Source organism: Acinetobacter sp. YH12112, from assembly GCF_013418945.1.
GTDB classification, from domain to species: domain Bacteria; phylum Pseudomonadota; class Gammaproteobacteria; order Pseudomonadales; family Moraxellaceae; genus Acinetobacter; species Acinetobacter indicus.
Map to the genome: position 1 here is coordinate 1 of NZ_VPBA01000026.1, position 52,893 is coordinate 52,893.

Annotated in this window: 43 protein-coding genes and 1 tRNA gene; 33 read left to right on the forward strand and 11 right to left on the reverse strand. The window is 46.7% G+C overall.

Going from position 1 to position 52,893, the window contains the following annotated elements; genetic code table 11:
• Positions 1–177 precede the first annotated feature (177 nt).
• Positions 178–1,389 (reverse strand): aspartate aminotransferase family protein, encoded by a 1,212-nt coding sequence (locus FTU50_RS10425; protein ID WP_168382294.1) that lies wholly within the window; start codon positions 1,387–1,389, stop codon positions 178–180.
• A gap of 162 nt (positions 1,390–1,551) precedes the next feature.
• Here FTU50_RS10425 and grxD point away from each other — a divergent pair, with 162 nt between their 5' ends.
• Complete coding sequence (gene grxD, locus FTU50_RS10430) at positions 1,552–1,893, forward strand: Grx4 family monothiol glutaredoxin (protein WP_005176812.1); 342 nt, start codon at positions 1,552–1,554, stop codon at positions 1,891–1,893.
• A gap of 56 nt (positions 1,894–1,949) precedes the next feature.
• Here grxD and FTU50_RS10435 read toward each other — a convergent pair whose 3' ends face one another.
• Positions 1,950–4,562: a Lon protease family protein gene (locus FTU50_RS10435; RefSeq protein ID WP_171526649.1), complete on the reverse strand. Its 2,613-nt coding sequence runs from the start codon at positions 4,560–4,562 to the stop codon at positions 1,950–1,952.
• A 202-nt stretch (positions 4,563–4,764) separates the two neighbouring features.
• Between FTU50_RS10435 and FTU50_RS10440 the strand changes: the two genes are divergently transcribed.
• From FTU50_RS10440 to rpmE, 4 genes are all read left to right on the forward strand, one after another.
• Positions 4,765–6,921: an MFS transporter gene (locus FTU50_RS10440; protein WP_180069757.1), complete on the forward strand. Its 2,157-nt coding sequence runs from the start codon at positions 4,765–4,767 to the stop codon at positions 6,919–6,921.
• 1 nt (position 6,922) lies between these two features.
• On the forward strand, positions 6,923–7,324 hold the full coding sequence (gene gloA, locus FTU50_RS10445; protein WP_005176820.1) for a lactoylglutathione lyase: 402 nt from the start codon (positions 6,923–6,925) through the stop codon (positions 7,322–7,324).
• A 156-nt stretch (positions 7,325–7,480) separates the two neighbouring features.
• Positions 7,481–8,461, forward strand: coding sequence for a bile acid:sodium symporter family protein (locus FTU50_RS10450; RefSeq protein WP_005176822.1), 981 nt, complete (start codon positions 7,481–7,483; stop codon positions 8,459–8,461).
• A 206-nt stretch (positions 8,462–8,667) separates the two neighbouring features.
• Positions 8,668–8,895, forward strand: coding sequence for a 50S ribosomal protein L31 (rpmE, locus tag FTU50_RS10455; RefSeq protein WP_005176824.1), 228 nt, complete (start codon positions 8,668–8,670; stop codon positions 8,893–8,895).
• Positions 8,896–8,966: 71 nt separating this feature from the next.
• On the opposite strand, the gene FTU50_RS10460 is transcribed toward rpmE, so the two are convergent.
• From FTU50_RS10460 to epmB, 3 genes are read right to left on the reverse strand one after another with little or no spacing between them, the layout of a single operon-like run.
• A complete protein-coding gene (locus tag FTU50_RS10460; RefSeq protein ID WP_104487436.1) occupies positions 8,967–11,084 on the reverse strand; it encodes an EAL domain-containing protein in 2,118 nt (705 codons plus the stop codon).
• On the reverse strand, positions 11,066–12,811 hold the full coding sequence (locus FTU50_RS10465) for a GTPase (RefSeq protein ID WP_075174779.1): 1,746 nt from the start codon (positions 12,809–12,811) through the stop codon (positions 11,066–11,068). Before FTU50_RS10465 ends, FTU50_RS10460 begins: the two co-directional genes overlap by 19 nt.
• A gap of 20 nt (positions 12,812–12,831) precedes the next feature.
• On the reverse strand, positions 12,832–13,848 hold the full coding sequence (gene epmB, locus FTU50_RS10470; protein ID WP_075166650.1) for an EF-P beta-lysylation protein EpmB: 1,017 nt from the start codon (positions 13,846–13,848) through the stop codon (positions 12,832–12,834).
• A 378-nt stretch (positions 13,849–14,226) separates the two neighbouring features.
• Here epmB and efp point away from each other — a divergent pair, with 378 nt between their 5' ends.
• The 15 genes from efp (at position 14,227) to rnhB (ending at position 28,525) form a co-directional block, all read left to right on the forward strand.
• Positions 14,227–14,796, forward strand: a complete 570-nt coding sequence (gene efp / locus FTU50_RS10475; protein WP_104472972.1) for an elongation factor P — start codon at positions 14,227–14,229, stop codon at positions 14,794–14,796.
• A 172-nt stretch (positions 14,797–14,968) separates the two neighbouring features.
• Positions 14,969–17,068, forward strand: coding sequence for a carbon starvation CstA family protein (locus FTU50_RS10480; protein WP_180069760.1), 2,100 nt, complete (start codon positions 14,969–14,971; stop codon positions 17,066–17,068).
• Positions 17,069–17,079: 11 nt separating this feature from the next.
• Complete coding sequence (locus tag FTU50_RS10485; RefSeq protein ID WP_005176838.1) at positions 17,080–17,379, forward strand: YbdD/YjiX family protein; 300 nt, start codon at positions 17,080–17,082, stop codon at positions 17,377–17,379.
• Between the two features lie 97 nt (positions 17,380–17,476).
• Complete coding sequence (locus FTU50_RS10490) at positions 17,477–18,427, forward strand: MoxR family ATPase (RefSeq protein ID WP_180069762.1); 951 nt, start codon at positions 17,477–17,479, stop codon at positions 18,425–18,427.
• Between the two features lie 2 nt (positions 18,428–18,429).
• Entirely contained in the window at positions 18,430–19,341 is a 912-nt protein-coding gene (locus tag FTU50_RS10495; protein WP_075174776.1) for a DUF58 domain-containing protein, read from the forward strand.
• A gap of 2 nt (positions 19,342–19,343) precedes the next feature.
• Positions 19,344–21,353 (forward strand): DUF3488 and transglutaminase-like domain-containing protein, encoded by a 2,010-nt coding sequence (locus FTU50_RS10500; protein ID WP_104469889.1) that lies wholly within the window; start codon positions 19,344–19,346, stop codon positions 21,351–21,353.
• Between the two features lie 31 nt (positions 21,354–21,384).
• A tRNA-Val gene (locus FTU50_RS10505) sits at positions 21,385–21,461 on the forward strand.
• A gap of 208 nt (positions 21,462–21,669) precedes the next feature.
• Entirely contained in the window at positions 21,670–22,098 is a 429-nt protein-coding gene (locus tag FTU50_RS10510; protein ID WP_104487431.1) for an I78 family peptidase inhibitor, read from the forward strand.
• Positions 22,099–22,306: 208 nt separating this feature from the next.
• The gene (locus FTU50_RS10515) at positions 22,307–22,543 is read left to right on the forward strand and encodes a hypothetical protein (protein ID WP_104469891.1); all 237 of its coding nucleotides are present in this window, start codon (positions 22,307–22,309) and stop codon (positions 22,541–22,543) included.
• 344 nt (positions 22,544–22,887) lie between these two features.
• Positions 22,888–24,210, forward strand: coding sequence for an NCS2 family permease (locus FTU50_RS10520; RefSeq protein ID WP_005176982.1), 1,323 nt, complete (start codon positions 22,888–22,890; stop codon positions 24,208–24,210).
• Positions 24,211–24,277: 67 nt separating this feature from the next.
• Positions 24,278–25,276 carry an adenosine deaminase gene (locus tag FTU50_RS10525; protein ID WP_104490313.1) on the forward strand — a complete coding sequence of 333 codons (999 nt, stop codon included), beginning with the start codon at positions 24,278–24,280 and terminating at the stop codon, positions 25,274–25,276.
• 145 nt (positions 25,277–25,421) lie between these two features.
• Positions 25,422–26,180: a mannosyl-3-phosphoglycerate phosphatase gene (locus FTU50_RS10530; protein WP_104488765.1), complete on the forward strand. Its 759-nt coding sequence runs from the start codon at positions 25,422–25,424 to the stop codon at positions 26,178–26,180.
• Positions 26,181–26,193: 13 nt separating this feature from the next.
• Positions 26,194–27,405, forward strand: coding sequence for a glycosyl transferase (locus tag FTU50_RS10535; protein WP_104469893.1), 1,212 nt, complete (start codon positions 26,194–26,196; stop codon positions 27,403–27,405).
• Between the two features lie 102 nt (positions 27,406–27,507).
• Positions 27,508–27,885 (forward strand): hypothetical protein, encoded by a 378-nt coding sequence (locus tag FTU50_RS10540; protein ID WP_005177001.1) that lies wholly within the window; start codon positions 27,508–27,510, stop codon positions 27,883–27,885.
• Positions 27,886–27,946: 61 nt separating this feature from the next.
• Positions 27,947–28,525 (forward strand): ribonuclease HII, encoded by a 579-nt coding sequence (gene rnhB / locus FTU50_RS10545; RefSeq protein WP_104469946.1) that lies wholly within the window; start codon positions 27,947–27,949, stop codon positions 28,523–28,525.
• 65 nt (positions 28,526–28,590) lie between these two features.
• On the opposite strand, the gene csrA is transcribed toward rnhB, so the two are convergent.
• The 3 genes from csrA to alaS all read right to left on the reverse strand — a co-directional run bounded on the left by csrA (position 28,591) and on the right by alaS (position 33,124).
• Positions 28,591–28,845, reverse strand: a complete 255-nt coding sequence (gene csrA, locus FTU50_RS10550; protein WP_016658388.1) for a carbon storage regulator CsrA — start codon at positions 28,843–28,845, stop codon at positions 28,591–28,593.
• A gap of 244 nt (positions 28,846–29,089) precedes the next feature.
• Positions 29,090–30,370 carry an aspartate kinase gene (locus tag FTU50_RS10555; RefSeq protein WP_163142276.1) on the reverse strand — a complete coding sequence of 427 codons (1,281 nt, stop codon included), beginning with the start codon at positions 30,368–30,370 and terminating at the stop codon, positions 29,090–29,092.
• Positions 30,371–30,430: 60 nt separating this feature from the next.
• Complete coding sequence (alaS, locus tag FTU50_RS10560; RefSeq protein WP_180055077.1) at positions 30,431–33,124, reverse strand: alanine--tRNA ligase; 2,694 nt, start codon at positions 33,122–33,124, stop codon at positions 30,431–30,433.
• Positions 33,125–33,529: 405 nt separating this feature from the next.
• Here alaS and FTU50_RS10565 point away from each other — a divergent pair, with 405 nt between their 5' ends.
• The 7 genes from FTU50_RS10565 to FTU50_RS10595 all read left to right on the forward strand — a co-directional run bounded on the left by FTU50_RS10565 (position 33,530) and on the right by FTU50_RS10595 (position 40,160).
• Entirely contained in the window at positions 33,530–34,564 is a 1,035-nt protein-coding gene (locus FTU50_RS10565; protein WP_075166664.1) for a type I glyceraldehyde-3-phosphate dehydrogenase, read from the forward strand.
• Between the two features lie 162 nt (positions 34,565–34,726).
• Positions 34,727–35,041, forward strand: coding sequence for a hypothetical protein (locus FTU50_RS10570; RefSeq protein ID WP_005177014.1), 315 nt, complete (start codon positions 34,727–34,729; stop codon positions 35,039–35,041).
• Positions 35,042–35,338: 297 nt separating this feature from the next.
• The gene (locus FTU50_RS10575; protein ID WP_180045933.1) at positions 35,339–36,505 is read left to right on the forward strand and encodes an ATP phosphoribosyltransferase regulatory subunit; all 1,167 of its coding nucleotides are present in this window, start codon (positions 35,339–35,341) and stop codon (positions 36,503–36,505) included.
• Between the two features lie 71 nt (positions 36,506–36,576).
• Positions 36,577–37,896, forward strand: coding sequence for an adenylosuccinate synthase (locus tag FTU50_RS10580; protein WP_005177019.1), 1,320 nt, complete (start codon positions 36,577–36,579; stop codon positions 37,894–37,896).
• A gap of 136 nt (positions 37,897–38,032) precedes the next feature.
• Positions 38,033–38,818, forward strand: coding sequence for a M48 family metallopeptidase (locus tag FTU50_RS10585; RefSeq protein WP_075166666.1), 786 nt, complete (start codon positions 38,033–38,035; stop codon positions 38,816–38,818).
• Positions 38,819–38,906: 88 nt separating this feature from the next.
• Positions 38,907–39,215 (forward strand): hypothetical protein, encoded by a 309-nt coding sequence (locus FTU50_RS10590; protein ID WP_005177024.1) that lies wholly within the window; start codon positions 38,907–38,909, stop codon positions 39,213–39,215.
• 162 nt (positions 39,216–39,377) lie between these two features.
• Positions 39,378–40,160 carry a M48 family metallopeptidase gene (locus FTU50_RS10595; RefSeq protein WP_005177027.1) on the forward strand — a complete coding sequence of 261 codons (783 nt, stop codon included), beginning with the start codon at positions 39,378–39,380 and terminating at the stop codon, positions 40,158–40,160.
• Between the two features lie 88 nt (positions 40,161–40,248).
• Here FTU50_RS10595 and FTU50_RS10600 read toward each other — a convergent pair whose 3' ends face one another.
• A complete protein-coding gene (locus tag FTU50_RS10600; protein ID WP_180055079.1) occupies positions 40,249–41,298 on the reverse strand; it encodes an NADP(H)-dependent aldo-keto reductase in 1,050 nt (349 codons plus the stop codon).
• 171 nt (positions 41,299–41,469) lie between these two features.
• Positions 41,470–42,174, reverse strand: a complete 705-nt coding sequence (gene crp, locus FTU50_RS10605) for a cAMP-activated global transcriptional regulator CRP (RefSeq protein ID WP_005177031.1) — start codon at positions 42,172–42,174, stop codon at positions 41,470–41,472.
• A 147-nt stretch (positions 42,175–42,321) separates the two neighbouring features.
• On the opposite strand from crp, the gene FTU50_RS10610 reads away from it, so the two are divergent.
• From FTU50_RS10610 to clpB, 3 genes are all read left to right on the forward strand, one after another.
• Positions 42,322–42,744: an OsmC family protein gene (locus FTU50_RS10610; RefSeq protein WP_180045938.1), complete on the forward strand. Its 423-nt coding sequence runs from the start codon at positions 42,322–42,324 to the stop codon at positions 42,742–42,744.
• A gap of 103 nt (positions 42,745–42,847) precedes the next feature.
• A protein-coding gene (locus FTU50_RS10615) for an IS3 family transposase (protein ID WP_180055341.1) occupies positions 42,848–44,070 on the forward strand; the annotation gives its coding sequence in 2 pieces (ribosomal slippage) (positions 42,848–43,184 and positions 43,184–44,070; 1,224 coding nt in all).
• 312 nt (positions 44,071–44,382) lie between these two features.
• Positions 44,383–46,962, forward strand: coding sequence for an ATP-dependent chaperone ClpB (gene clpB, locus FTU50_RS10620; RefSeq protein ID WP_005177034.1), 2,580 nt, complete (start codon positions 44,383–44,385; stop codon positions 46,960–46,962).
• 251 nt (positions 46,963–47,213) lie between these two features.
• Here clpB and rlmKL read toward each other — a convergent pair whose 3' ends face one another.
• Positions 47,214–49,418 carry a bifunctional 23S rRNA (guanine(2069)-N(7))-methyltransferase RlmK/23S rRNA (guanine(2445)-N(2))-methyltransferase RlmL gene (gene rlmKL / locus FTU50_RS10625; RefSeq protein ID WP_180045940.1) on the reverse strand — a complete coding sequence of 735 codons (2,205 nt, stop codon included), beginning with the start codon at positions 49,416–49,418 and terminating at the stop codon, positions 47,214–47,216.
• A gap of 215 nt (positions 49,419–49,633) precedes the next feature.
• On the opposite strand from rlmKL, the gene FTU50_RS10630 reads away from it, so the two are divergent.
• The 3 genes from FTU50_RS10630 to FTU50_RS10640 all read left to right on the forward strand — a co-directional run bounded on the left by FTU50_RS10630 (position 49,634) and on the right by FTU50_RS10640 (position 52,475).
• Entirely contained in the window at positions 49,634–49,975 is a 342-nt protein-coding gene (locus tag FTU50_RS10630; protein ID WP_180045942.1) for a hypothetical protein, read from the forward strand.
• A 237-nt stretch (positions 49,976–50,212) separates the two neighbouring features.
• Positions 50,213–51,229 carry an aspartate carbamoyltransferase catalytic subunit gene (locus tag FTU50_RS10635; protein ID WP_152342319.1) on the forward strand — a complete coding sequence of 339 codons (1,017 nt, stop codon included), beginning with the start codon at positions 50,213–50,215 and terminating at the stop codon, positions 51,227–51,229.
• Positions 51,230–51,239: 10 nt separating this feature from the next.
• A complete protein-coding gene (locus FTU50_RS10640; RefSeq protein ID WP_075174772.1) occupies positions 51,240–52,475 on the forward strand; it encodes a dihydroorotase in 1,236 nt (411 codons plus the stop codon).
• Positions 52,476–52,893: the final 418 nt, after the last annotated feature.

The following is a 52,893-nucleotide window of genomic DNA, read 5'->3' on the forward strand; positions in this document are numbered from 1 at the left end:
CCCATCATCATTTTTATTTGATAAATAATTTTGAACAACTTCAAGTTTAAACTGTTGAGAATATTTAGCCATAGAAAAGCACCCTTCAAATTGGACTAAGAGTGTCCAACTTTCGGGGTGCAGATCATCATGCGGCTTTTTTATGCAGATTGAGATCTGTTGAGATCAACACGCGGCTTAAGCCAGGAACGTTTTGATCATTTTCACCAGACGTTCAACCAGCTGATCGGCCTGTTCCTGGCTAATGTTCAAGGTTGGCAGTAAACGCACCACGGAGCCGGCGGTCACATTGACAATCAGTTTGTATTCATCACGGGCAATATCCACCAGTTCTGCGCAGGCTTTAGGTAATTCAATCCCGATCATCAGGCCAAAACCACGCACGCTAACATTCTGGTCAGCCAGCTGGTTGCGTAGCTGCTCAACAATATAGCTACCCATTTTTGCGGCATTCTCGACCAGATTTTCTTTCTGGATAATATCAATCACGGTGTAGACCACACGTGACCCCAGGGCAGTACCACTGTAGGTTGAACCATGGTTACCGGCAGTGAGTACACCCACACCGCGACCTTGGGTCATCACTGCACCAATCGGGAAGCCATTGCCCAGGCCTTTGGCAGTGGTTAAGACATCTGGCACAATATTGGTGTGCTGATAGGCAAAATATTTACCGGTACGGCCGTTACCAGTTTGCACTTCATCCAGCATCATCAGCCAGTTGTGCTGGTTACAGATGCGGCGGATATCTTCTAGGTAGTTAAAGCCTTGAGGCGCGGTATTAACACCGCCTTCGCCCTGAATTGGCTCAACCAGAATCGCGACGATGTCCGGATACTGAATGGCGGCTTCTTCAATGGCTTCAACATCACCAAACGGTACACGGATAAAACCTTCTACCAGCGGTGCAAAACCTTCCTGGACTTTTTTATTGCCGGTGGCAGATAGGGTTGCCAGGGTACGGCCGTGGAACGACTGATCGGCGACAATAATTTTCGGATTGGCAATGCCTTGTAAATAACCAAATTTACGTGCAATTTTAATGGCACCTTCATTCGATTCTGCACCACTGTTAGAGAAGAAGACTTCTTCCATACCAGCGACTTCTGCCAGTTTTTGTGCAGCGGCAGTTTGCCAAGGCACTTCAAACAGGTTGCTGGTATGAATCAGGGTCGCGGCCTGATCCGCGATGGCAGCAGCAATTTCCGGATGAGCATGACCTAAACCACAGACTGCAATACCGGTCAGGGCATCCAGATATTCGGTGCCATCTTCAGTGTACAGATAAGCGCCTCGGCCGCGGACAAAGCTGATCGGCTGACGGCCGAAGACGGGCATCAAATGAGACGGTTGATCAGTTTGCACAGGGGCAAGGGTAACGTTGTTCATGACTAACTCTTATCTGTAAGAAAGAAAGGAAAAAACTTATATAAGCAAAATCTGCCCCCGATTGAAAGTGTAAATGTAAATAAAAATGGAAATATTGCTTTAAGCATACTGTTTTGCTGTGTTTTCGGTATAATGCAAAACAGATTAGTTGAGGATTTATCAATGACTGAACAAGCACGCGATACCGAAGCGTTAATTCGTGACCAAATTGCTAAACATGCAGTTCTTCTTTACATGAAAGGCACACCGCAATTCCCACAATGTGGTTTCTCAGCTCGTGCAGTAGAAGCGCTCAGTCAAATTGGTCGTCCATTTGCCTATGTGAATATTCTTGAAAACCAGGATATTCGTGCAACTTTGCCGAAAATTGCCAACTGGCCAACTTTCCCGCAATTGTGGATCAATGGCGAGTTAATTGGCGGTAGCGATATTATGCTGGATATGTTCCAAAAAGGTGAGTTACAGCCTTTGGTTGAACAGTACAGCCCAGCGCCTGAAGCTTAATTCAGTCGTATAAAAAAAGCGCCTTTCGGCGCTTTTTTGCTTTTTTAGACCGGCCATTATGAGCCAGTCTGGTTACGGGCATCTTCTATCGGAATAGCCTCAATTGCTGCTTCAGCCGGTTGATCTTTTTTCTTGGCCTTTTTTTCTTTCTTAGCTTTTTTCTTTTTCTTCGGCTCTTCCTCTTCAATTTCTGCGCCATCTTCAATGGCTTGCCAGTATTCCAGTTGCGCCATCACCATGTCATAAATCGAGCCTTTGCTATAACGGCCTTTTTTGTCCAGTTTTCCGACCGGACGCGCCATCAGAATTTCCAGTGCCTGATCAATCACATCAATGGCATGAATATGGAATTCGCCTTTTTGCACCGCTTCAATCACATCTTTACGCAGCATGAGATGCTGCATGTTTTGACGTGGAATAATCACGCCCTGCTTGCCGGTCAGGCCCTGTAATTTACAGGCATCATAGAAACCTTCAATTTTGGCATTGACGCCGCCAACAGGTTGTACCTGACCCAGCTGGTTCATGGAGCCGGTAATGGCCCAGGACTGATCAATCGGTAACTGGCTGATTGCTGAAATCAGGGCAGACAGTTCCGCAACGGTGGCGCTATCACCATCGACCTGACCATAGCTCTGCTCAAAGGCCAGTGCGGCAGAGAAGTGTAGAATCTGTTCGCGGCCAAAATGGGCTTTCAGGAAGCTGGACATTAACAGCACGCCTTTGGCATGCAGCGAGCCACCCAATTCAACACTGCGTTCAATATCCAGAATATCGCCGCCGCCCTGATAGACCGATGCCGTCAGGCGTGAAGGCAGACCAAACTCGACATCGGCATAATGAATCACGGACAGGGCATTGATCTGACCCAGACGATGACCTTTGGTTTCAATCAGCTGGGTGCCGCGTGACAGGTCTTGCCAGTACAGTTCACGTAAATAGCCTAAGCGATATTTGCGATGATCCAGCGCCATGTTGATATGTTCTTCTGACACCATTTTTTTGCCGGCTTGTACGGCATGATGATGTGATTCCCGAATCAGATCACCCAGCGTTAGCGCATGTAAGGACAACGAGCTTTGGTCCTCGGCCAGACGACTCGAGTCGGTTAACAGCGCGGCCAGGGCAGAGCGGTCAAAGGGCAGCAGTTTATCGGCCTGAACATAATCGGCAATCAGCTGCATATAAGCCTGCTCATTGGTGTCATTACGTTGTAATGTATCGGTGAAGTCGGCACGGATTTTAAAGACGCTGCCCAGCTCCGGTTCGACTTCCAGAATTTCATAATAGATTTCCGGCTCGGCCAGTAGAATGACCTTTAAGGTCAGGGGAATTGATTCCGGTTCAATCGAAATACTGCCGGTTAAAGTCAGCATATGTTCCAGTGAGGACAGTTTTAGCTGGCCCGATTTCAAGGCACGTTTCAGCCCTTGCCAGGCATAAGGCTGTTCCAGTAACTGTTCGGCTTCCAGAATTAAAAAACCGCCATTGGCACGATGTAAGGCACCGGAACGAATTAAGGTAAAGTCGGTGGTGATAGTGCCATTCTGGGTCATCTGTTCGACATGACCGAGCAGGTTGTAATGGGTCGGGAAATCTTCAAAGATTACCGGTGCACCCGAGTTCGGTTTATGCGTGACAACAATATTGGCCTGATAACGCGCTGGCACCCGGCTAAACACTGCCGGAGTGAAGTCATCTTCTTCCTGTTCCAGCACCATTTCAACATTGTTGATAATGTCTTCGGCATAGTATTTCAGATAGTCTTCAAGCCCTTGAACCTCTGAAAATTTATTCAGCAATAAATCAATCCGCGGCATCACCACCTGTTTGGCAATGTCACGATTCAGGACCTGAACCCGATCGCGGGCATCATCTTCCAGATCGCCCAGATGCAGACCCAGACGTTCCAGTTTTTTATCCATATAGCGCATATTGGCGGCAATTTCGGCGCGCTCTTTGCTACTTAAGGCATTGACATCTTCCTGGGTCATTTCCTGCAGCTGGTCATCTTTAAACTGCACCGGAATAAAGCAGTGCTCGTCATTGCGCGAGACCAGTTTTAAATCCAGCATTTCACCTTCTTTGGTCAGTTCAATGAGGGCCTGTTGCTGTTCATCACCGGTTTGCTGGCGAATCTGTTCAATGCGGTTGTGATAGGTTTCGGCGCTAAAACGGCGTTCCAGCTGTTTTAAAATGGTCTGCCAGCTCTGATGCAGCTGGGTCTGGAATTTCGGTGCCTGACCGGCCGGCAGTCGCAGGGCAATGGGCTGACGCGGGTTTTTAAAATTATTGACATACACCCAGTCATTTGGCGTGGCCATGGTTTTGGCATGTTGTTGCAGTAAACGCCGGATCATAGTGCGTTTACCCAGTCCTGCCGTACCGACCGCAAAAATGTTATAGCCCGAATACGGCAAGGCAATGCCGGCTTCTACTGAAGCGCGGGCGCGATCCTGACCCAGAAAATTATTTAAAGGTTTAATCCGTTTGGTGGAGGCCGGAATTTTGTCCAGATCGGGAATATGGGTCAGCTGTTCCGGAGTTAAGCGGGTGTTATTAAGTGTCGTTTGAATTTCGGCTTGTTCGAAGGCTGAGGTAAGAGTTTGTTCTGGTTGTAAAACTAATGTTTGTTGTTCGGTAATTGAAGCAGATAAAGAAGAGGTCATGTGCTCGTGTCTTTGCGTCACTGTGAAATCCAAAACGAAATTATTGCAATAGAGATTTAAGGTATACAGGTTTAATAGAAAATTTCAAGCCAGGCTGCTGCATTTCTCCAGAAAATCACAGGGCGTTTGCATAAATCAGGTTGAAACCAAATCCATTAAACGATTGAATAGCAACATTCAGTTTTTTGACAAAAATAATGTAATGACAACACAATCTACAGGATGGAAATCTGCCTTTACCGCCTTTTTAGATCGGCGTGCGCTGATCATGCTGTTTCTTGGCTTCTCGGCCGGTATTCCCATTCTTCTTATTTTTTCCAGTTTATCGTTATGGTTAGGTGAAGCCGGCATTAGCCGTAATGCTGTAACTTTCTTTAGCTGGGCGGCGCTGGGTTATTCATTTAAGTTTGTCTGGGCACCATTAATTGATGAGTTACCAGTGCCATATTTAACCCAAAAACTGGGCCGGCGCCGGGCCTGGCTTTTAATTGCCCAGGTCCTGATTATATGCGCCATCTGTATTATGGCCTTTTCAGATCCGGCCTTAGGGCAGACGCATCTCTACCAGATGGCGGTGGGTGCGGTGCTGCTCGGTTTTGCTGCGGCCACGCAAGATATTGTGATTGATGCCTATCGTATTGAGCTGGCTGAAACCCAGATGCAAACTGTATTGGCTTCGACCTATAACGCCGGTTATCGTATCGGGATGATTGTAGCTGGTGCGGGCGCTTTATTTCTGGCGGCGTATCTGGGCACGGCTAAAGGCAACTATATTTATGAGGCCTGGAAATACACCTATCTGGTGATGGCGGCGGTGATGCTGATCGGGATGTGTACCACGCTGGTGATTCGTGAGCCGGTGGTGGAGCGTGTCCGTAAAGAATATAAACGCAGCGATTATTATCGACTGGTGGTGGTGTTTTTTGTTGCCGTGATCAGTTTTGTGCTGAGTTATATCTATTCCGGTCAGGCGCTGGATGCGCTGAAAAACCAGCTCAGTATTCAGGATTCCTTCCTGCTGTTTACGCTGGAGGCGATTCGCTTTATTGGCTCGGGTGCGGTGGCTTTACTGGTCGGAACTGTGCTGGTCAAACTGGGTGCAGTCAATAAACAGATGGCTTTTGAAACCTGGGTGCATCCGGTCGCGGATTTCTTTAAGCGCTATGGTTTAAAGCTGGCTTTGGTGTTATTGCTGCTGATCGGGTTTTATCGCGTCTCCGATATTATTGCCGGGGTCATTTCCAATGTGTTCTATCAGGACCTGAATTTCAGCAAAGAACAGATTGCTGAAGCAGTCAAAGTCTACGGGGTAATCTTCTCGCTGGTGGGTGGCTTCCTGGGCGGTTTGCTGGCCCAGAAAATGAATATCATGAAACTGATGTTTCTGGGTGCGGTGCTGGCCAGTTCGACCAACCTGATTTTTATTGGACTGGTCAAATCCGGGCAAAGCCTGAGCGATGTACAGGTGAATGTCGGGGCGCAGCAATACAAGGTACAGGCTGATGAAGCCGGTTACTGGAGCATACAGGTACCGAGCAATGTGCTGGCTCAGGCCAATCAGATTCAGGTACAGGCACAATATGCCAATCAGTCCGATCAGGCACAATTAAGCATGCCGTATTTGCAGCAGACCGGCACAGCCCAAATCCAGTTATTACCGATTACCTCGGATGACCGGATTTCTGCACAGGAAGCCGAGCAAAGTCTGGTGATTCGCGGGCAGCTGAGTGGACTCGATGCTGTACAGCTACAGCAAGAACAGCCGCTGAGTCTGGTTCTGGATGGCAAGGAATATCCGGCCAAGCTGGAAGAGGGTGGCCTGTTTAGTGGCGTGATTGAGGGCCAGCAGTTACAGACAGCGCAAAATAGCACGATTCAGGTGCAGGCCCGATTGCTGGATGGCAGTACGCTCAGTGCCAGCCGCGGTTATCAGCTGGCACCGCAGCATCCGGCGCTGGATATTGATATTCAGGCCCTGACACCGGTGGATATCAACGCTGATGCAGCGGTAGAAGTTCGCGGCAAGGTGATTAAACCGTATAGCAGTTTATGGCTCTATCTGGCAATTATTATTGATAACCTGGCCTCCGGTCTGGCCGGTGCGGCATTTATTGCCTTCCTGTCCAGCTTAACCAGTGTGTCGTTTACCGCTGTACAATATGCGATCTTTAGTTCGCTCATGACCCTCACTCCTAAAATTTTAGGTGGATATTCAGGTACCATAGTCAATAATATCGGTTATCCGAGTTTCTTCCTCATGACCACGCTGCTTGGAATTCCGATTCTGATTCTGGTGGTGTGGGTGGCAAAATTATTGCGTGCTCATGAACACGCTCAAATTCAACAAAAGGACGAATAATATGCGCATGCTGCATACCATGTTACGTGTAGGCAATTTAGAACGGTCATTGCAGTTCTATACTGAAGTACTTGGCATGACTTTACTCCGTAAACGTGACTACGAAGAAGGCCGTTTTACTTTGGCATTTGTCGGCTATGGTGATGAAGACAACCATACCGTGCTGGAACTGACCCATAACTGGGATACAGACAGCTATGAGCTGGGCAATGGCTATGGCCATATTGCCATTGCAGTAGAAGATGCTTACAAAGCCTGTGAAGAAATCAAGGCGCGCGGCGGCAATGTGGTGCGTGAAGCGGGTCCAATGAAAGGCGGCGTGACCGTAATTGCCTTTGTTGAAGATCCGGACGGTTATAAAATCGAACTGATCCAGCAAGATGACAATGCCCGCAATAACTAAGTTGGCGCAGTAGTATAGCGCCACAAAATAGTGAACATTAAGCCAGCAGACTAGCTTTATTGTTCCGGCCCAGTAAGATGGAACTTTACCGTGAGGTAAAACCCGCTGACTGGGCTTTTTTATGTCGATGCAAAAATAAAATCACAGGATGTAGACATGCTAAAACTACTTGCATTGGATCGCTTTACCATATTGTTAATTGTGATGGTGATACTGGCCAGTATCGTGCCGGTGTCTGGACAGGTCGCTGAAGTCTTTGGCGTTATTACCACGGCGGCTATTGCGGTGCTGTTTTTTTTACATGGGGCAAAGCTGTCCAGAGAGGCGGTGGTACAAGGCATCATGCACTGGCAACTGCATACGCTGGTGTTTGCGTTTACCTTCTTGTTATTTCCCGTCTTAGGTCTCATGGCCAAACCCGTATTATTGCCATTGCTGGGGCAGGAGCTGTACTGGGGCTTTCTGTTTATGTGCTTCCTGCCTTCTACGGTGCAGTCTTCTATTGCCTTTACCTCGGTTGCACGCGGCAATGTCGCCAGTGCAGTCTGCAGTGCGTCTTTTTCCAATATTGCCGGCATGTTCATTACTCCGGTTCTGGTCAGCCTGTTTATTTTTGGCCAGTCGCAGCACGACTATGACCCGACCTCATCCATTATTCAGATTACCTTATTGTTATTGGTGCCTTTTATTCTGGGGCAATTGCTGCGGCCGTGGGTCTATCCATTTTTGGTCAAGTTCCCAAGTCTGGTTAAAGGCTTTGATCAGGGTACGATTTTGATGGTGGTTTATGGTGCCTTTAGTGGCGCCGTGGTGGCCGGACTGTGGAATGAAGTCAGTGGCACAACGTTACTGATTTTAACTGTGGCCTGTTCGGTGTTACTGACCATCATCATGCTGCTGGCGCTGTACATCCCGAAATGGCTGGGCTTTAAACGTGAAGACCAGATCGCGATTTTCTTCTGCGGCTCTAAAAAAACCCTGGCCAGTGGTGTACCGATGGCGCAGATTCTGTTTATTGGCCAGCCTTTGGGCATGATTGTGCTGCCAATCATGATTTTCCATCAAATCCAGCTGATGGTCTGCGGCATTATTGCCAATTACTGGTCGAAGCAGCCTGAAATTGAGAGCAAAGAATAATTCGCATATTGGCATAGATTCACGTATAATATGCCCCAACTTGTTGTGCTTAGCTCTGACGGTATCCGTCTCGGTGGGCCAAAAGAATGGTCTGTTGTGGTGTTGGTCTGCAGTTTATCTCGAATAAACAGCTTTTTTCCTCAGTCTTGAGAGTGATCAATTGCGACGACAGCAAAACCTTCTTTAATCTTATGGAGTAATCGACGATGCGCGCCGATATTCACCCAAAATATGAAAAATTAGTTGCTACTTGTTCATGTGGTAACGTGATCGAAACTCGTTCAGCTGTTGGTAAAGACACTCTTTACCTAGACGTATGTTCAGCTTGCCACCCATTCTACACTGGTAAGCAAAAGAACGTTGACACTGGCGGTCGTATCGACAAGTTCAAACAACGTTTTGCTGGTATGTCACGTTCTATCAAACGTGGTTAATACCCAGAATGAAAAAAACGGGCATTTGCCCGTTTTTTTGTGCCTGCGCTTCGGGTGAAAAGTACAAGACCTTATTGGTCTTGTACATCAATGAGATGATCCAGTTTCTTCTGGAAGTAATCACCCTGAATATAACGGGCATCCACATTCCAGGCGTTGGCAAATAGGTTCATATCGTTTAGTTCATGCAGCACCACTTCCACCGGCTTGATTTCGCTAAACTGCTGAATCTGTTCCTGTAACTCCTGAGTGGCGCTATCTTGCATCAGTTTGCTGGTCAGCGATGGATGCAGGGTCACATATTGCACATCCAGCTGTTTTAGAATGGATTCGCTATACATCGACTGGCCGAATTCACGGATGGAAATCTCCGCACCATGCTGATGCAGCAAATGCATCTGCTTTTGGGCATCCATCAGGTTCTGGCTCACATCTTCTTCGGAGAATTGCAGAATTAACGGATAAGCCTGCTGACTGCCGACAATGGTAATCAGTTTGGACACAAATTCCGGGAAAGCGCGGTCTTGTAGCAGCACATGCTTGTTCAGGTTAACAATCAGCTTGGCTTCCGGATATTGGGTAATGAAGTTGTGTAGCTGTTTGCAGGCTTCGACCAGAATCCAGCGATCCAGTTTAATCGAGAGTTCCGGATCTTCAGCCAGATCAACCAGCCCGGTCAGACTTTTCCATTCTGCCTGATGAATAAAGCCGCTGCTGACTTCATAGGTGTATAAATTACTGTCCTGTTTGTCATACAGCTGCTGGTATTTCAGATGAATTTCATTACGATCCAGGCTGTGGCGTAAGGCGCCTAATAGCGATGAGCCAGCGGTCTCCACCACAGGGGCAACTTTTGGCTCGACAATTTCCAGCGACAGATCGGTCATGGATAAATCCAGTCCGAGGCTTTGCTCATCTTTTTGTTGATAAGGCAGTGCGGTTGCAAAGGCACATTCCATCAGCTGTTCAAACTGGCTGCTATCAGCAATTTCACCCTCAAGTACCGCATAGCCCATACGGAAATTCAGTGGATAACTTTGTCCATTAACACTCAATAACTGCGGTTTGCTTAGTGAGCTGAGACCAATCAGTTTGGAATGCAAAATGGTGGTTGATTCTGCCTGGAACAGGCCAATATAGACCGATGAATTGACCTTGAATAAAGGCACATTGGTCTGTTCTTTCAGGAAGGTTTTAATATTGCCGAAATAGTTTTTTAGCGTACCCCAGTCCGATTGCAAGACTTTTTCAGGGCAGGAGGCCAGGGCAAATACCACCAGCGCATTAATTTTGGATGGCTGATTGTTCAGGGTGCGGTTAATCAGCTGATGGGTCGGCTGCTGACCAGCTGTGCTTTCATTGCTGGCCTTGGCTGGTGCTGTAGCAGCTTGCTGAATATCAATGGTCAGCTGCAAGGCATCTTCATCAGTGGCCGGTAAAAATTCCAGCTGTAGCGGATTTTGCGCGGCGACATGACTATTTAAAGAGCTGTAGCTAAAACGGCCTAAATCAAACTGACCTTGCGATACTTTTTTGAAACGCAGTTTAAAATCAGCCAGATCTTCCGGTTGCAACAGGTCAAGCAAAGGCAGACCAATAATTTCATCTTCATTCTGGAAGCCAAACAGCTGCAAATATTCCTGATTGGCCTGCACATGAATGCCTTCCTGAATAATCGCCACCGCCTTGTTGCTGTCTTCCACCAGAGACTGCGCCTGCGTCTGGGCATTTTCCAGCTCTTCTTTGAGCTGGGCATGGGTTTGCTGCAAACGGCTGAAAGAGAGGGCACGAAGCAGACCCAGATAGAAACTGTCACTATCGTTCAGGTTGACCAGATCATAAATGCCTTTGCGGATGAGGGCGCTATATTGGGTGGCATCATAGTCTTCAGGCTGCAATAATACCAGTGGTAAATTCGGCTGTTTTGAGGCGCGAATCAGGGTTAGGGCCTGATCAATTTTCAGGTCGTAGGCGCGGCCAAAAATCACCACATCCCAGGTTAAATTCAGCTGTTTTTCAAAGTTTTGTAAATCATCGAGCAGGGTGGCCTGCACGGTATGTTCCTGTGCATTTAGCTGTTCGCAAATCTGATTAAAACGGATTTGGTTATCATCGATAATGAGTAAACGTGTTTCGGTACGTTTAAATTTTTTAGATAGTAAAGGATTTCTCACTTCAACGCTTCCCATAAATCTTGATTCTTAACGTCATTCATCTGCTTGTGAATAAAGGCATCGACTGTGGCTTGCTGCTGGTCATTTAACAGTTCAAAGTCAAAACGCATAAAGCTTTGAGTAATGAGTAACGGTTTAATTAAAAAGACTTTAATGTCTTCATCCCCTAAACGCAGCTGTACAGTCTGCTTGTCTCTTAATAATTGAATCCCCGGTAAAATAAGATGAGTGCTGACTTCATTCAGCTGTGAGCTTTGCATGAGCAGGGCAGGATGATAATGCCCGCTATGCCGGTCAGATTTCACATAGACGGCACATGGAATAATGTCCTGCGCCAGTACTTCAAGGCCCAGTTCCAGGGTTTTGTCAGTCGACTGTTTAATCCAGCGAATCACGCCGCCACGCCACGGACTTTGCGGATTTTCCTGCACCAGAATAAATTCACCGGTTTTAAGGTTTTTCGGCGTTTCACCCTCCCATTTAATCCGGTAACCATTCACACTGATATCCAGCACTTCCGCACCGTAAATCTGTTTGGCTTCACGGTCCAGACTCTGGATTTTACTGATGTCGGCAGTGGCATGACTGTGCATCTGGTTGATGAACTGGCTTTCACTCTGGAACTGGTAATTTTCACCCAGTTGTAGGGTTTCCTGAAAATTCTTGCCTTTAGATAAATAGAAGTGTGCCACGCTTAAGCCAAAACAGATTTTGACCCGAGCCGAATATTCATAACGCTCATGACGACGCTCAGGATTATGAGTGAGCAGGGTATGAATATGAAAATGCAGGGCAGGAGTTAAAAACAGCTTTTCATTGCGGGAGAAATGTTCGGCCTTACGTCCCTGATTTTCACTGATATGATCCAGTAGCGCCTGCGTTGAAATAAAAATACCCGGCTCAAAATCACCCGATTGATGCGAGTTATAAATTGGCGGATAGTCTTTATTGGTATCGACAATATAGCGTGACAGGGTGGTTTCTTTGGGCAAAATCTGAATCAGCTTGACCCAGTCAAAACTGCAGAGATACAGCCCCTGAATTTCGGCTGGACGAATCTGATGGGTATTGAAAATATCCAGCAGGATTAATTGCACATAGGCCTGACTGATATTTTGTAGCTGATGCTGGGTGCCTTGCAGATGGTTAATATTGTTCTGATGAAAATTGTGCTGCAGGGCGCAGTTAAACAGTTGATGCGCAGTGAGCCATTGCCCGGAAAATGGCGAGCTATATAGCATCTGTTGCTGATACAGCAATAAGGTCAGTTGTTGCAGCGCATAATAGGTGGCGACGGTACGCGCAGTCTGCAGGTTCTTTTTCAGGTTAAAGGCAAAAATGGAAAACTTCTGCTGGGCCAGCTGGCGGTGACTGCGGCGCGCGATTTCAATATAGACTTTGGCAAAATGACTACGTAACAACAGCGCCAGCTCGATAATATGCTCATTGCGGTCGCTGCTAATCAGACCCTGGTTAAAAAAGTGTTTTTCCAGGCTGGTCAAGACATTTTCCAGCGTCGGGTGAATGGCCTGAATCAGGTCAAAGCGCAAGGTTTCCTGACATTTGAGTTCAGAAATTTCCAGTAAGGCTTTGAATAAGGCTTTTGACGAGTCCCCAAGCTGTAAAATGGATAAGTCAGCTGCCCACTCCTGAATACTTTTGACAGAATTCTGGCAAAAACTGAGCTGTTCCAATTTCAGCTCAGTGGCAACCTGAAAAATATCTGAATGATTCATAGTCATCGTTGTTATTTAACTCAAATTCAAGCAGTTGAAACCCCAAAAAGCGGTGTTTTATTCTTTTCGCCCGCAATTTCCCTAACGAGTTTAGGAACCAGATAACCCGGCAAGTTCGCTAAAACCTCTTTATAAATAAGATCGATGTCCTGTGGCATCAGATCGAAATGATGTGCACCTTTCACTTTATCTAATACATGCAAGTAATACGGCATCACCCCAGCATCGAACAGGCGATAACTTAAATCGACCAGAACCTGAGCAGAATCATTCACCCCACGAAGTAAAACTGCCTGATTCAGGACGGTAATATGATGTTTCACCAGTGTATTTAATGTACGGCAAGTGAAGTCATCCAGTTCTGATGCATGATTTGAGTGTACCACCAGAATAATCCGTAGCCTACTGTTTTTTAATATGGAAATCAGCGCTTCATCGACACGGTTGGGGATTACAATCGGAACGCGTGAATGAATTCTCAAAAATTTAATCTGCGGCAGCGATTCCAGACGTTCGATCCAGCTCTGTAAACGTCGATTGGTTAACGTTAATGGATCGCCGCCACTTAAAATCACTTCGTTAATGTCGGGCTGAGATTCAATATATTGCTTGATGTTTAGCCAATCTTCATTTTTAGGCAGGTTGTCCTGATAGGGAAAATGGCGGCGGAAACAGTAGCGGCAATGTACTGCACAAGCCCCGGTCAGGGTCAGTAGAAAACGCGACTTATATTTGTGCAGGACACCCGGTTGCTGATTGGCCTGTTCTTCACCTAAGGGATCGGTGACAAATTCAGGATGATCTTCCAGTTCCAGATGATGTGGCAAGACCTGTAACAGCAGCGGATCAAAGGGATCGGCGACTTTCATTTTTCCGACGAATGCACGCGGCACACGTAATTTAAACTGTTCAGATGCCAGAATTGCGCCGGAGAGTAACTGTTCAGGCGACAGTTGCAGAAGATTCAGCAACTCCTGAGGATCGGTAATTAAATCACTGAGCTGTGATTGCCAGTTTTGCTGTTGATACAAATAGTTTGTCATGCCGGAAAAAGAATCATGGAAGTGGGAGGGCAAGGCCTAATCGTGCTAGTTTAACAGTTTGCAGGCGCTGGGAATGTGCTTTGTGTGCGAAAAATCAGGACATCCGGGCCAAGCGGAGTCTAGAACGAGCTGCGCTGATTTTAAGCATCTGCCAGTTGGGAATAAAGCCGGTAGATGGATATCTGCTTGTAACTTAGGCAGCAGCGGCCGGTTAAACAAGAATTTTTCATTGCGGCAAGGTATATTGGTCATTTAGAATACGTCACATAAAATGAATGTGCATGTGGCAACTAATGTTCGTGTCAGACTTGCTAAATGACATCGCAACAGCCCGTAGCATCGATAGCTTAAAGTTAGTAAGTTTGGAGTGTGCCAGTCATGGCCAATTATTCTACGAATGAATTCAAGTCAGGCCTTAAGGTTATGCTTGATGGTAACCCATGTTCAATCATGGAAAACGAATACGTAAAACCAGGTAAAGGTCAGGCCTTCAACCGTGTGAAATTACGTAACCTTAAAACAGGTAAAGTATTAGAAAAAACTTTTAAATCTGGTGATTCTCTAGAAGCTGCAGACATCGTAGAAGTAGAAATGGAATATTTGTACAACGATGGCGAAATGTGGAACTTCATGGATCCTGTAACATTTGAACAGATCGCAGCTGATAAAACAGCTATGGGCGATGCTGCAAAATGGTTAAAAGACGATTCTAATGAAAAATGTACCATTATGTTGTTCAACGGCGTGCCTTTAAACGTCAGCGCTCCGAACTTCGTGGTATTAAAAATTGTTGAAACTGATCCAGGTGTACGTGGTGATACTTCTGGCGGTGGCGGTAAGCCAGCGAAACTTGAAACAGGTGCTGTGGTACGTGTTCCATTATTCGTTCAGCAAGAAGAAAGCGTTCGTGTAGATACTCGTACTGGTGAATATTTAGAACGTGCATAATGGTGTAAAAATATACTATTATCGAAGGGATGATGATCAATCATCCCTTTTTTTATGCCAAAGTCTTAGAGGAAAAGCAAAAGAACAGGCGTAAAGTCGCAAGGGAAAACAGCAGTACCTCGAACAACAACAATCACGCTGATTTGTATGCATCGAAAATATGAGGGATTGAATGGAAACATTACCAACGAAGTCGAGCCTAACTTCGAAAATTATCTGGCTGCTCGTCGCTATTGTGGGTGCAGTGTCTTTCGGGATTCTGGCACTCAGCCGTGGTGAGCATGTAAACGCAGTCTGGCTGGTCCTCGCCGCCGCCTGTGTCTATAGCATTGCTTACCGCTTCTACAGTTTATTTATTGCCAATAAAGTCTTTGAACTCAATGCTAGGCGTTTAACTCCCGCGCATCGCCTGGCCGACGGTTTAGATTATGTTCCGACCAATAAAAGTGTCTTGTTCGGCCATCACTTTGCTGCAATTGCCGGTGCCGGACCGCTGGTTGGTCCTATTCTGGCAGCACAAATGGGTTATTTACCGGGCACCATCTGGCTGCTGGTCGGGGTGGTGCTGGCCGGTGCGGTACAGGATTTCCTGGTGTTGTTTATTTCGACCCGTCGTGATGGCCGTTCACTGGGTGAAATGGCCAAGCAGGAACTGGGCAGCTTTGCCGGTATTATCGTGATGCTGGGTGCACTTGGGGTGATGATTATCATCCTGGCGGTACTGGCGCTGGTGGTGGTGAAAGCCCTGACCAACAGTCCGTGGGGTGTATTCAGTATTGCCGCCACCATTCCGATTGCCATTTTCATGGGCATTTACATGCGTTTTATCCGTCCGGGTAAAATTGCAGAAGTGTCGATTATCGGTTTTGTGCTGATGATGTTCGGTATTATCTACGGTGAAAATATTGCACAGCATCCGTACTGGGGGCCGTTCTTTACCTTATCGGGGACTGAACTGACCTGGGCATTGATCATTTACGGTTTTATTGCGTCGGTTTTACCAGTGTGGCTGTTACTGGCACCGCGTGATTATCTGTCGACTTTCTTGAAAATTGGTGTCATTGCAGGCTTGGCCATTGGTATTTTATTTGCCATGCCGGAAATGAAACTGCCAGCAGTCACCAAGTTTGTGGATGGTACTGGTCCGGTATTTGCCGGTTCGCTGTTCCCATTCCTGTTTATTACCATTGCCTGTGGTGCGATTTCCGGTTTCCACGCCCTGGTGTCTTCAGGCACCACGCCAAAACTGGTCAACAACGAACGCGATATCCGTATGATTGGTTATGGCGGCATGTTGATGGAATCTTTCGTGGCGATTATGGCACTCATCTGTGCCGCGGTACTTGATCCGGGCGTGTATTTCGCGATTAACTCGCCAGCAGCTTTATTGGGTACTTCGGTAGATACTGCAGCAGAAGCGGTGCGTAACCTTGGTTTTGTGGTCACGCCTGAAGCCTTGACCTTGCTGGCTCAGGAAGTCGGTGAAAACTCGATTCTGTCCCGTACTGGTGGTGCGCCAACCTTCGCAATTGGTATGGCCCATATCATCACCGAGATTTTCAATAGCCGCGAAATGATGGCGTTCTGGTATCACTTTGCCATTCTGTTTGAAGCATTATTCATTCTGACAGCGGTGGATGCCGGTACCCGTGCCTGCCGTTTTATGGTTCAGGATACCGTGGGTATTGTGATTCCTGCGGTGAAAAAATCACACAACTTCTTTGGTAACTTGCTGGGGACGGCGGTTGCGGTGGCTGGTTGGGGCTTCTTCGTCTATCAGGGCGTGGTCGATCCACTTGGCGGGATTAACAGCTTATGGCCACTGTTTGGTATTGGTAACCAGATTCTGGCTGCGATGGCGCTCATCCTTGGTACTGTCATCCTGTTCAAGATGAAGAAAGAGAAATATGTCTGGGTGACCATCATCCCGACCGTGTTCCTGTTTATCACCTCGATGACTGCTGGCTGGCAGAAGATTTTCCACGAAAATCCGAAGATCGGCTTCCTGGCGCAGGCAGAGCGTTTCAATACCGCGATTGCCAATAATGAAATTCTGGCACCAGCCAAAAGTATTGCGGAAATGCAGACTGTGGCAATGTCGAACCAGATTAATGCGGCATTGTGTGGCTTCTTTATGATTGTGGCGTTTGTGATGCTGTTTGCTGCGATTGGGGTGATTCGCCGCGCCTTGGCCAATCCGGAACCAACCGTGCATGAGGCAGAAGCAATTTACCGCGATCCTGAAGATATTCAGCCGGCCAAGGGCCATTAAGGAGCGAGAAGATGAATCTGAAATTTGCTCGAGCGGGTAAAACGGTGATTTATAAAATCATCAAAATGACCGTGATGTCGCAGAAGGATTTAATCCTGAATCCTAAAAACTGGTCGCGGATTGCCACACTGTGGCAGCGTCTGCAGCAAAGTTTCCGGCTGATGGTCGGGGTGCCTGACTATCAGACCTATCTGGAGCACATGCGGCAGCATCATCCGGATCTGGAAGCGATGGATGCCAAAACCTTTTACCGGCACTGTGTCGATTCACGTTATCCATCTTCTGGAAACCTGAAGAAGTGTCCGTGTTAAAAATCTAGAAATCATCTGATTTCTTTAGAAAAAAAACAAAACGGTGTATGTTAGGGCATACACCGTTTTTATTTGGGGAATGAAGGTGATTTGGGGCATGAAACAGGATGAGAAATCGGAACCAGTACACGATCAGGCGCAGCTCCAGAGCGAGCTGCAGCGCTATGCACCCAAAATCCAGCAGTTCCTTGAACAGGTCAATCAGATTGTTTTAGATAAACAGCAGCAAACCAAACTGGCACTGGTCTGTTTACTGGCTGGCGGCCATGTGCTGTTTGAAGATTTACCCGGCCTGGGCAAAACCACCTTATCCAGCAGTCTGGCGCATTTGGCCGGACTGAAATTTCAGCGGATTCAGTTTACCAATGACATGCTGGCCAGTGATGTAATTGGGGTGAACATGTTTAATCAGAAAGAACATCAGTTTGAGTTTAAGCAGGGCCCGATTTTTACCCAGATTCTGCTGGCCGATGAAATTAACCGCTGTAGCCCGAAAACCCAGAGTGCCTTGCTGGAAGCGATGGAAGAGGGTAACGTCACGGTCGATGGTGTACGTTATGAATTGCCGCAACCATTTTGGGTCATTGCCACCCAGAATCCACTATTTCAGAGCGGAACCTATGCGTTGCCTGAATCGCAGCTGGATCGCTTTTTAATGCGTTTATCACTGGGCTATCCATCGCGCTATGCGGAAAAATTGTTGCTACAGCAATCTTCCCGGCAGAGCCTGATTGCCAGTTTGCAGCATGTGTTTAGTGAAGATGAAATCCTGGAATTGCAGCAGCAGGTGCATCATCTATATGTCAGTGACGCGGTGCAGGATTATATTCTGGATCTGGCTGAAGCCAGCCGTAAAAACCGGCATGGTCTGTCGACGCGCGGAGTACTGGCCCTGAAAAAAGCCGCCCAGGCACATGCGTTAATTGAACAGCGCAGTTTTGTCACTCCGGATGATGTGCAGGCGGTTTTTGTGGCGGTGGTGGCACATCGTATTGGTTTAAGTGAGGGCGAAACCCAGCAGCTGCTGCAACAGGTGCAGGTCAGCTAAGTATGCTCGGGCAGAATTTTTGGCAGCACTGGCTGGAAAAGCGTTTTCAATTTCAGCAGAAAAAACGCCTCACGCAAAAAGATGTGCTGGTATTTATTTATCAGCAGGGTTATTTATATCTGGTGCTTATCCTGATTACCTTTGTGGCCGGCATTAACTATGCCAATAACCTGATTCTGGGCTTCTGCTTTTTAATTAGCGCGATTTTATGCATCAGTTTTTATTTGACCTTTAAACAGCTGCATGGCTTGCAGCTCGAGGTGGTGGCACAGCAGGTCGGGCAGGCCGGGGAAAATGTCCAGCTGCACCTGTTTTTTCAGCAGGATACGCCACAGCTGCGTTATCTGTGGATTCAGGTCGATCAGCAATTGCATAAACTGGCGCTGAGTGAAGCCAAGCAGCAGTATAGCTTAGCTTTTTATACTGCCCAGCGCGGCAAGTTTCATTATCCGGCCATCCAGTTATATTCGGTTTATCCCTTTGGTCTGGTGCGTGCCTGGACCTATCTGTATTTCAATGACTTTGCCTGGATTGCACCGAAAGCGGCACAGCACACCACTGAAAATAAACACAACCGGCACAACGAAGAACCGGATTTAGATGAATTCCGGGAGCTGCGCAGTTATCAGCTGGGAGATTCCTTGCAGGCAGTGTCCTGGAAACAGGTGGCGCGTGGCCAGGGCTTATACGTCAAGGTCTTTGAGCAATATCAGAATCAGCAGCAGCTTGAAATTGACTATGCGCAGATGCCCAGCACATCGCATGAAGAAAAACTCAGCCTGATGATGGGCCTGGTCGAGCAGTGTGAACAGCAGCAGTGTGCCTATGCCCTGTATTTGCCGCAGGCAGAACTGCCGGCCGCTTGTGGCGAGCAGCAATTGCAGCAGGCCAAACAACTGTTGGCGCAGGCATAAAGATGAATTCTAGTATCCGTATCTCGATTCTCTCAAGCCTGGGCCTGCTGTTACTGGCACAGCTGATCTATCTGCCTGTGCTGCTTAGTATAATTTTTATCATCATCCTGATTAGTCTGTATTTCAGTCTGCAGCCCGGTCGTCAGCCGATTGCCAAATACTGGACCTTTAGCCTGATTGCGCTGGCGCTGCTGAGTATTTATTTACAGTACCGTGCCTTTATTGGGGTAGAGGCCGGCGTGGCGGTGTTATCAACCTTTTTATTTGCCAAGGCCCTCGAAACCCGAACTCGGCGCGATGTGATTATCCTGTTCAATTTCGCGCTATTTGTTAGTGCCAGTTCTTTCCTGTTTAGCCAGTCAATCTGGATGGCCTTTATGGTCATTTTAAGCCTGCTGAGTTGCCTGATCGGGCTGTATCGCCTGCAAACCAGCGAATTTGAATATCAGGCCTCGGCTGTACAGGCCTTAAAGCGCGATGCCCGCCATGTGGGGCGTTTTGTGCTGTATGCACTGCCATTTTTTGTCTTGCTGTTTATGTTTTTCCCACGGCTGCCGCCACTGTGGCATATTCCGATTCCGGAAAATAAAGGCATTACCGGAATTAGTGACAGCATGTCGCCGGGCGATATTGCCGAGCTGTCGCAATCTAGCGCCCTGGCCTTTCGGATTATTGGCGATGTGCAGCAACTGCCACCACGGCATGAACTGTATTGGCGGGCGATGGTGCTGGATGAATATGATGGCCAGCGCTGGCGTAGCAGCTTTGTTAACCAGCAGCCGTTAATGCGTAGCGATGTATTGCAGCCGGCGCATGCGCGTAGTTTTGATTATCAATATCTGGCGGCTGACCCGGGCGTGCGTTGGGTGATGGGGCTGGAGAAATCGGTACCGCTGGAGCGCCGTTATTATAGCCAGCAGGATTGGGGCATTGTACCGCGGCGTTTAACCCAGCGGGTCGAGCCGATTCCGTTGCGCTGGATCGGCGATATCCAGGCTCAGACCGTGAGTAATGCTCATCTGAATTTACGCATCAATACTCAATTTCCGGTACAGCAGGATCTGCAAGCACAACAATTGGCCCAGCGTTTATTTTTGCACAGCGGACAGGATCCTGAGCGTTATGTGCAGCAGGTGCTGCGCTGGTATCGGGAAAATGGCTTTGTATATACCTTAACCCCGGGGCGATTGGGGCAGCATCGTGTTGATGAGTTCCTGTTTCAGTCGCGTCAGGGTTTTTGTGAACACTATGCTTCCAGTTTTGTGATGCTGATGCGTTATGTCGGAATTCCGGCACGGGTGGTCACGGGCTATCAGGGCGGAGAGCTGGCCCCGGATGGCAAAAGCTGGGAAGTACGCCAGCTGGATGCGCATGCCTGGACTGAAGTGCTGTTAAATGGTAAATGGCAGCGCTTTGACCCGACAGCAATGATTAGTCCGCAGCGGGTTGAGCAGGGCATGCAAAACCTGATTGCGGAAGATCAGGCGGTATTGGGCGAGCGCGGCAGTGGCTGGACTTATCGGCATTATCATTTAATGAATAAACTGCGTATCTGGAGCGACTATGCCAGCTATCAATGGCAAAGCAAGGTGGTGGGTTATAACGCCGAATCGCAGCGGGGCTGGCTGGCCAAACTGGGGCTGCATTCCAGCTATGCCAATATCCTGATGCTGGTACTGACTATTTTGGGGCTGCTGGGGCTATATATGGCCTGGTTGTATTATCAACATCTTCGCCGGCAGCCAAAACTTGCCCGGCTGTTGCAGACGTTTTCGAAGCCGTTACCGCCTGAATTACAGAAAAAGCCTGCTGAAACCTTTAATATGTGGATGTCTCGTTTGGCGGCTCAGGCTGAGTCACAGCAGCATCATGTGTTTAAGCAGACCGTGCAGTTATATGAGCAGATGCAGTATGCATCTGAGCAGGTTTCTGAGGCAGATTTGAAAAAATTCAAAGCATTGCTGAATTCTTGTGCATCTGCATTGAAAAATCATAGAAAAGGCTTGTCATAAAATTTAAAAGTGAATATGATGCGTCACATATAGGCGTATAGCTCAGTTGGTTAGAGCGCTACGTTGACATCGTAGAGGTCTCCAGTTCGAGTCTGGATATGCCTACCAAATTTTAAAGGCTTATAAGTGAAACACTTATAAGCCTTTTTTAATGTCTGTAATTTCTCCATCCACCAATTTATCAGTAATAGCTCTATATAAGTCAAAGCTGTCCCTCATCAAGACTAACAAGAAGCTTTCTCCCTCTTTTGCAAAAAGACACAGCAGGTCCAGTAAAATTTGCTAGGCTAATATTTTTTATACAAGAATACTGCCCATGAAAAATATTGTTCTTTTTGCTGCGCTTGCAGCCTCGCTTATGGCCTGTAGCACCGTACAGCAACCCCCAGCACAGGTAGGACTTGCCAATCCGGCCAGTCAATATTGTATTGAACAGGGCGGCCGACTGGAAATTAAAGACGAACACAGTGGTCAGGTGGGCTATTGCCATTTGCCAGATGGCAATATCGTTGAAGAATGGGCGCTGTTCCGTCAGCAGCCAGGCCAGTGTGTGGCAGAAGAAGCCAAAAAACTGATTGGGCAATCGGGCAGTTTGCCACAGAGCGAAATCAAGCAGCGGACCCAGGCCAAAATTGTTCGCAGCGTCCATCCTGGCCAGCCGGTCACCATGGATTATCGCGCTGACCGAGTCACAGTAACCATTGATCCGAACAGTAATAAAATTGTGCAAGCATCCTGCGGTTAAGGCTAAACAGTCCGCCTAGTGCGGACTTTTTTATGGGTGTCAGGAAATTGAAATTTCAATAGGTGAGGGTAGGAGTGAGTTAAAGGCCAATTGAATGCTTGAATTGTTAAAATTTGATTAATACACAAACTGAAAGTTGTGACATGGTTCACATATTGTTTATTTTTCTGTTAGTATAAATTAAATTTGTTTAATAATAGTAAAGAACATGAGGCAAATCCTGATCGTGACCTTTATTGTCATGGTTGTCCTGTTAATGGTCTGGGTGTTTCAGCAGGAACAACACCGCAGACAACAAGAAATGCAGAATATTGTGCAGGAGGCACGCGACTCTCTGCATCTGATTGAACAAGATCGGGCTTCACCCCATTCATCGCTGGATGATCATCTGCGACAGATCGACCTCTCTATTGAGCGGGCTGGAAGTTTAGGCCAAAAATTCTAATTCAGCATGAAATGCTCTGAATGAAAATTAAAGATAAATTTTAGAAACAATGAAAAATCAGTGTGATATAATTTACCCATTAGACAATTAAATTAGCGTATTTATTTTTTAAATAGTTGATTTAATTATGGTAAGTAAAGCTGCATAAAGTTATGCGGCTTTTTTGTTTAGAATTTATCTGATTTGAGCTGTTAAGGGCTCAAAGCATAATGGCTAAATAGACTTATCCTGTGCGTGTAACTTTTGGCATATCCGTTGCTTGGCAATGCTAGGGGTAGGGATGAATTTTCTCCGTACTTTCGCATCACTGTTGGGTATTTAAGTTTATTTACAAGGGCGAGGTCATGACGACTCCTAATCCATCTTCAGAAAATGTGCTTGAGCGCTTATTTAAGTTAAGCGAAAACAAGACCAGTTTTCGTACTGAGGTTCTTGCCGGTGTAACCACATTCTTAACTATGTGTTACATCATTATTGTCAATCCAATGATTTTATCCGAAACCGGGATGGATCACGGGGCTGTCTTTGTTGCAACCTGTCTGGCAGCCGCAATTGGCTGTCTGGTGATGGGACTGATTGCCAACTATCCGATTGCGCTGGCACCGGGTATGGGCCTGAATGCCTATTTCACCTATTCGGTCTGTCTGGGCATGGGTGTGCCTTGGCAAACTGCGCTGGCTGCGGTGTTTGTATCCGGTCTGGTGTTTATTGCCATCAGCATGTTCAAAATTCGTGAAGCCATTGTCAATGCCATTCCAATGTCCCTGAAACTGGCCATTGGCGGCGGGATTGGTTTATTCTTGGCCTTAATTGCACTAAAAAACGCAGGCATTATTGTCGATAACCCGGCGACTTTGGTGGGTCTGGGTGACTTGAAACAGCCTTCAGTGCTGTTGGCCTTATTTGGCTTCCTGATGATTGTGGTGATGCACCAATTCAAGGTGCGTGGTGCAATTATCATCAGTATTCTGGTGTTAACGGCCATTTCTACGGCTTTGGGCTTAAGTGAATTTAAAGGTGTGGTCGGTGAAATCCCGTCTATCGCGCCAACGTTCATGCAAATGGACTTTGAAGGTCTGTTTACTGCCAGCCTGATCGGGGTGATTTTCGTCTTCTTCCTGGTCGATCTGTTTGACTCAACCGGTACCCTGGTCGGCGTTTCACACCGTGCAGGCCTGCTCAAAGATGGTAAATTGCCACGTTTGAAAAAAGCCTTATTTGCTGACTCCTCTGCCATTGTAGCGGGTGCAGCACTGGGTACTTCTTCAACCACACCGTATATTGAATCGTCTGCTGGTGTTGCTGCGGGCGGCCGTACCGGTCTGACGGCTGTAGTGGTGGCGGTGCTGTTTGTACTGTGTTTATTCCTGGCGCCACTGGCCCAATCGGTACCGGGCTTTGCTACTGCACCTGCCTTGTTATTTGTGGGTGTGCTGATGATTCAGGGCATTGTACATATTGACTGGGAAGATATTACTGAAGCGGTTCCAGCCTTCCTGACCATCGTATTTATGCCATTTACCTACTCGATTGCAGACGGTATTGCCATGGGCTTTATTAGCTATGCGCTGATCAAGCTGTTGACCGGTAAAGCCTCATCTGTGCCGTATATGGTGTGGATTATTGCAGTATTGTGGGCATTAAAATTCGCGTTATTTGGCGGTTAATCCCCAGCAACCATTTTGAGGGTGTAAACTCGGTTTGCACCCTTTTTTATTTTCATGAGGATGAGAGATGAATCAACTTGAGCTGATTCGCGCCTTACCCAAGGCAGAGTTGCATGTCCATATTGAAGGGACGTTTGAGCCGGAACTGATGTTTGCCATTGCGCAGCGTAATAATATTGCCATTCCATATCAGTCAGTCGAGGAAGTCAAAGAAGCCTATAACTTTCATAACCTGCAGTCGTTTTTAGACATCTATTATGCCGGCGCCAATGTGCTGGTACATGAGCAGGACTTTTATGATCTGGCCTGGGCCTATTTTGAAAAGTGTGCCGAAGATCAGGTGGTGCATACCGAAATGTTCTTCGATCCGCAAACCCATACCGACCGCGGGATTGCCTTTGCGACAGTAATTAACGGTTTACAACGTGCCTGTGATGATGCACAAAGCAAACTTGGCATCAGTTCCCGTTTAATCATGTGTTTCTTGCGTCATCTTAGCGAAGAAGCGGCATTTGCAACGCTGGAACAGGCACTGCCATATAAAGAGCAGATTATTGCAGTCGGTCTGGATTCTAGCGAAGTGGGGCATCCACCTGCTAAATTTGCCCGCGTTTTTGCCAAAGCCCGTGAATATGGTTTCTTGGTGGTGGCGCATGCCGGTGAAGAAGGTCCACCAGAATATATCTGGGAAGCACTGGACTTACTGAAAGTGAATCGTATTGACCACGGCGTGCGTTCTGAAGAAGATCCGGCACTGATGCAGCGTCTGATTCAGGATGAAATGTCGCTTACGGTGTGCCCGCTCAGTAATTTAAAACTGTGCGTGGTGCAGGATATGCGGCAGCACAATATCCGCCGTTTGTTACAGCAGGGCGTGAAGGTGACGGTTAACTCGGATGATCCGTCGTATTTCGGCGGCTATATGAATGACAACTTTATTGCCATTACCGAAGCGTTAGATTTAACGGCAGATGAGTTAAAGCAACTGGCGATTAACTCTTTTGAAGCCTCGTTCCTGCCAGCAGCGCAGAAACAGGCCTGGATTGAAAAAATCCAAGCGTTATAAGCGCATCTAGTTTCATAAAATGATGAAAAAAATAGGCCTACTTCATGTAGGCCTGTTACTTTCTTGTTATAAAAAAGTAAGTTAAAGCAATATTAGGCTAAGAATCTTATAGGATTCTACACAGATAAAGCCAATATAAGTACAGATGCCAAAATTTATAATTTTTACAGATTTAGATGGGACTTTATTAAATCATGATAATTACAGCTATGGGCAGAACACAGAGCTGATCCAGCGTTTAATTCCGGATTCTCCTGTCATTTTATGTAGCAGTAAAACCGCAGCGGAAATCCGCCATTTGCAGCAACAGCTCGGTTTAAGCGGCATGCCTTTTGTGGCTGAAAATGGGGCATATATCTATTTTAATACGCAGCATGACTATCAAAGTCCCTTATCTAGTACCGACATTGCTGCACAGCTCCAGCAGTTAAAAACAGACTATGGCTTAAATTTTCAATGCTTTAGTGATTGTGATGCTGCGCAGATTGCAGCGCTGACCGGTTTGGCGCTGGATGATGCAGCCCGGGCGTTAGAACGTCCGTATAGCGAAGTCATTATCTGGAATCCGGACAGCCGAGCCGAAGATGAGACGACATTGTCGCAATATCTGGCCAGTAATTTGCATATGCTTCATGGTGGACGCTTTAGCCATATTTTAAGCCGGGACTGTGATAAATCGCTGGCAGTGAACTGGCTGAAACGGTTTTATCCGGCGCAAACGGTATGTATCGGGCTGGGGGACAGTGAAAACGATCTCGATATGCTGAAAGCCTGTCAGCATGCTGTGGTGGTCAAACGGCCGTATAAAGCAGCATTGGCATTAGAACACGATTCTGTGTACTTCACCCGGCAGCAGGCACCAGCGGGTTGGGCAGAAGGATTACAGCACTTTTTACAACAATAAACTGGAGAGGATGATGGTCGATTTTGCACAAGAAGGCATGATTACAACAATACATGATTTAAAACAGCGCCATCTACATGAATACGAACAGGAACTTCGTGAATTTACCAAGTCCAAACCGGTCACCTTAATTTTACCCTCCTTATATTCCGAGCTTGAGCATCCGGCCTTAACCCAGATTGTCGCAGAGTTGAAAGGCGCCGATTATATCCAGCAGATTATTATTGGTCTGGATCAGGCCAATGCGGAGCAGTTTGCCCATGCGCGGGAATTTTTCTCGGTGTTGCCGCAAAACCATGTGATTTTATGGAATGATGGACCACGTTTGCAGCAGCTGCATCAGCAGTTAAATCAGTTAAATGTCGCGCCTTTGCAGCGTGGCAAAGGTCGTAATGTCTGGTATTGTGCCGGTTATGCCATGGCCGAAGGCAAGAGTCAGGTGGTGGCGATGCACGATTGCGATATTCGTACCTATAAGCGTGACATGCTGGCCCGGCTGATTTATCCGATGGTACATCCACAATTCAGCTTCCAGTTTTCCAAAGGTTATTATGCGCGGGTGGCTGACCGGAAAATGAATGGTCGGGTATCACGTCTGCTGGTGTCACCTTTATTGCAGGCGCTGAAAAAAGTCTTTGGGCCGCTGGATTATCTGCTTTATCTTTCAGCCTTTCGTTATCCCTTGTCGGGGGAAATGGCAATTCATGTCGAAGCACTGCGTGATCTGAAGGTATCGGGCGATTGGGGGTTGGAAATCGGCGTGCTCTCGGAAATTTACCGTAACTATTCCACCAAGCGTATTTGTCAGGTCGATATTGCCGATGATTATGAACATAAACATCAGGAAGTCACCACCGCCAATGGGGATGGCGGCCTAAAACGGATGAGCCGGGATATCGCACTGGCATTTTTCCGTAAGCTGGCGGCGCTGGGGGTGCAGGTCAGTCTGGACAATATTCGGATTATCCGCGCGGCCTATTATCGTAATGCGCTGGATCTGATTGATCACTATTATTATGATGCCACCACCAATGGCCTGAACTATGACCGGCACAGCGAAGAAAATGTGGTGGAATTATTTGCTCAGAGTATTGTCGAGGCAGGGGAGCAGTTTATGAATTATCCGAACCAGCAGTCTTTTATTCCAAGCTGGAACCGGGTGCAATCGGCCTGTCCAACGGTATTTGCGGATATGAAGCAGGCAGTTGCCCTGGATAATGCTTAAATTTGCCATTTATTTGTGCATTGCGGTCAAAAAGATAAACCGAATCCGCGCTAAAGCCCTTAAAATAGGCCGGTAAAATGACGCAAAACTGAAGGAAAATACATGAAAAAGTTGGCTTATGTTTTAGCACCGCTGGCATTACTGTTAAGCGCATGTGCATCTACAGGCACCACTCAGCCTACAGCGGCAACAACGACCCAGCAATTGGGCGGCGCAGCACTGAAAATTGCGATTAATGCCAAATGTGTCACAGAGCTAAACAACATTCCGGCATGGCAAACGGCCACCAAAGTCATGACCAGCACCCAAAAGCAAAATATCCAGACTGAAATCTGTGGTTGTGTCAGCGAAAAAGCACCACAAAATGTGACTGCGGTAGACTTGGCGACAGCAGCGATTGACCCGGCAGCGCGTGCCACCATTGTGAGCAATGTTGTATCAAAAACCATTCATGCTTGTGTGCAAGAAGCAGTACAATAAGCGCAAGATGAAAGAAATAGGCTGACAGGTTCAGCCTATTTTATTGAAGGTAATAATGTCGATGAAAATTGCTGGTGTAGATGAAGCAGGGCGCGGGCCTCTGGTGGGAACCGTGGTGGCTGCGGCAGTCATTCTGGATCCGAACAATCCGATTGCGGGCTTGAATGATTCCAAGAAACTGAGTGAAAAGAAACGTGAAAAGTTATTCATTGAGATTCAGGAAAAAGCCCTTGCTTGGGCCATTGCTGAAGCCAGTCCGGCTGAAATTGATGAGCTGAATATTTTACAGGCCTCGCTGCTGGCTATGCGCCGTGCGGTTGAAGCCTTACAGCTCCAGCCCGATCAGGTCCTGGTCGATGGCAATAAAATCCCACAAGGACTAAGCATGCCATGTGAAGCGGTGGTGGGTGGAGATGCCTTGCACGCCGAAATTTCCGCAGCCAGTATTCTGGCTAAAGTGACCCGTGACCGGCAGATGCTGGAACTGGACCAGAAGTTTCCACAGTTTGGTTTTGCCAAGCATAAGGGCTATCCGACCAAAGCGCATTTTGAAGCAATCGCTTTGCATGGCGTAACCGCAGAGCATCGCCGTAGTTTTGGACCTGTACGTAAAGCGCTGGCTTTGCTGGAGCAACAATAATTTTGAAGCGCTGAAAAAACTTAAAGCGGCCGTAGAGCCGCTTTATAACAAGATAACTTTAAGTCTTAACGGTTAAAGTTATTTTGTGGGTAATTATCATCTTCATAAGAAGGCTGATAATCCTGATCGAGATGTTGCAAATGCTCATGCATGGCACGTTCATGTTGAATACGTTGATAAATTTCTTCACGATGAACAGACACTTCTTTTGGCGCATTCACACCAATACGCACCTGGTTGCCTTTGACACCAAGTACAGTAACACTGACTTGATCCCCAATCATTAATGTTTCTCCGACACGTCGGGTCAGAATCAGCATGTTTATCTCCTTGCAAAATGCTAAACCTGCATTGATTTGAAAGTTTTGAAAAGCACAAAATATTTCAAGCGAAATTTTATCAGAACTCTCCCTGACAAAACCTTGTCGGATACAATTCTGTTAAGATTTCTAATTCTCATTATTTCAATATAACAGAGCCACTATAAAAAATACTATAGTGGCTCTGATTTTTTGTAGTTTTTCGCAATATTGTCTGACAATTCCAATAATTGCTGACTACAGATTAAGCACGCGCGCTTGATTCACCTGACTCGCGGTCTAAACCGAACGCCGTGTGCAGTGAACGAACTGCAAGCTCTAAATAGTTCTCTTCAATAATCACTGAAATTTTGATTTCAGAGGTCGAGATCATCAGAATGTTGATGCCTTCGTCTGCAAGTGCGGTGAACATTTTGCTCGCTACGCCAGCATGTGAACGCATACCCACGCCGACAATTGACACTTTCACGATGTCGTCACGGGTTGCAACTTCACGTGCACCAATTTCCTGTGCAGTCGCTTCAAGAATCGCTTTGGCTTTGGCTAGTTCACCACGGTTTACGGTAAAGGTGAAATCAGTGGTGCCATCTTCTTCAACGTTCTGGATAATCATATCCACTTCAATGTTGGCAGCGCCAATTGGGGCCAAGATTTTAGAGGCAATACCTGGCTCATCTGGCACACCGAGAATAGTCAGTTTAGCTTCGTCACGGTTAAACGCGATACCTGAGATAATTGGCTGTTCCATGTTGTCTTCCAATTCAGTAGTAATAAGAGTTCCGACGTTGTTTTTAAACTCTTCGTCAAATGCACCATCGTTGTCGTTATCGAAGCTAGATAGTACGCGTAAAGGCACCTGATATTTGCCAGCAAATTCTACAGAACGGATTTGCAGGACTTTTGAGCCTAAAGATGCCATTTCTAGCATTTCTTCAAAGGAAATACGATCCACTTTTTTTGCTTTTGGCGCAACACGCGGGTCAGTGGTGTATACACCATCAACATCGGTGTAGATCTGGCATTCATCTGCTTTTAATGCTGCGGCTAACGCAACACCGGTTGTATCTGAACCACCGCGGCCTAAAGTTGTGGTATTGCCTTGCTCGTCTACACCTTGGAAGCCTGCAACCACAATCACACGGCCGGCATCTAAATGACTAGTCATGACATCGGTGTCAATCGCTTCAATACGGGCTTTGGTGAACGCGCTGTCAGTTTTAATTCCGACTTGGCGACCGGTTAGAGATTTAGCTTCTACGCCAATAGAATTGAGCGCCATAGCTAACATGGAAATCGTTACCTGCTCACCCGTAGAAACCATCTGGTCAAGTTCACGTGGGTCAGGGGTGTCGGTAATGGCTTTCGCGAGAGCGAGCAGGCGATTGGTTTCGCCACTCATTGCTGATACAACAACGACCACCTTGTGGCCATGGTCATGCCAGCGCTTTACGCGACGAGCAACATTTAAAATGCGCTCGGGCGTACCCATAGAAGTACCGCCATATTTTTGAACGATTAATGCCATAGTTGTTCCATATAAGCCATGACCCTGATTGCCGCCAGGGTCAGTTACACAAAAGTGAAGTTATTTTGCTTCCAGCCAGGCAGTTAACTCTGCCATCACGGTTGCAAACTTCTCGTTTAGTGGCGCGCCACCTTGTGCTAAGTCAGGTTTACCACCACCTTTACCACCAAGCTCAGTAGCCAAGTGTTTGATGATGTCACCTGCTTTAATAGACGTAGTGAAGTCTTTTGCAACGGATGCAATCAGGCTCACTTTGTCACCCTCTACACCGGCAAGTACAATCACTGCGTTGTCTAATTTTGATTTCACACCGTCATGCAGGTTGCGCAGTGCTTTGGCATCCATACCCTGAACAGTGGTAATAAGTGTTGCACGGCCAGCAATGGTCTGAACTTGGCTTAAAAGTTCACCCGCTTGCAGGCTGGCCAGTTTCTGATTCAGCTGTTCAATCTGTTTTTGCAGGCTAGATGCTGTTTCAACAATTGCTTCAACTTTCTCAATGGTTTGCTCTTTCTGTGCTTTTAACAGCGCATTAATGGTGTTGATGTCACGATCAGCTTTTTGCGCAGCTTCAATCGCTTTGGTGCCTGTCACCGCTTCAATACGACGCACGCCTGCAGCCACACCACCTTCAGAGGTTATTTTGAACAGACCGATGTCACCGGTGCGTTTCACGTGAATACCGCCACACAGTTCAATCGAGAAGTTTTTCTCTTCAATTACTGAACCCATAGACAGTACGCGAACTTCATCACCGTATTTCTCACCGAACAGCATCATCGCGCCTTTGGCTTTGGCCGATTCGATATCGAGTAACTCAGTTGTTACTGGTGTGTTGGCAATCACTTCAGCATTCACCAGACGTTCAATTTCTTGCAGCTGTTCAAATGAAACCGGCTGATCGTTGGCAAAGTCGAAACGTAATACGTCTGATGCAACCAGTGAACCTTTTTGCTGTACGTGTGAGCCCAGAATTTGACGCAGCGCAGCGTGCAGCAGGTGAGTGGCAGAGTGGTTACGCGCAGTCGCAGCACGAATGTCCGCTTTGACAATTGCTTCCACGTTTTGTGCTGCTTTCAGGCTACCCATGGTTACAATACCTTGGTGTACAAAAGCGCCGCCCGATTTTTTGGTGTCTTGCACTTCAAAAATACCGGTGTCGTTTTTGAAAATACCGGTATCACCGATCTGACCACCGCTTTCTGCATAGAATGGCGTTTGGTTCAGTACGATCAGTGCTTCATCACCTTCAGCGACTTCGTCAACCTGTTCACCATCTTTATAGATGGCAATGATTTGACCTTGACCTGCAGTGGCATCGTAACCATCAAACTGGGTTTCACCATCCACTTTGACTACGCTGTTATAGTCGATGGCAAATTTACCGGCATCACGTGCACGTTGACGCTGTGCTGCCATTTCAACTTCAAAGCCAGCTTCATCAATGGTTAGGTCGCGTTCACGGGCAATATCTGCAGTTAGGTCGGTCGGGAAACCGTAAGTGTCATACAGTTTAAATACCACTTCGCCTGGAATCACAGAACCTTTTAAGTTCGCCAGTTCGCCTTCAAGCAATTTCAAACCTTGCTCAAGTGTTTTGGCGAATTGTTCTTCTTCTTTCAGTAATTGCGCTTCAATACGTGCTTTTTGAGCTTCCAGTTCAGGATACGCCGCACCCATTACTTCAATCAGCGGTTGCAGCATTTTGTGGAAGAATGAACCGGTTGCACCGAGTTTGTTACCATGACGCACGGCACGGCGGATAATACGGCGCAGTACATAACCACGTCCTTCGTTAGACGGATTGACGCCATCTGCAATCAGGAAGCAGCAAGAACGGGCATGGTCAGCCACCACTTTAAGTGAAGCTGGATATTGAACCGGTGTGCCTTTTTCTTTGGCTTCCGCTTCAAGTGCAGTGGTATCTAAACCAATAATTTCAGCTGCCGCTTTTAAAAGATGCTGGAACAGGTCAATTTCGTAGTTGGAGTTGACGTGCTGTAATACGGCAGAAATACGTTCCAAGCCCATACCGGTATCGACCGAAGGAGCAGGAAGCGGGTGCAATACGCCATCAGCAGTACGGTTGAACTGCATAAAGACGTTGTTCCAGATTTCAATGAAACGGTCGCCATCTTCTTCAGGTGTGCCAGGTAGGCCACCCCAGATATGATCGCCATGGTCAAAGAAAATTTCAGAACATGGACCGCATGGACCGGTATCACCCATAGCCCAGAAGTTATCAGATGCGTATTTCTCGCCTTTGTTGTCGCCAATACGGATAATACGTTCTGGTGCTAAACCGATTTCCTTGTTCCAGATGTCGAATGCTTCGTCATCGGTGTGGTAAACCGTGGCATACAGTTTGTCTTTTGGCAGGGCTAACCATTCATCACCGGTCAGGAATTCCCAGGCAAACTTGATCGCATCACGCTTGAAGTAATCACCAAAAGAGAAGTTACCCAACATTTCAAAGAAGGTGTGGTGACGCGCGGTATAACCGACGTTGTCTAGGTCGTTGTGTTTACCACCGGCACGTACACATTTTTGTGAAGATACGGCACGGACATAATCGCGCTTTTCCAGACCTAAGAAACAATCTTTAAACTGGTTCATACCAGCATTGGTGAACAGCAACGTTGGGTCGTTGGCGGGAACCAGAGAACTCGACGCGACACGTGTATGCCCTTGCGATTCAAAGTAACGCAAAAATGCTTCACGAATTTCAGCTGATGTCATAAAACGAGTACTCACAACCAAGTCACTCCATAATTCTCGATTTGGCTAAAAGCATAACAGTCTGACAAGATTTTCTCTGCTGTTATACGGGCTTAAAATTTAAAAACGCCAAATTATAACGGAAAAAGCCACACTCACCAATGATTTTAAAGTGTTTTGATGACAAATCTGCGGCGAAAACCCAAACCTCAAAGTCATCTAATCTGCTGTGAAATCACAAGCTGTTGTCATTGCTGCGGTTTAGCCAGTTACCGTGCATCCTGCTTCTTTTTATCAAGCAGAAAATAGTACTGCTAACTGCTTAAATATTGGACAGGTTTAAATTAATTGCTGAGTTTGGCAGGAATTATTCGCCGTGTCTGGCGGAAATCCTTTAACATAAGCACAGACAAGATTGATGTGCAGTTTGAAGGAATACGGATGCAACGAGTGGCGATTAATGGCTTTGGGCGAATTGGGCGAAATGTACTGCGTGCCTGGTTTGAAAATCCTAAAGAATTTCATTTTGATATTGTCGCGATTAATGACGTTGCCGATGTTGCCACGCTACTACATCTGTTTAAATACGATTCAACCCATGGCCGTTTTCCGGGGCAGGTAGAAATCCAGCTGGAACAGGAACAGATTTATCTGTGCATACAATCGGGTGAAGCCAAGCTGAAAGTTCAGGTGCTGAGCCAGCCACAGCCGGCACAGTTGCCATGGCAGCAGTTAAATATTGATGTGGTGCTGGAATGTACCGGCCTGTTCCGTTCGCGTGAAGCCGCAACCCAGCATATTCATGCCGGTGCCAAACGGGTGATTATTGGCGCAGCACCGTTTGACACGGTTGATGCCGCCATTGTTTACGGGGTCAATCATCATGAGGTCAAAGCCTCAGACCAGATTATTTCCAGTGTTTCCTGTACCACTCAGGCCTTGGTGCCGTTGGTTAAAATTGTGGATGATGCTTTTGGTATTGAAACCGCGCTGATGACTGAAATTCATGCTGTCACGGCTGATCAGTCGGTGCTGGATCATGCGCACCGTGATTTACGCCGTGCACGTGCATCGGGTCAGAATATTATTCCGACCACCTCAAGTGCTTTAGGCGCCTTAAAACAGGTGATGCCCAAAATGGAAAACCGTATTGATGGCTATTCAATTCGGGTGCCCACCATTAATGTCGCTGCCATTGATGTCAGCTTTATTTCCCAGTCACCCATTACCGTACATAAGCTGAATGAAGTGCTGGTGAAAGCCGCGCAGCAGGATTATGCCGAAATTATGCAGGTCACCGATGAGCCGCTGGTATCGAGTGACTTTAACCATTCGCCGTATTCTTTAATTGTCGATCTTACCCAGACCATGGTGGTCGGGCATCAGGCCAAAGTCTTTGCCTGGTATGACAATGAATGGGGCTATGCCAACCGTTTACTGGATTTATGTGAATCTTTTGCCCATCAGGCGCATTAATTTCTATCTATCAAATCTTTGCCTAAGCTTGGACTGCAGGGCGGTGGTCTAACCGGGTGAAACACGCTCACAGCCGGGCATTGACAGGTCGGAGGCGATTTTTCGCCTTTTTGCTATATTTTTCGTTAAGATAAAACAAAACAAATAAGTCGAGCACTACACATGATGTTTATTCTACTTTGGGGATTTATTTTACTGTTGGCCGTAGCGGTGATTTTTCTGATCTGGCTGCAGTTTAAAAACCAGCATGATCATTTGAATCGCCAAAGCGATAATCATCAGCTCGAAAACAAAGTCATCAGTCTGGAAGAAAATCTGAAAAAGACTTTAGAGATCATGCAGGATCTGGCCAAGAAAATGCACGTGCAGCAGGAAGCACTGGATAAATCGGCGCAGCGTATTCACCAGTTGGAAACCCAGAACGTCGAGCTGGTCAATTTAATTACTCAAGTGCTGGATCCGAATAAAGTCAAATAAGTCTTTTTTAAGCAGATGGACGCAGGGCAGAGGGAAGATGATTTTCATCTGCCCTGAAAAAAAGATGATGAGTTTGGGATGTGTCCAGCTCCTTTATCTTCTTCCGCAAAAACAGCTTTTACTCTCGAAACGACAGCTCCAGTCGGGCAGGATTGCAATGGAATTGATCAGACAGAGAAAATTATCAAATTTGCGATGCACAGCCCATTTGATCGTGCTAAACTAGGAGAAATCGGGTGTGCTCCCGATTTTTTTATGCGGATTTGTTCCGCGCAGACAAGAATTTAGGTTTACAACATGCCCATTTCAGAGACATGGTTATTACCTGATGGTGTAGCTGATGTATTACCAGAACAAGCGCAAGTCATCGAAACATTGCGCCGTAATTCACTGGATTTCCTCGCATCTCGAGGTTATCAGTTGGTGTACACGCCATTTATTGAATATATCGAATCTCTCTCTTCTCTTTCAGAATCGAATCAAGATTTAGACCTGGCCACGTTCAAGGTGATTGACCAGCTGTCTGGTCGTCTGCTTGGCGTGCGTGCCGATATGACACCACAGGTGGCGCGTATTGATGCGCATGTGCATCCGGTAGATGGTGTGGCGCGTTATTGCTACGCTGGTACGGTTTTGCATACCAAGCCACAGGGCTTTAATACCACCCGTGCACCTCTGCAACTGGGTGCCGAACTGTTCGGTTCCGACAGTATTGATGCCGATGTGGAAATGGTTGACCTGATGATCAGCCTGATTCAGGAAGCTGGTCTGGCCGATGGTATCCACCTGGATTTAGGCCATGTGGGGCTGTTCCGCAGTCTGGTGCAAAAAGCCGGTCTGAACAAAGCCACTGAGCGTCAACTGTCCGATTTATATCAGCGTAAAGCCTTGCCAGAACTGGCGGACTTTACCCAGGATTTAGCCTTTGGTTCAGATTTCTATGCGCTGGGCCGTTTTGCCAGTGATCTGGATGCACTGGAAGCCCATTTAAGCGCCGATGTGCTGGCCAATGTGGAATTCAAACATGCCTTTGATGCGGTAAAAACCACCCAGGCAGAAATTCAGGCACGCTGGCCAAATCTGCATATCGGGATTGATGTGGTAGAGCTGCGTTCGTATCACTACCATACCGGTTTAATGTATGCCGTTTATGCACCAAACCGTGCGGCACCACTGGCTCAAGGCGGCCGTTATGATGGTATTGGCCAGCATTTTGGTCGTGCCCGTCCGGCAACCGGTTTCTCTTGCGACTTATATGCGCTCAGCGCCGGTCGTTTCGAAGCAAAATCGGTGGTGGTTGCACCAAAGGGCAATCAGGCAGATTTATTGGCTGCAATTCAGGCCATCCGTACCCAAGGCTTAAGTGTAATTCAGTTATTGGGTCAGGATGATTTAAGCTCTGTACCGTATGCAACTCACCAGCTGGTGAATCGTAACGGTGAGTGGACGGTCGAAAAAATTTAATCGCCAGCGCATGTGTTCATGTCACATGCGCCTGGTTTTCAATTTTAACAGCATGATGTAATGAGGCTATTATGGGCAAGAATGTTGTGGTACTTGGTACCCAATGGGGCGACGAAGGTAAAGGTAAAATCGTCGACCTGCTCACAGATCAAGCGGCTGCGGTAGTACGTTATCAAGGCGGACACAACGCAGGTCATACTCTCGTGGTTGGTGGTAAGAAAACTGTATTACACCTCATTCCATCTGGTATTTTACGTGAAAACGTACTGTGCTTAATTGGTAACGGTGTGGTGCTTTCACCTGAAGCGCTGATCAAGGAAATGACCATTCTTGAACAGGAAGGCGTGCCAGTTAAAGAACGTTTACGTATTTCTCCAAACTGTCCATTAATTCTTCCGAACCACATTGCGCTGGATCAGGCACGTGAGAAAAAACGTGGTAATGCCAAAATTGGTACTACTGGTCGTGGTATTGGTCCTGCATACGAAGATAAAGTGGCGCGCCGTGCAGTACGTGTGGCTGACCTGGTACGTGGCGGTGACGCATTACGTGCGCAACTGGCTGAATTGCTGGATTACCACAACTTCCAGTTAACTCAATACTACGGTGTTGAAGAAGTTAAACTGGATGACGTGATTGCGCTGTGTGACCAATGGCGCGAAGTGATTGCACCATTAGTGGTTGATGTAACCACTGAAATTCATAATTACCGTAAAAACGGTGACAACATTATGTTTGAAGGTGCGCAAGGTTCATTGCTGGATGTTGACCACGGTACTTATCCGTATGTGACTTCTTCAAACACTACTGCGGGCGGCGTAAGCTCAGGTTCAGGTTTGGGTCCATTACATCTTGACTATGTGCTGGGTATTACTAAAGCCTACACCACACGTGTGGGTGCTGGTCCGTTCCCAACTGAACTGGTCTACGATGCGGCAAATGACGTGGGTGATGCAATTGGTAAACACCTGGGTACCGTGGGTCACGAGTTTGGTGCATCTACTGGCCGTCAACGTCGTTGTGGCTGGTTCGATGCAGAAATCCTGCGCCGTTCAGTGGATGTCAACTCACTGTCTGGAATCTGCTTAACCAAGTTAGACGTATTGGATGGTTTAGAAGAAATTAAAATCTGTGTGGGTTATGAAAACACTGATTCAGGTTGTGTCGGTTCTTCTGACGCGCTGGCTTATGAAAACTTGAAGCCAATTTACGAAACCATGCCAGGCTGGTCTGAGTCAACTGTGGGTGCGACCAGTGTTGAACAATTGCCAGAAAATGCAATCAACTACATCAAGCGTCTTGAGCAGTTAATTGAATGTCCAATCGACATCATTTCAACCGGTCCAGACCGTGCAGAAACCATTATTCTGCGTCATCCGTTTGAAGCTTAATCGTTTAAGCTGAAATGAAAAAACCCTGTGCCTGCACAGGGTTTTTTATTTTTGGCCAAGAAAAATAGTGTGCCATCTTGAGAATTCCCTGATTTTGTTTATAGTGCTAGCCACTTTCGAACAATTAGAGAATGTTATGAAATATAAGAACTTAGCCATTGGAATTGTACTGGCAGCGCATTTGACGGGCTGCGCCACTGTGGCAGAATTGGCCGGGGCAGATTCAGCGACCTTAAACTTAAACGCCAGCCAGAGCTATCAGCAAATGTTGCAGGAAGCTGAGCAGAAAAAGGTGCTAGATACCCGTTCTGCCACCTATAAGAAAGTCAATCGTGTGTTTTTAAAGATGAAGCCCTATGCTGATCAGATGAACCAGACCGGGCAGACCTTTGAGTGGCAGGTGGCCGTCATTAAATCGCCTGAAATTAATGCCTATGTGGCCCCGGGTGGCAAAGTAGTGTTCTATACCGGCATTGTTGAAAATCTGAAACTGACTGACAATGAAGTCGCGGCGATCATGGGCCATGAAATGGTACACGCACTGGAAGAACATGCCAAAAGTAAAATTGGCGCCCAGACCCTGACCAATCTGGCGGTTAGTATTGGCTCGCAATATGTGGGCCAGTCGGTCGGTGGTTATGGTGGTTTACTGCTGGATTTAGGCAGTCAGTTTGGGGTAGGGTTGCCTTATTCGCGTAATCTGGAAAGCCGCGCCGACAAAGGCGGTTTACTGTTAATGGCCAAAGCCGGTTATGATCCGAATGCGGCCATTACGCTCTGGCAGAAAATGAATGCCAATGATGCGCGTGGAAATAGCGCCATTGCCAAGTTTATGTCGACCCATCCCAGCAATAATGACCGTATTGCCGCGTTACAGCAGATGATGCCGGAAGCAATGCAGTATTACCGCGCTGCGAAGTAATTCAAGACTAAAGTTGCACACATCAGCACTGTCTATTCAGATGGTGCTTGCTAGAATAAAACACAGAAAAAACATTGGGTCAGGCAGGATGCATAAAAATATTTCAAGCACCATTTTCTATTCGTTATTATTTGCCATGGGCGGTGCACCGACCATTGCGATGTTGCTGATTCTGTTACAAAAGCATGATCCGAATATTATGTATCAGGCCTTTATTGGTCTGAGTGTGATTTTTGCCTGTATTTTGGTGCCACTGGTACTGATCCAAAACGCCTATTTATTCTATAAACGTAAAAATCCGGCACTGGAAGAGAAAATGGAAGTGGTTTCGCAGATGTATCTGGGCCTGAATATTTTCTGTCTGGTATTCTGGATTTTCTATCAGTTTGCCTATTAAGGCCGTATTTCGCTCGTTGCTGCTGATGTAGCTACAGTTTACACAGCACTGCCATTGTTTACATAAATGATATGATTATGAAGCCATTTCAGATTTAAAGCATTGAAATGATTTCATATAATTCATGAGTATGTGTATAGCCGAATGGCGGAGATTATTATAATGAACAAAAAATTGGTATTGAGTTTTTGTGCCGCAAGTGCAATCACTTTTTCAGGCTGTACCACCGTGGCCGATATGGCCGGTGCAGATACCGCAACCCTAAATGCAACCGCGGCGCAAAGTTATAGCCAGATGGTGCAAGATGCGCGTAACAAGGGGCAGCTGGACACCAGTTCAAGTACCTATAAACGTATTAACACGGTGTTCCAGCGTTTAACACCGGTTGCCAACCAGATGAACCAGACTGGTCAGCCATTTAGCTGGCAGCTGGCAGTATTAAAATCTGACCAGATTAATGCCTTTGTCGCGCCCGGCGGTAAAGTGGTGTTCTATACTGGTATCGTCAACAAACTGAACCTGACTGATGCCGAAATTGCTGCGATTATGGGCCATGAAATGGTGCATGCTTTAGAAGAACATGCCAAGAGTAAGATTGGCGCGCAGGCACTGACCAATCTGGCTTTAAATATCGGTTTAAGCGCTGCAGGCAGTAACGTTGGCCAGTTAGGCGCTGCAGCGGCACAATTGGGTGCACAGGTGGGTGTGGGCTTGCCATATTCACGTAATCTGGAAAGCCGTGCCGATGAAGGCGGTTTAATGCTGATGGCGCGTGGTGGCTATAACCCGCAAGCGGCAATTACCTTATGGGAAAAAATGAACCGCTTAGAAGGTGGTGGCGGGGCATCGTTCCTGTCAACTCACCCATCGAACAGCCAGCGTATTGCAGCGATGCGTGAGAACTTGCCGGCTGCTCAGGCCATTTATAACCAGAACCGTCGTTAAGCTTCTGGGTTTAAAATGGATTTAAAAATGCCTCATATGATGAGGCATTTTTTTATGCATGAGGTTGATGGAATTTGATTGAAAGCCATCAAGGCGCTGGGTTAGGCTGCTGACGTTGAATCGCTTCAATACCTTGTAAAATGTCATCGGACAGATTGACGTCAAAGGCATCGATATTTTCTTTTAGCTGCTCCAGTGAAGTCGCGCCAATAATGGTACTGGTGACAAAGAACTGTTGCTTAATAAACGCCAAAGCCAATTGGGTTAAGCTGAGGCCATGTTGCTCGGCCAGTTGCGCATATTGTTCAGTGGCCCATTCACTTTCTGGATTGCTATAGCGGCTAAAGCGTGAATACAGGGTAACACGCGCATTGGCCGGACGGGCACCATGCCGGAATTTCCCGGTTAAATAACCAAAGGCCAGAGGAGAGTAAGCCAGTAAGCCGACGCCTTCATATTTGGCAATTTCCGACATGCCAATTTCATAAGTACGATTCAGCAGGTTATAGGGGTTTTGTACGCTGACAAATTTGCTTAAACCGAGTTTTTCCGCCAGATGCAAAAACTTCATGGTGCCCCATGGGGTTTCATTGGAGAGGCCAATATAGCGAATCCGGCCGTTCTGGATTTCCTGCTGCAAGGCAGTCAGGGTTTCCTCAAGGTCGGTGACATGCTGCTGTGCATGGGCTTCGGCATTGCCATAACCCAGTTTGCCAAAGAAGTTGGTCGGGCGCTGTGGCCAGTGCAGTTGGTATAAGTCAATATAGTCGGTTTGCAGGCGTTTCAGGTTGCCATCCAGGGCAGTGCGAATATCGGTAGCGTTGTAACGGGTTTGACCATCACGAATATGGCTGCCGCCTTGAGCCGGTCCGGCAATTTTTGAGGCCAAAAACAGCTTGTCCCGTCCACCGCGCGTCTTGAGCCAGTTGCCAATCATGACTTCGGTGGCACCTTGAGTTTCTGGTTTCGGTGGCACCGGATACATTTCGGCGGTATCCCAGAAATACAGGCCACGTTCCAGCGCATAATCCAGCTGGGCAAAGGCTTCATCCTGGGTATTCTGTTCACCAAAGGTCATGGTGCCTAGACAGATTTCAGGCAATAAAATACCGGTATCAGCAAGGGGATTGAACTGCATAAGATGTCCTTATTCAAAATATCATCAAGCGAATAGGGACTAGGCTAAACCATCGCAGGCAGACTGTTAAATCAATATTTTAGGTTAGTTTGTAAATATTTTTCACATAGCGGACAGGCACAAAAAAAGGCAAATCCGAAGATTTGCCTTAAGCATGCTGCAGTTTAAAACTTATTCATCATCAAACTGTTCATCTGCTGCATCGTTCTGTTCTAAAGAGGCATCAAAAATCAGAATAGCTTTACCATCAGTTTCGATCATGCCTTGTTCTTCCAGGGTTTTCAGAACACGGCCGACCATTTCACGTGAACAGCCCACAATACGGCCAATTTCCTGACGGGTAATACGGATTTGACGGCCATTTGGCAAAATCATGGCTTCAGGCTGCGCAGACAGGTCAATCAGACAACGCGCAATACGGCCTGAAACATCAATGAAGGCCAGATCAGTCACTTTACGTGTGGTATTTTTTAAACGGCGCACCAGCTGGGCAAATACCGCATAGCTTAAATCTGGATATTGCTTGCTGAGTTCGTGGAAGTTTTCATAAGTCACTTCGGCAATTTCACAAACGTCACGTGTGCGTACTTCTGCAGTACGTTGTGGATTTGCTTCGAATAGACCCATTTCCCCAAAGAAGTCACCCGGATTCAAATACGCCACAACAATTTCGCGATCATCATCTTCACGCAGAATGATGGAAACAGATCCTTTCAGAATCAAATAAAGTGATTTTGATTCAGACCCCGCATCAACAATTGTTGTCCGTTTCGGATAACGGTTGATATATGCACGTTTTAATAATGCCTTGACTGAATCTGGTAATTGACCAGGAGACAGGGCATCGGTGCTTAATTGTGAAAAGTTTGAAGTCATGCTAACGGTTCCGAAAATGGATAAATAATAGATCGCACAAGACCTAGTATGAACTTGTCACACAGTAGAGATGAAATTCCTTATCAACTCAAATTATGTTAGTGTACAGGCACCTTGTAAATTTATAGTTTTTTTGAAGGACTTGCAATGCAAACGAGTGTTCATTGGCTAGAGAATGTTGCTTTTGAAGCAAAATCGGAAAGTGGCCATAGCGTGGTGATGGATGGTTCTGCCGAGTATGGTGGAGAAAACCGTGGACCACGTCCCATGGAGCTCATTTTAATGGGACTTGGTGGTTGTGCATCGTTTGATATTGTGACCATTTTAAAGAAATCACGTCAGGAGGTGACTGGTGTGGTTTGTCAGCTGAAAGCAGAACGTGCCGATTCGATTCCGGCGGTGTTCACCAAAATTCATCTGCACTTTGTGGTGACAGGCAAGGCAGTCAAGGAAAAGCAGGTCGCCAAGGCAGTTGAATTATCCGCAGAAAAATACTGTTCAGCCAGCAAAATGCTGTCAGATGGTGGTGTTGAAATTAGCCACGATTTCGAGATTATCGAAGCAGAATAATCATGACTGTAAAGTCATGTAGAAAGTCGGTTAATTACCGGCTTTTTTATTTTTCCATTGTGTCCCGTCCTGAAATAAGTTTACACCTTAAGAGACTTATTTTATGGAACATAAACGAGAACAACGAGTTAAACGTACACAACGTGACTATAGCTTTGCCTTTAAAATGATGGTGGTACATGAAGTAGAAAAAGGGCAAATTACTTATAAGCAAGCTCAGGCAAAATATGGTATTCAAGGAAGATCAACTGTGCTGGTATGGTTACGCAAGCACGGACAACAGGACTGGACTTCGAATATGCCGACTTCTTCTAAACGCCAATTGACACCCCAACAACGAATCCGCCAATTAGAAAAACAGTTAGCCGCAGAAAAGCTCAAAACTGAATTTATACAGGATGTGATTTATCACATTGATAAAGAGTGTGGGACTGATCTTGGAAAAAAGTATACCGAGCACGTTTCAAAGATTGGCAAAGCCAAAGAAGACTAAGCGTTTCACGTTATTGTCAGTGGTTAGGAATCACTCGACAAGCTTATTATCAAGCAGAAAAACGTGCTCAAATGACTGCACAAGTAACAGAACAAATACTCGAGTTGGTTATGGAGTATCGCTGTCTCATGCCAAGTATCGGAACACGTAAGCTGTATTGGCTTATTAAAGGCAAATTGTTGCAGCGTGGTTTAAAGTGTGGACGGGATCAGTTATTTAAAATATTGAAAGAAAATAATTTATTGATTCGCCCCAAGCGTCGTTATACAAAAACTACGGATAGCAAGCATTGGATGAAGAAGCATCCAAATTTATTAAAGGATTATTCAGCGGTGCAAGCCAATGAAGTCTTTGTCAGTGATATTACCTATGTTGAGAGTGCTGAAGGCGTACATTATTTATCCTTAGTGACAGATGCTTATACCCGCCAGATTAAAGGTTATAAGTTATCGAATGATATGCGTGCAGAGAATGTTGTGCAGGCACTACATATGGCGATGCAGCATGTGACAGATCGGGCAGCCAGGATGATTCACCATTCAGACAGAGGCTCTCAGTATTGCTCTGAACTATATCAATCGGCATTACGCCATTATGGGGTATGTCCTTCTATGACAGATGGAGGAGACTGTTACCAGAATGCATTAGCAGAGCGGATTAATGGAATATTAAAGCAGGAGTTTTTAACCACGCGATGTCAAACCATGAAGGAGTTAGATCACTTAATTGCGGAATCTATCATGATTTACAATTGTTATAGACCGCATTTAAGTTTAAATATGAACACCCCGAATCAGATGTATGAGCAAACAAAAACCGAGCTAATTGCTTAACTCGGTTTGAAGTGGAATACTGTCAATCTATTTCAGGACAAGACATTGTTTTAGACCTCGCAAAAAATTGGCCGCAATGGGCAGAGCTCTCAAAATATGTGTTTCCTGTTACATAGGTCGCAGCTGCATTACTGTATAAAAATAATCCTGATGCTGACTTGAAATTGGCCGGTCACAGACCAATATTATAATTGAGTTATATCTGTTGCATTAAAATAACACTTTGAAAAATATATGAAAAATCATTTGAAATTGCCAAAAGTACTCCCATATATGTTTCAAGTGAAAAAATTGTTGTGAGGAATAACAAGAATGCGTTTTGAAAAATTTACAAATCGCTTACAGCAAGCTCTCTCCGATGCGCAATCGCTGGCGATGGGCAAAGACCATACCGCCATTGACGGCATTCATGTCTTGGCCACTCTGTTAGAAGAAGCATCCAATGTCAGCTTGTTACAGCAGGCCGGTGCCCAGTTGCGTGATTTGCAGAGCAAGTTGCAGCAGGCACTGAATGATGCGCCAACGCTAGCCAATCCGACTGGCGACATTAATTTAAGTCCGGAAGCGGTTAAAGCCTTAAACCTGGCCGATAGCTATGCCCAGAAAGCGGGCGATGAATTCCTGTCTACCGACTGGGTATTACTGGGCCTGAGCGAAGTTGGGGCCACTAAAAGCTTATTGAACAGTATCGGTGTCAGCGCAGACAGTCTGCGTCAGGTGATTTTAAAAATTCGAGGTGATGAAAAAGTGATGAGTAATAATCATGAAGATCAACGTGATTCACTCAATAAATACACTGTAGATTTAACCGAACGTGCGCTGGCTGGCAAGCTCGATCCGGTGATTGGTCGTGATGATGAAATCCGCCGTACCGTACAGGTCTTGTCACGTCGGACCAAAAATAACCCGGTACTGATTGGTGAGCCTGGGGTCGGTAAAACCGCAATTGTAGAAGGTCTGGCACAGCGTATTGTGAATGGTGAAGTGCCAGAAAGCTTAAAAGGCAAACGCGTGTTATCGCTGGACCTGGGTTCATTGCTGGCCGGTGCCAAATATCGCGGCGAGTTTGAGGAGCGTTTAAAAGCGGTCCTGAAAGATCTGGCCAAGCATGAAGGCGAAATCATCCTGTTTATTGATGAGTTGCATACCCTGGTTGGCGCAGGTAAAGGTGATGGCGCGATGGATGCCGGCAACATGCTGAAACCGGCGCTGGCACGCGGTGAATTACGCTGCGTGGGGGCAACCACGCTCGATGAATATCGTCAGTACATTGAAAAAGATGCCGCCCTTGAGCGCCGTTTCCAGAAAGTGCTGGTCGATGAGCCAAGTGTCGAAGACACCATTGCCATTTTACGTGGTCTGAAAGAGCGTTATGAAGTCCACCACGGGGTGAAAATTCTCGACTCGGCGATTATTGCTGCAGCGAAAATGTCACATCGTTATATCACTGACCGTCAGTTGCCCGATAAAGCCATTGACCTGATTGATGAAGCAGCATCGCGCATCAAGATGGAGCTGGACTCTAAACCGGAAGCGCTGGATAAGCTGGAACGCCGTCTGATTCAGTTAAAGCTGCAACTTGAAGCTGTGAAAAAAGATGAAGATGCCGGCAGCCGTGCAGAAGTCAGTCATCTGGAAAAACAGATCGAAGACGTCCAAAAAGACTATAACGATCTGGAAGAAGTGTGGAAGTCTGAAAAAACTCTGGTCGAAGGCACTAAGCAGATTCAGGCGCAGCTGGATCAGGCGCGTATTGCCTTGCAAAAAGCACAGCGTGAAAATGATCTGGGCGAGATGTCGCGTCTGCAATATGGCGTGATTCCGGAACTGGAAAAACAGCTGGCCCAAGATGAGCTGGTGGAAGAGAAAGAAGAACCGAAGTTATTGCGCAATAAAGTCACCGATAACGAAATTGCGGAAGTGGTCAGCGCAGCCACCGGTATTCCGGTTGCGAAAATGCTGCAAGGCGAGCGTGAAAAACTGCTGCAAATGGAAAGCTTCCTGCATCAGCGTGTGGTAGGGCAGGATGAAGCGGTGATTGCGGTATCGAACGCAGTGCGACGTTCGCGTGCCGGGTTGTCGGATCCGAACCGTCCAAGTGGTTCTTTCCTGTTCCTGGGTCCAACCGGTGTTGGTAAGACCGAGTTAACCAAAGCCTTGGCCAACTTCCTGTTTGACAGCGATGACGCCATGATCCGGATTGATATGTCCGAATTTATGGAAAAACATTCAGTCAGTCGTCTGGTCGGTGCGCCTCCGGGCTATGTCGGCTATGAAGAAGGCGGGGTATTAACCGAAGCCGTACGCCGTAAACCATATAGCGTGGTGCTGTTTGATGAGGTGGAGAAAGCCCATCCGGATGTATTTAACATCTTGCTGCAGGTGCTGGATGATGGTCGCTTGACCGACTCGCAGGGCCGTGTGGTGGACTTTAAAAACACCGTGATTGTAATGACCTCGAACCTGGGTTCAAGCGATGTGCGTGAACTGGGCGATAATCCAAGCCGTGACGATGTACGCAATGTAGTGATGGCGGCCGTGTCTGAGCATTTCCGTCCGGAGTTTATCAACCGTATTGATGAGCTGGTAGTATTCCATGCCCTGGAAAAAGCGCAGATTCGTGGTATTGCCGATATCCAGCTGGACCGTTTACGTGCCCGTCTGGCCGACCGCGATATCAAGTTAACGGTAGATGATTCTGCCTTTGACCAGCTGATTGAAGCCGGTTTTGACCCAGTTTACGGTGCGCGTCCATTAAAACGTGCCATCCAGCAACAGGTAGAAAATAATCTGGCGCAGAAAATTCTGGCCGGTGACTTCCAGCCGGGAGATACCATTGTGATTACGGCAGATGCAGGCCAACTGGATTTCCAGAAGCTGAAACTGAACTAATCCGCACACGGTTCATCTAAACTGTTTAATCAAAGACCTGGCTTCGGCCGGGTTTTTTTATGGAGGTATCTGCAGCAAAAAGCCGGGCAGATGTAGCGATTCACTCTGCAAAGTAAGTCCACGCTGGATGATGAGTGACAGCGTAAAGTTTCCGATGTAAAAAAAGCCTGCTATGGGGTAGCAGGCTTTTTATTGCTAATCGAATGAACTGTGAATAGAAAAGGATTAAATCATCCTTTACCATTCACATTTTAGATTTGTGGATGCTGGATTTTCCAGGCGCGGTGAATCTTCTGGTTACGCTTGAAATCTGGACCAATGGTTTCATGGCTGATTTCCTGGATATCAAACAGCGCTGGCAAGGTTTCATCCATTTCAAAACCGCGATAGTTATTCGAGAAGTACAGGGTGCCTTCTGTGGTTAAACGGTTCATGGCGCGTTTAATTAGCGAAACATGGTCACGTTGTACATCAAAAGTGCCGTAGAATTTTTTCGAGTTGGAGAAGGTGGGCGGATCAATAAAGATCAGGTCATATTGCTCATGACCTTCTTTTAGCCACTCAAAACAGTCGCTGGCAAAGAACTGGTGTTGTTCATCGGTATGGTCGACGGTTAAGCCGTTTAAGACAAAGTTTTCTTTGGACCAGTTCAAATAGGTGTTGGACAAGTCCACACTGGTGGTGCTGGCTGCGCCGCCTAAAGCAGCATGCAAACTCGCCGTTGATGTATAGCTGTACAGATTGAGGAAATGCTTGCCTTTAGCTTCTTTGGCAATACGTAAACGAATCTGGCGATGGTCCAGGAATAGGCCGGTATCCAGATAGTCGGTGAGGTTAACCAGAATCTTGGCCTGACCCTCCTGCACAATAAAGCGTTTCGATGCGGTACTTTGTTTGGTGTACTGGTTTTTACCTTCCTGACGGGCACGGGTTTTAATAAACACGGCATCACGGCCTAAACCGGTCACGGCACGAATCGCTTGCAGCGCCAGGTTAAAGCGTTTTTTTGCTTTTTCAGGATCAATTTTCTTCGGTGGTGCATATTCCTGCACATGCAGACGATCACCATATAAATCGACCGCGACATTAAAGTCCGGTAAATCGGCATCGTATAAACGCAGACAATAGACGTTTTCTTTAACCGCCCATTTCTTTAAGGCCTGCATGTTTTTTTGCAGACGGTTGGTAAAGTCTTCGGCACCTTCAATCGGTTCAAACTGCTGTGGCTGCCAGTCGGCCAGGAATGGTTTTACTACTGCCGATGGTTTGACCGTACCAAAACGAATGTAAATTGGCAGCTTACCATTCATTAAACGTAAGGTTTGCGGCTCATTAAATGCCAGCACATCGGCCTGTTCCACCTGGGCTGCAATGACAGCAGCAGACTGGTTCGGGAAATGTTTTTGTAGCAGGGCAGACAGACCTAAATACAAGGCACGGTTTGAGGCTTTATCCCCCAGACGTTCACCATACGGCGGGTTGGTCACCACAAAGGCAGTTTTGCCTTCGGCCTGAAAATCTGGCCAGTCTGACAAGGTGCGTTCTTCAATCTGGATATGATCGAGCAGACGTTCAAAACCGGCAGCAATAATATTCTGCTTGGTGGCTTTGACTGCTTCCCAGTCGGCATCAAAAGCATAGAATTTTGGCAGTGGCTGTTCCAGCGCCTGTTGATGACGCTCAGCCGCTTCTGCCTTTAATGACATCCACAGTTCATGGTCATGGCCATTCCAGCCATTAAAGCCAAAACGGCGTACCAGACCTGGCGCACGGTCGGTTAAAATCAGCAGGGATTCAATAATAAAGGTGCCTGAACCACACATTGGGTCCAGAATAATGTCCGGATTTTTTTCTTTGAGTTTGGCTTTTTGCAAAATTGCCGCGGCCAGGTTTTCTTTAATTGGCGCATCGGTCATAAAACGGCGGTAGCCACGTTTATGTAGCGAATCCCCGGACAAGTCTAGGCAATAGGTATGCTCGGTTTTACCGGCCAGAATATAGAGGGTAATTTCCGGTTGCTTGGTGTCAATACTTGGACGGCGGCCTACCGCTTCCATAAAGGAATCGACCACACCATCTTTGGTGCGTAAGGTGGCAAACTGGGTATTGACCTTGATTTCACGTTCCACATGCAGGCGAATGGCAAAGGTGCTTTGTGGTGCAAAAATCAGTGACCAGTCGAAGCTGATTGCACCTTCATAAAGCTCTTCAGCTACATCACGTGCGTCGTGATGGCGTTCCAGCTCATAAGTGTGAATTGGCATTAAGACACGGGAAGCCAAACGTGACCACATACAAATGCGATACGCCTGTTCCAAGCTGCCTTTGAAAATTAAACGACCCGGTAAACGTTCAATATTTTGAACCCCTAAACCTTCTAATTCCTCTTGAAGCAAGGTTTCAAGTCCATCTGCACAGGTGACCCAGTATGTAGAAAGACGCGGTTTCGAATGCATGTAAATTTCCAAAAGCAACAAAGCAATCTGATATTTTAACGTATTTTCACGGCTTTGGGCGGATGTTGTGCCGAAGATATACAAGATTTATTTGTACTAAAACCCACTTAAATTTGATCCATTTTCTGTGCTTCCTAACGGTTGGTATACATTTTGCACAATGGATAACGATAACGAAAAATGACCTTAATTTTAAAATTGGAGAACGGGGAAATATGCGAGTCGAAAGCAGTGATCAGTTAATTGTCCACAATGAAGCCTTTTCAGTGGCCACCTTATTGTATACACGTTTACGCCGGGTCAGCGGCAGGGTAATTGATGCCTTGTATCTGGTCGATCATCCGGGCTATGCCAAAGATGTGATTGAGTTGGCCTTAGCCACCAGAGATGCCGAATTAAGCCGTTATGCTGAACGGCTGACCAAACTACTGGATTTAAATGTACCGTTGCTAAACCCGTTAGATGAGGTCATCGACGAGCAGGTTGAACCAGAAATTACCGAGGAGGAAATTTACCGGGCACAGGTGTCGCATCATTATATTGGTGCCTTGCGTTAAAACCACCATCATCCAGATCAACAAGCTCTCGATTCTGAGGGCTTTTTTTATCTATCACTCAAAAATAGCCTAAGCAATATTGATCAAAACTGGTTGAATTATTCTGTTGAATTTATGGTAATGATTGAAGAAAACTTGATTCCTTGACAGGAAAAGGGCTTTAAATGTTGAAATCTTCAGCGCCATCTTTTGGGAATCTCTGTATAATACGTTGACTTAACGTATAAGGAATCTCTCATGCACTTGGCGGCATTGCATACTCCGAGCCAGATTCAACTCAATAAAGATGGAAATCTAAAACATTTCATCACCATCGAAGGGCTTTCCAAACAAACCCTCACCAAAATTTTGGACACCGCGCAGTCCTTTTTTAATGACCAAAATCAGCTGATCACTAACAACCTGCTGGAAGGTCGTACGGTTATGAACCTGTTTTTTGAGAATTCAACCCGTACCCGTACCACCTTTGAAGCTGCAGCCAAACGTCTTTCGGCCAACGTGCTTAACATTGACATTGCCCGTTCCAGTACCTCTAAAGGCGAAACCCTGCGCGATACGCTGTGGAACTTGGAAGCCATGGCCGCCGATATTTTTGTGGTGCGTCACTCCTCTTCAGGTGCAGCGCATTTTATTGCCAAAGATGTCTGTCCAAATATCGCAATTATTAATGCCGGAGATGGCCGTCATGCCCATCCGACTCAAGCGATGCTGGATATGCTAACCATTCGCCGTGAAACCAAAAAAGACTTTGCTGACATGAGCATTGCCATTATTGGTGATATTAAACATTCACGCGTGGCACGTTCTGATGTGGCGGCGTTGCAAACTTTAGGCTGTAAAGATATCCGCGTGATTGCACCGAATACCTTGCTGCCATTTGGTTTTGGAGAATACGGAGCCGATGTACGCCTGTTTAATAAAATGGAAGATGGCATCCGTGACTGTGATGTGATTATTACCTTGCGTATCCAGAATGAACGGATTGATTCACCGGCGCTGTCCTCACCGGCAGAATTCTACAAAATGTATGGCCTGAACAAAGAGCGTCTGGCGCTGGCCAAACCGGATTGTATCGTGATGCACCCGGGACCGATGAACCGTGGTGTGGAAATTGATTCCAGCATTGCCGATGGCCCGCAATCGGTGATTTTAAATCAGGTGACCAATGGTATTGCGGTGCGTATGGCGGTGCTGGCACTGGCGATGCAGGGTCAGTTGCAGGAACAAGGTTTAATTGAAGCGATTGCGGTATAAGGAATCAGTCATGCGTATTGTAAAAATTGAAAATGTCCGCGTTCTTGATCCAATGCAAAAGACTGATCGCGTGCAAACGGTATATCTGGAAAATGGCAAGCTGGTTGCAGAAACAGCAGATGTGACTGAAACCATTGATGGGCAAGGCAAATGGCTGATGCCAACCATGGTCGATCTGTGCGCGCGGATGCGTGAACCGGGTCAGCAGCAGCACGGCACCTTAAAATCTGAAGGCAAGGCAGCACGTGAAAACGGTATTCTGCACGTATTTACTCCACCAGATTCCAAGCCGATTGTGCAGGACAATGGTGCCTTAATTCATGGTCTGGTCGAAAAAGCCATGCTGGATGGTGGTATTTATTTACAGGTGATTGGCGCACAAACCCAAGGCTTGCAAGGCAAACAGCCTGCCAATATGGCCGGTCTGAAAAAGGGCGGCTGTACCGCAGTTTCCAATGCCAATGCATCCTTTGCCGATGATGATGTCGTGATTCGCACGCTGGAATATGCAGCCGGTCTGGACCTGACCGTGGTGTTCTATGCCGAAGAACCGCAAATTGCCAAAGATGGCTGTGTGCATGAAGGCTTTATTGCTTCACGTCAGGGCTTGCCTATGATTCCGGCGCTGGCCGAAACCGTAGCCATTGCCAAATACCTGTTGATGATTGAAGCGACCAAAGTCCGTGCGCATTTCGGTTTACTGTCCTGTGGCGCTTCGGTCGAGCTGATTAAAATTGCCAAAGAAAAAGGCCTGCCAGTAACCTGTGATGTGGCAATGCATCAGCTGCATTTAACCGATCAGGTGATTGATGGCTTTAACTCGCTGGCGCATGTACGTCCACCGCTACGTGCTGAAAAAGACAAAGAATTGCTGCGTCAGGGCTTAAAAGATGGCGTAATTGATGCGATCTGTACCCATCATGAACCCTTAAGCAGTTCGGCCAAAATGGCACCGTTTGCTGAAACCTTACCGGGCTTTACCGCTTTTGATACCTTTGTGCCCTTGGGTGTGCAACTGGTTGAGGAAGGTCTGTTCAGTCCATTGGAATGGGTGCATACCGTGACACTGGCACCGGCGACGGTTGCGCAAATGGCAGATCGCTGGATGCAGGAAGCTGGCTGGATTCTGGTCGATCCTGAACTGGAGTGGACGCTGGACAAAGACAGCATTCTGTCCCAAGGCAAGAATACACCGCTGATTCAGCAAACCGTGAAAGGCAAGGTAATTCAGACTTTCCTGGCCTAAATTCACCTGTTCAAGAGCCAGCATTTGCTGGCTTTTTTATGTTTTAATTTAAGTACATAAAGAAAAACACAATTATTTACAACGTCTAAAAAATGACCAGATACACTAAAAAATGCGAGTAGAACAATGACAAAAATGAGGCCATATCATGCAAACCAGATTGATAGAATTATTGAAAAATAGCGTGTCATCCATTGTGCTAGACGGGGAAACGGATTACCTCATTGAGAAAAACCGTGCCTTAAATGATTTTTATCCGGTATTTTTATCGGTGTTAAGACACCGGCCATCCCATTGCTGTCCCACAATTTTTCACAAGAGGAAGCTCATTTGAGCTTCCTCTTGTTTTATGGGTATTTTATCGGGTGAAAATAAAGCTTTTAAAGTTCTTCTTTCAAACAAATTCACTTGAATTATT

What these genes read in the sequence shown, in the direction of transcription:
- clpB (WP_005177034.1), top strand. Translation starts at nt 44,383, where the DNA reads ATGCGTTTTGAAAAATTTACAAATCGCTTACAGCAAGCTCTCTCCGAT.
- FTU50_RS10540 (WP_005177001.1), top strand. Translation starts at nt 27,508, where the DNA reads ATGAAAAAGTTGGCTTATGTTTTAGCACCGCTGGCATTACTGTTAAGC.
- FTU50_RS10595 (WP_005177027.1), top strand. Translation starts at nt 39,378, where the DNA reads ATGAACAAAAAATTGGTATTGAGTTTTTGTGCCGCAAGTGCAATCACT.
- FTU50_RS10575 (WP_180045933.1), top strand. Translation starts at nt 35,339, where the DNA reads ATGCCCATTTCAGAGACATGGTTATTACCTGATGGTGTAGCTGATGTA.
- FTU50_RS10555 (WP_163142276.1), bottom strand. Translation starts at nt 30,370, where the DNA reads ATGGCATTAATCGTTCAAAAATATGGCGGTACTTCTATGGGTACGCCC.
- FTU50_RS10515 (WP_104469891.1), top strand. Translation starts at nt 22,307, where the DNA reads ATGAGGCAAATCCTGATCGTGACCTTTATTGTCATGGTTGTCCTGTTA.
- FTU50_RS10535 (WP_104469893.1), top strand. Translation starts at nt 26,194, where the DNA reads ATGGTCGATTTTGCACAAGAAGGCATGATTACAACAATACATGATTTA.
- FTU50_RS10425 (WP_168382294.1), bottom strand. Translation starts at nt 1,389, where the DNA reads ATGAACAACGTTACCCTTGCCCCTGTGCAAACTGATCAACCGTCTCAT.
- FTU50_RS10450 (WP_005176822.1), top strand. Translation starts at nt 7,481, where the DNA reads ATGCTAAAACTACTTGCATTGGATCGCTTTACCATATTGTTAATTGTG.
- FTU50_RS10480 (WP_180069760.1), top strand. Translation starts at nt 14,969, where the DNA reads ATGGAAACATTACCAACGAAGTCGAGCCTAACTTCGAAAATTATCTGG.
- FTU50_RS10630 (WP_180045942.1), top strand. Translation starts at nt 49,634, where the DNA reads ATGCGAGTCGAAAGCAGTGATCAGTTAATTGTCCACAATGAAGCCTTT.
- FTU50_RS10490 (WP_180069762.1), top strand. Translation starts at nt 17,477, where the DNA reads ATGAAACAGGATGAGAAATCGGAACCAGTACACGATCAGGCGCAGCTC.
- grxD (WP_005176812.1), top strand. Translation starts at nt 1,552, where the DNA reads ATGACTGAACAAGCACGCGATACCGAAGCGTTAATTCGTGACCAAATT.
- FTU50_RS10600 (WP_180055079.1), bottom strand. Translation starts at nt 41,298, where the DNA reads ATGCAGTTCAATCCCCTTGCTGATACCGGTATTTTATTGCCTGAAATC.
- FTU50_RS10520 (WP_005176982.1), top strand. Translation starts at nt 22,888, where the DNA reads ATGACGACTCCTAATCCATCTTCAGAAAATGTGCTTGAGCGCTTATTT.
- FTU50_RS10525 (WP_104490313.1), top strand. Translation starts at nt 24,278, where the DNA reads ATGAATCAACTTGAGCTGATTCGCGCCTTACCCAAGGCAGAGTTGCAT.
- FTU50_RS10500 (WP_104469889.1), top strand. Translation starts at nt 19,344, where the DNA reads ATGAATTCTAGTATCCGTATCTCGATTCTCTCAAGCCTGGGCCTGCTG.
- FTU50_RS10460 (WP_104487436.1), bottom strand. Translation starts at nt 11,084, where the DNA reads ATGGGAAGCGTTGAAGTGAGAAATCCTTTACTATCTAAAAAATTTAAA.
- rpmE (WP_005176824.1), top strand. Translation starts at nt 8,668, where the DNA reads ATGCGCGCCGATATTCACCCAAAATATGAAAAATTAGTTGCTACTTGT.
- rnhB (WP_104469946.1), top strand. Translation starts at nt 27,947, where the DNA reads ATGAAAATTGCTGGTGTAGATGAAGCAGGGCGCGGGCCTCTGGTGGGA.
- rlmKL (WP_180045940.1), bottom strand. Translation starts at nt 49,418, where the DNA reads ATGCATTCGAAACCGCGTCTTTCTACATACTGGGTCACCTGTGCAGAT.
- FTU50_RS10435 (WP_171526649.1), bottom strand. Translation starts at nt 4,562, where the DNA reads ATGACCTCTTCTTTATCTGCTTCAATTACCGAACAACAAACATTAGTT.
- FTU50_RS10440 (WP_180069757.1), top strand. Translation starts at nt 4,765, where the DNA reads ATGACAACACAATCTACAGGATGGAAATCTGCCTTTACCGCCTTTTTA.
- csrA (WP_016658388.1), bottom strand. Translation starts at nt 28,845, where the DNA reads ATGCTGATTCTGACCCGACGTGTCGGAGAAACATTAATGATTGGGGAT.
- FTU50_RS10580 (WP_005177019.1), top strand. Translation starts at nt 36,577, where the DNA reads ATGGGCAAGAATGTTGTGGTACTTGGTACCCAATGGGGCGACGAAGGT.
- FTU50_RS10485 (WP_005176838.1), top strand. Translation starts at nt 17,080, where the DNA reads ATGAATCTGAAATTTGCTCGAGCGGGTAAAACGGTGATTTATAAAATC.
- crp (WP_005177031.1), bottom strand. Translation starts at nt 42,174, where the DNA reads ATGACTTCAAACTTTTCACAATTAAGCACCGATGCCCTGTCTCCTGGT.
- gloA (WP_005176820.1), top strand. Translation starts at nt 6,923, where the DNA reads ATGCGCATGCTGCATACCATGTTACGTGTAGGCAATTTAGAACGGTCA.
- FTU50_RS10465 (WP_075174779.1), bottom strand. Translation starts at nt 12,811, where the DNA reads ATGACTATGAATCATTCAGATATTTTTCAGGTTGCCACTGAGCTGAAA.
- FTU50_RS10610 (WP_180045938.1), top strand. Translation starts at nt 42,322, where the DNA reads ATGCAAACGAGTGTTCATTGGCTAGAGAATGTTGCTTTTGAAGCAAAA.
- FTU50_RS10590 (WP_005177024.1), top strand. Translation starts at nt 38,907, where the DNA reads ATGCATAAAAATATTTCAAGCACCATTTTCTATTCGTTATTATTTGCC.
- FTU50_RS10635 (WP_152342319.1), top strand. Translation starts at nt 50,213, where the DNA reads ATGCACTTGGCGGCATTGCATACTCCGAGCCAGATTCAACTCAATAAA.
- FTU50_RS10495 (WP_075174776.1), top strand. Translation starts at nt 18,430, where the DNA reads ATGCTCGGGCAGAATTTTTGGCAGCACTGGCTGGAAAAGCGTTTTCAA.
- FTU50_RS10510 (WP_104487431.1), top strand. Translation starts at nt 21,670, where the DNA reads ATGAAAAATATTGTTCTTTTTGCTGCGCTTGCAGCCTCGCTTATGGCC.
- FTU50_RS10530 (WP_104488765.1), top strand. Translation starts at nt 25,422, where the DNA reads ATGCCAAAATTTATAATTTTTACAGATTTAGATGGGACTTTATTAAAT.
- efp (WP_104472972.1), top strand. Translation starts at nt 14,227, where the DNA reads ATGGCCAATTATTCTACGAATGAATTCAAGTCAGGCCTTAAGGTTATG.
- FTU50_RS10570 (WP_005177014.1), top strand. Translation starts at nt 34,727, where the DNA reads ATGATGTTTATTCTACTTTGGGGATTTATTTTACTGTTGGCCGTAGCG.
- FTU50_RS10640 (WP_075174772.1), top strand. Translation starts at nt 51,240, where the DNA reads ATGCGTATTGTAAAAATTGAAAATGTCCGCGTTCTTGATCCAATGCAA.
- FTU50_RS10565 (WP_075166664.1), top strand. Translation starts at nt 33,530, where the DNA reads ATGCAACGAGTGGCGATTAATGGCTTTGGGCGAATTGGGCGAAATGTA.
- FTU50_RS10585 (WP_075166666.1), top strand. Translation starts at nt 38,033, where the DNA reads ATGAAATATAAGAACTTAGCCATTGGAATTGTACTGGCAGCGCATTTG.
- epmB (WP_075166650.1), bottom strand. Translation starts at nt 13,848, where the DNA reads ATGACAAACTATTTGTATCAACAGCAAAACTGGCAATCACAGCTCAGT.